The sequence below is a fragment of the Solidesulfovibrio sp. C21 genome, assembly GCF_047785625.1.
In the GTDB taxonomy this organism is placed as follows: Bacteria; Desulfobacterota; Desulfovibrionia; order Desulfovibrionales; family Desulfovibrionaceae; genus Solidesulfovibrio.
The window spans coordinates 56,236-113,194 of the sequence record NZ_JBLODY010000003.1; the positions used below are offsets into that span (position 1 = coordinate 56,236).

53 protein-coding genes and 1 tRNA gene (2 of these 54 running past the window's edge) are annotated in these 56,959 nt (G+C 64.7%); 38 read left to right on the forward strand and 16 right to left on the reverse strand.

Annotated features, from left to right (window positions below; all coding sequences use genetic code 11):
* The 3 genes from ACMZ6R_RS01675 to pgi all read left to right on the forward strand — a co-directional run.
* Window positions 1-1,225, forward strand: partial view of an aldehyde ferredoxin oxidoreductase N-terminal domain-containing protein gene (locus ACMZ6R_RS01675; RefSeq protein WP_416109009.1) — the 3' portion only. Its footprint begins 545 nt before the window's first position; 1,225 of the gene's 1,770 nt are visible here — the last part of the coding sequence; the start codon falls outside the window, past its left edge; the stop codon is at window positions 1,223-1,225.
* A gap of 117 nt (window positions 1,226-1,342) precedes the next feature.
* Window positions 1,343-3,847, forward strand: a complete 2,505-nt coding sequence (locus ACMZ6R_RS01680; RefSeq protein ID WP_416109011.1) for a plasma-membrane proton-efflux P-type ATPase — start codon at window positions 1,343-1,345, stop codon at window positions 3,845-3,847.
* A gap of 30 nt (window positions 3,848-3,877) precedes the next feature.
* On the forward strand, window positions 3,878-5,521 hold the full coding sequence (pgi, locus tag ACMZ6R_RS01685; protein ID WP_416109013.1) for a glucose-6-phosphate isomerase: 1,644 nt from the start codon (window positions 3,878-3,880) through the stop codon (window positions 5,519-5,521).
* A 155-nt stretch (window positions 5,522-5,676) separates the two neighbouring features.
* Here pgi and ACMZ6R_RS01690 read toward each other — a convergent pair whose 3' ends face one another.
* The 12 genes from ACMZ6R_RS01690 to ACMZ6R_RS01745 form a co-directional block, all read right to left on the reverse strand.
* Window positions 5,677-5,916, reverse strand: a complete 240-nt coding sequence (locus ACMZ6R_RS01690) for a hypothetical protein (protein ID WP_416109014.1) — start codon at window positions 5,914-5,916, stop codon at window positions 5,677-5,679.
* Window positions 5,913-6,245: a type II toxin-antitoxin system HicA family toxin gene (locus ACMZ6R_RS01695; protein WP_416109015.1), complete on the reverse strand. Its 333-nt coding sequence runs from the start codon at window positions 6,243-6,245 to the stop codon at window positions 5,913-5,915. The genes ACMZ6R_RS01690 and ACMZ6R_RS01695 overlap by 4 nt, the downstream gene beginning before the upstream one ends.
* Before the next feature lie 31 nt (window positions 6,246-6,276).
* Complete coding sequence (locus tag ACMZ6R_RS01700) at window positions 6,277-7,131, reverse strand: alpha/beta fold hydrolase (protein ID WP_416109017.1); 855 nt, start codon at window positions 7,129-7,131, stop codon at window positions 6,277-6,279.
* Window positions 7,132-7,263: 132 nt separating this feature from the next.
* Complete coding sequence (locus ACMZ6R_RS01705) at window positions 7,264-7,977, reverse strand: N-formylglutamate amidohydrolase (protein WP_416109019.1); 714 nt, start codon at window positions 7,975-7,977, stop codon at window positions 7,264-7,266.
* Window positions 7,943-9,208, reverse strand: coding sequence for a carboxylate-amine ligase (locus ACMZ6R_RS01710; RefSeq protein ID WP_416109021.1), 1,266 nt, complete (start codon window positions 9,206-9,208; stop codon window positions 7,943-7,945). Before ACMZ6R_RS01710 ends, ACMZ6R_RS01705 begins: the two co-directional genes overlap by 35 nt.
* Window positions 9,205-10,674 (reverse strand): RimK family protein, encoded by a 1,470-nt coding sequence (locus tag ACMZ6R_RS01715; protein ID WP_416109023.1) that lies wholly within the window; start codon window positions 10,672-10,674, stop codon window positions 9,205-9,207. The genes ACMZ6R_RS01710 and ACMZ6R_RS01715 overlap by 4 nt, the downstream gene beginning before the upstream one ends.
* Window positions 10,675-10,695: 21 nt before the next feature.
* Complete coding sequence (locus tag ACMZ6R_RS01720) at window positions 10,696-11,421, reverse strand: cysteine peptidase family C39 domain-containing protein (protein ID WP_416109025.1); 726 nt, start codon at window positions 11,419-11,421, stop codon at window positions 10,696-10,698.
* Between the two features lie 202 nt (window positions 11,422-11,623).
* Window positions 11,624-12,604, reverse strand: a complete 981-nt coding sequence (gene fliM, locus ACMZ6R_RS01725) for a flagellar motor switch protein FliM (RefSeq protein ID WP_416109026.1) — start codon at window positions 12,602-12,604, stop codon at window positions 11,624-11,626.
* A 147-nt stretch (window positions 12,605-12,751) separates the two neighbouring features.
* Window positions 12,752-13,339, reverse strand: a complete 588-nt coding sequence (locus ACMZ6R_RS01730) for a hypothetical protein (protein ID WP_416109028.1) — start codon at window positions 13,337-13,339, stop codon at window positions 12,752-12,754.
* 480 nt (window positions 13,340-13,819) lie between these two features.
* Window positions 13,820-14,482 (reverse strand): hydrogenase nickel incorporation protein HypB, encoded by a 663-nt coding sequence (gene hypB / locus ACMZ6R_RS01735; protein ID WP_416109029.1) that lies wholly within the window; start codon window positions 14,480-14,482, stop codon window positions 13,820-13,822.
* 12 nt (window positions 14,483-14,494) lie between these two features.
* On the reverse strand, window positions 14,495-14,845 hold the full coding sequence (locus tag ACMZ6R_RS01740) for a hydrogenase maturation nickel metallochaperone HypA (RefSeq protein ID WP_416109031.1): 351 nt from the start codon (window positions 14,843-14,845) through the stop codon (window positions 14,495-14,497).
* A gap of 60 nt (window positions 14,846-14,905) precedes the next feature.
* Entirely contained in the window at window positions 14,906-15,589 is a 684-nt protein-coding gene (locus tag ACMZ6R_RS01745; RefSeq protein ID WP_416109032.1) for a DUF554 domain-containing protein, read from the reverse strand.
* Window positions 15,590-15,703: 114 nt separating this feature from the next.
* Between ACMZ6R_RS01745 and ACMZ6R_RS01750 the strand changes: the two genes are divergently transcribed.
* Window positions 15,704-15,790 (forward strand) — tRNA-Leu (locus ACMZ6R_RS01750).
* Between the two features lie 168 nt (window positions 15,791-15,958).
* On the opposite strand, the gene ACMZ6R_RS01755 is transcribed toward ACMZ6R_RS01750, so the two are convergent.
* Complete coding sequence (locus ACMZ6R_RS01755; protein ID WP_416109034.1) at window positions 15,959-16,180, reverse strand: ion channel; 222 nt, start codon at window positions 16,178-16,180, stop codon at window positions 15,959-15,961.
* A 315-nt stretch (window positions 16,181-16,495) separates the two neighbouring features.
* On the opposite strand from ACMZ6R_RS01755, the gene ACMZ6R_RS01760 reads away from it, so the two are divergent.
* The 24 genes from ACMZ6R_RS01760 to ACMZ6R_RS01875 all read left to right on the forward strand — a co-directional run bounded on the left by ACMZ6R_RS01760 (window position 16,496) and on the right by ACMZ6R_RS01875 (window position 45,036).
* A complete protein-coding gene (locus ACMZ6R_RS01760; protein ID WP_416109035.1) occupies window positions 16,496-19,210 on the forward strand; it encodes an HAD-IC family P-type ATPase in 2,715 nt (904 codons plus the stop codon).
* 406 nt (window positions 19,211-19,616) lie between these two features.
* Window positions 19,617-20,162 (forward strand): cytochrome c3 family protein, encoded by a 546-nt coding sequence (locus ACMZ6R_RS01765; RefSeq protein WP_416109036.1) that lies wholly within the window; start codon window positions 19,617-19,619, stop codon window positions 20,160-20,162.
* 41 nt (window positions 20,163-20,203) lie between these two features.
* Window positions 20,204-21,661, forward strand: coding sequence for a multiheme c-type cytochrome (locus ACMZ6R_RS01770; RefSeq protein ID WP_416109037.1), 1,458 nt, complete (start codon window positions 20,204-20,206; stop codon window positions 21,659-21,661).
* A 192-nt stretch (window positions 21,662-21,853) separates the two neighbouring features.
* Window positions 21,854-22,738, forward strand: a complete 885-nt coding sequence (locus ACMZ6R_RS01775) for a formate dehydrogenase accessory protein FdhE (RefSeq protein ID WP_416109038.1) — start codon at window positions 21,854-21,856, stop codon at window positions 22,736-22,738.
* A 1-nt stretch (window position 22,739) separates the two neighbouring features.
* Window positions 22,740-23,450 (forward strand): formate dehydrogenase accessory sulfurtransferase FdhD, encoded by a 711-nt coding sequence (locus tag ACMZ6R_RS01780; protein WP_416109039.1) that lies wholly within the window; start codon window positions 22,740-22,742, stop codon window positions 23,448-23,450.
* The gene (locus tag ACMZ6R_RS01785) at window positions 23,447-24,058 is read left to right on the forward strand and encodes a molybdenum cofactor guanylyltransferase (RefSeq protein WP_416109041.1); all 612 of its coding nucleotides are present in this window, start codon (window positions 23,447-23,449) and stop codon (window positions 24,056-24,058) included. Before ACMZ6R_RS01780 ends, ACMZ6R_RS01785 begins: the two co-directional genes overlap by 4 nt.
* Entirely contained in the window at window positions 24,055-25,059 is a 1,005-nt protein-coding gene (moaA, locus tag ACMZ6R_RS01790; protein WP_416109043.1) for a GTP 3',8-cyclase MoaA, read from the forward strand. Before ACMZ6R_RS01785 ends, moaA begins: the two co-directional genes overlap by 4 nt.
* Window positions 25,060-25,260: 201 nt before the next feature.
* Window positions 25,261-26,121 carry a transposase gene (locus ACMZ6R_RS01795; RefSeq protein WP_416109044.1) on the forward strand — a complete coding sequence of 287 codons (861 nt, stop codon included), beginning with the start codon at window positions 25,261-25,263 and terminating at the stop codon, window positions 26,119-26,121.
* A gap of 167 nt (window positions 26,122-26,288) precedes the next feature.
* Window positions 26,289-29,333 (forward strand): formate dehydrogenase-N subunit alpha, encoded by a 3,045-nt coding sequence (gene fdnG, locus ACMZ6R_RS01800; protein WP_416109045.1) that lies wholly within the window; start codon window positions 26,289-26,291, stop codon window positions 29,331-29,333.
* 12 nt (window positions 29,334-29,345) lie between these two features.
* The gene (locus ACMZ6R_RS01805; protein WP_416109047.1) at window positions 29,346-30,068 is read left to right on the forward strand and encodes a 4Fe-4S dicluster domain-containing protein; all 723 of its coding nucleotides are present in this window, start codon (window positions 29,346-29,348) and stop codon (window positions 30,066-30,068) included.
* Between the two features lie 385 nt (window positions 30,069-30,453).
* A complete protein-coding gene (locus ACMZ6R_RS01810) occupies window positions 30,454-31,746 on the forward strand; it encodes an ABC transporter substrate-binding protein (RefSeq protein ID WP_416109048.1) in 1,293 nt (430 codons plus the stop codon).
* A gap of 12 nt (window positions 31,747-31,758) precedes the next feature.
* On the forward strand, window positions 31,759-33,768 hold the full coding sequence (locus tag ACMZ6R_RS01815) for an ATP-binding protein (protein ID WP_416109050.1): 2,010 nt from the start codon (window positions 31,759-31,761) through the stop codon (window positions 33,766-33,768).
* 54 nt (window positions 33,769-33,822) lie between these two features.
* A complete protein-coding gene (locus ACMZ6R_RS01820) occupies window positions 33,823-34,548 on the forward strand; it encodes a response regulator (protein ID WP_416109051.1) in 726 nt (241 codons plus the stop codon).
* A 108-nt stretch (window positions 34,549-34,656) separates the two neighbouring features.
* Complete coding sequence (locus ACMZ6R_RS01825; protein WP_416109052.1) at window positions 34,657-34,971, forward strand: hypothetical protein; 315 nt, start codon at window positions 34,657-34,659, stop codon at window positions 34,969-34,971.
* Window positions 34,972-35,009: 38 nt separating this feature from the next.
* Window positions 35,010-35,327, forward strand: a complete 318-nt coding sequence (locus ACMZ6R_RS01830) for a hypothetical protein (protein WP_416109053.1) — start codon at window positions 35,010-35,012, stop codon at window positions 35,325-35,327.
* 42 nt (window positions 35,328-35,369) lie between these two features.
* Window positions 35,370-36,473, forward strand: coding sequence for a flavodoxin-dependent (E)-4-hydroxy-3-methylbut-2-enyl-diphosphate synthase (gene ispG / locus ACMZ6R_RS01835; protein ID WP_416109054.1), 1,104 nt, complete (start codon window positions 35,370-35,372; stop codon window positions 36,471-36,473).
* The gene (locus ACMZ6R_RS01840) at window positions 36,464-38,191 is read left to right on the forward strand and encodes a proline--tRNA ligase (RefSeq protein WP_416109056.1); all 1,728 of its coding nucleotides are present in this window, start codon (window positions 36,464-36,466) and stop codon (window positions 38,189-38,191) included. Before ispG ends, ACMZ6R_RS01840 begins: the two co-directional genes overlap by 10 nt.
* 86 nt (window positions 38,192-38,277) lie before the next feature.
* Window positions 38,278-39,714: an exodeoxyribonuclease VII large subunit gene (gene xseA / locus ACMZ6R_RS01845; RefSeq protein ID WP_416109058.1), complete on the forward strand. Its 1,437-nt coding sequence runs from the start codon at window positions 38,278-38,280 to the stop codon at window positions 39,712-39,714.
* Window positions 39,711-39,980 carry an exodeoxyribonuclease VII small subunit gene (gene xseB / locus ACMZ6R_RS01850; RefSeq protein ID WP_416109059.1) on the forward strand — a complete coding sequence of 90 codons (270 nt, stop codon included), beginning with the start codon at window positions 39,711-39,713 and terminating at the stop codon, window positions 39,978-39,980. The genes xseA and xseB overlap by 4 nt, the downstream gene beginning before the upstream one ends.
* Window positions 39,977-40,876, forward strand: coding sequence for a polyprenyl synthetase family protein (locus tag ACMZ6R_RS01855; protein ID WP_416109061.1), 900 nt, complete (start codon window positions 39,977-39,979; stop codon window positions 40,874-40,876). Before xseB ends, ACMZ6R_RS01855 begins: the two co-directional genes overlap by 4 nt.
* A 32-nt stretch (window positions 40,877-40,908) precedes the next feature.
* A complete protein-coding gene (locus ACMZ6R_RS01860; protein WP_416109063.1) occupies window positions 40,909-41,532 on the forward strand; it encodes a nitroreductase family protein in 624 nt (207 codons plus the stop codon).
* A gap of 74 nt (window positions 41,533-41,606) precedes the next feature.
* On the forward strand, window positions 41,607-43,508 hold the full coding sequence (gene dxs / locus ACMZ6R_RS01865) for a 1-deoxy-D-xylulose-5-phosphate synthase (RefSeq protein WP_416109139.1): 1,902 nt from the start codon (window positions 41,607-41,609) through the stop codon (window positions 43,506-43,508).
* Window positions 43,509-43,690: 182 nt separating this feature from the next.
* Window positions 43,691-44,662, forward strand: coding sequence for a deoxyhypusine synthase family protein (locus ACMZ6R_RS01870; RefSeq protein ID WP_416109065.1), 972 nt, complete (start codon window positions 43,691-43,693; stop codon window positions 44,660-44,662).
* Window positions 44,663-44,793: 131 nt separating this feature from the next.
* Complete coding sequence (locus tag ACMZ6R_RS01875; RefSeq protein WP_416109066.1) at window positions 44,794-45,036, forward strand: hypothetical protein; 243 nt, start codon at window positions 44,794-44,796, stop codon at window positions 45,034-45,036.
* 78 nt (window positions 45,037-45,114) lie between these two features.
* Here the strand turns inward: ACMZ6R_RS01875 and ACMZ6R_RS01880 are convergent, their stop codons facing one another.
* From ACMZ6R_RS01880 to ACMZ6R_RS01890, 3 genes are all read right to left on the reverse strand, one after another.
* On the reverse strand, window positions 45,115-45,573 hold the full coding sequence (locus tag ACMZ6R_RS01880) for a cereblon family protein (protein ID WP_416109068.1): 459 nt from the start codon (window positions 45,571-45,573) through the stop codon (window positions 45,115-45,117).
* 162 nt (window positions 45,574-45,735) lie between these two features.
* Complete coding sequence (locus ACMZ6R_RS01885) at window positions 45,736-46,149, reverse strand: cereblon family protein (protein ID WP_416109070.1); 414 nt, start codon at window positions 46,147-46,149, stop codon at window positions 45,736-45,738.
* Between the two features lie 157 nt (window positions 46,150-46,306).
* Window positions 46,307-46,777, reverse strand: coding sequence for a cereblon family protein (locus tag ACMZ6R_RS01890; protein ID WP_416109071.1), 471 nt, complete (start codon window positions 46,775-46,777; stop codon window positions 46,307-46,309).
* A 113-nt stretch (window positions 46,778-46,890) separates the two neighbouring features.
* Between ACMZ6R_RS01890 and ACMZ6R_RS01895 the strand changes: the two genes are divergently transcribed.
* The 10 genes from ACMZ6R_RS01895 to ACMZ6R_RS01940 form a co-directional block, all read left to right on the forward strand.
* On the forward strand, window positions 46,891-47,904 hold the full coding sequence (locus ACMZ6R_RS01895; protein WP_416109072.1) for a phosphotransferase: 1,014 nt from the start codon (window positions 46,891-46,893) through the stop codon (window positions 47,902-47,904).
* Window positions 47,901-48,647 carry an HAD family hydrolase gene (locus tag ACMZ6R_RS01900; protein WP_416109073.1) on the forward strand — a complete coding sequence of 249 codons (747 nt, stop codon included), beginning with the start codon at window positions 47,901-47,903 and terminating at the stop codon, window positions 48,645-48,647. Before ACMZ6R_RS01895 ends, ACMZ6R_RS01900 begins: the two co-directional genes overlap by 4 nt.
* A gap of 138 nt (window positions 48,648-48,785) precedes the next feature.
* Entirely contained in the window at window positions 48,786-49,412 is a 627-nt protein-coding gene (locus tag ACMZ6R_RS01905; protein ID WP_416109074.1) for a class I SAM-dependent methyltransferase, read from the forward strand.
* Window positions 49,413-49,483: 71 nt separating this feature from the next.
* Window positions 49,484-50,743 carry a glutamate-5-semialdehyde dehydrogenase gene (locus ACMZ6R_RS01910; protein ID WP_416109075.1) on the forward strand — a complete coding sequence of 420 codons (1,260 nt, stop codon included), beginning with the start codon at window positions 49,484-49,486 and terminating at the stop codon, window positions 50,741-50,743.
* A gap of 32 nt (window positions 50,744-50,775) precedes the next feature.
* On the forward strand, window positions 50,776-51,447 hold the full coding sequence (gene nadD / locus ACMZ6R_RS01915; RefSeq protein ID WP_416109077.1) for a nicotinate (nicotinamide) nucleotide adenylyltransferase: 672 nt from the start codon (window positions 50,776-50,778) through the stop codon (window positions 51,445-51,447).
* A gap of 26 nt (window positions 51,448-51,473) precedes the next feature.
* Window positions 51,474-52,679, forward strand: coding sequence for an alginate O-acetyltransferase AlgX-related protein (locus tag ACMZ6R_RS01920; RefSeq protein WP_416109079.1), 1,206 nt, complete (start codon window positions 51,474-51,476; stop codon window positions 52,677-52,679).
* A gap of 199 nt (window positions 52,680-52,878) precedes the next feature.
* On the forward strand, window positions 52,879-53,943 hold the full coding sequence (locus tag ACMZ6R_RS01925) for a hemolysin family protein (protein WP_416109081.1): 1,065 nt from the start codon (window positions 52,879-52,881) through the stop codon (window positions 53,941-53,943).
* Between the two features lie 27 nt (window positions 53,944-53,970).
* Window positions 53,971-54,384, forward strand: a complete 414-nt coding sequence (locus tag ACMZ6R_RS01930; RefSeq protein ID WP_416109082.1) for a cytochrome c maturation protein CcmE — start codon at window positions 53,971-53,973, stop codon at window positions 54,382-54,384.
* Between the two features lie 108 nt (window positions 54,385-54,492).
* Window positions 54,493-56,394, forward strand: coding sequence for a heme lyase CcmF/NrfE family subunit (locus ACMZ6R_RS01935; RefSeq protein WP_416109084.1), 1,902 nt, complete (start codon window positions 54,493-54,495; stop codon window positions 56,392-56,394).
* A gap of 4 nt (window positions 56,395-56,398) precedes the next feature.
* Window positions 56,399-56,959 carry the 5' portion of an ABC transporter ATP-binding protein gene (locus ACMZ6R_RS01940; protein WP_416109085.1) on the forward strand. The gene runs 111 nt beyond the window's last position, so 561 of the gene's 672 nt are visible here — the first part of the coding sequence; it begins with the start codon at window positions 56,399-56,401; the stop codon falls past the right edge of the window.

Sequence of the window (56,959 nt, forward strand, 5' to 3'; positions counted from 1 at the left end):
CGACACCTACCGCCATTTCGGCCGGTTGGGGGCCGGGGCGGTCATGGGTGCCAAAAACTGCAAGGCCGTGGTGGTCATGGGCGACGGCGACCTGCCGCTGCCCGAGGACAAAAGCTATCCCAAGCTTTTCAAGGAGATCCACGAGAAAGTCACGGCTTCGGGGATGATGGAAAAGTACCACAACCTCGGCACCCCGGCCAACGTGCTGCCCCTAAACGAACTCAAGTCCCTGCCCTGGCGCAACCTGGCCGCGACGAGCGACCCCGAGGCGGATAAGATCTCGGGCGAGGCCTTTGCGGAAAAGCTCCTCATGCACAACGCCGCCTGTTCCGGCTGCCCGGTGGGCTGCATCCACGTGGGCATGGTGCGGGAGATGTTTTCCGCCTCCCACCGCTTCGCCATCCATCAGGTGGCCTACGACCATGAGCCCAATTTCGCCGCCGGCCCCATGCTCGGCGTCACCGACCCGACCGAGGTGTTGGCCATAAACGACGTGGCCGACCGGCAGGGCCTGGACATCATCTCGGCCGGCGTGGCCCTGGCCTGGGCCGTCGAGGCCACGACCAAGGGACTTATTACCGAAAAGGAAACCGAGGTCAGACTTACGTTCGGCGACGCGGCCGCCTTCAAGCGGGCCATGTGGCTGCTCGGGCACAAGGCCAACGATTTCTACGCCGCCCTTGGCCAGGGGGCGCTGGTCGCGGCTTCCCAGTACGGCGGCGAGGACTTCGCCTGCGTGCTGGGCCAGGAGATGGCCGGCTACGCCACGGGCGAAACCTATTTCGCCTCCCAGACCGTGGCCTTCCGCCATTCCCACCTCGATACCGGGGCCTATTCCTACGACCAGAAGCACAAGGAAAAGGACGTGGACGCGGTGGTCAAATTCCTTGTGGACGACGAACGCGAACGCGTGCTGCTTACCTGTCTTGTGGCCTGCCTGTTCGCCCGGGAAGTCTACAAGCCCGAGGTCGTGGCCGAAGTGCTTTCCTGTCTGGGCCATGGGGAGCTGGCCGCCAACATCGATGCGGCCAGCGAACATGCCAGATGCGAACGTTGGCGACGCAAGATGGAAACCGGCTACGATCCGATCAACACGCACATCCCCAAGCGGTTTTCCGAAATCACCACCTGGAAAGGTCCCGTGGACGCCACCTATATGGAAGCCCTGCGCCAGGGCTACGCCAAGGCGGTGCTGCAATTGGCCGCTCCCGCGCCGGGCGCGTAACAATACCATTGCGATCCCGACAAAACGCGCACGGAGCAGTGCATTTCCCCGACCGATGTGCTAGCGGATCGGTACCGTCGCGTTATTCCCTCGTCGTTTCGCCCGAGGAGGTCCTCCATGGCCGATACCACTGCCGCGTCCCCGAAAAAAAGCGTCGACGACATCCTCAAGGAAGTGGAAACCACTCCGGCCGGCCTGAGTGCCGACGAGGCCTCCAAACGGCTGGCCAAGTTCGGCCCCAATGCCCTGCCGGAAAAAAAGGTCAACCCGCTTTTGCGCTTGTTCGGCTATTTCTGGGGCCCCATCCCCTGGATGATCGAGGCGGCCGCCGTGCTCTCGGCCGTGGTTAGGCACTGGGCCGATCTGGCCATCATTGTGGTGCTGCTCATCTTCAACGCGGCCATCGGCTTTTTCGAGGAGCACAAGGCGGCGGGCACCCTGGCTGCGCTGAAAAATCAGCTGGCGCTCATGGCCCGGGCCTACCGCGACGGCAAGCTTGTCCAGATCGCAGCCGACACGCTCGTGCCGGGTGACGTCATCCGCCTGCGCCTGGGCGACGTGGTGCCGGCCGACGCCTGCTGCCTGGACGGCGATTATTTAAGCGTCGATCAGGCGGCCCTGACCGGCGAATCCCTGCCCGTGGCCAAGAAGGTGGGGGATACGGTCTATTCCGGGTCCGTGGCCAAGCAGGGCGAGATGACGGCCGTGGTGACGGGTACCGGGGCCAACACCTTTTTCGGCAAGACGGCCAAGCTCGTCTCCAGCGCCGGTTCGGTGTCCCATTTTCAGAAAGCCGTCATGACCATCGGCGACTACCTCATTTACCTGACCCTGGCCCTGGTCGCGGTCCTTATTCTGGTCGGCCTCGACCGGGGCGAGAAGGTCCTGGATCTGGTCCAGTTCGCGCTCATTTTGACCGTGGCCGCCATCCCGGTGGCCATGCCGGCGGTGCTCTCCGTGACCATGGCCGTGGGCGCGCTGGCGCTTTCCCGGCTCAAGGCCATCGTCTCGCGCCTGGAGGCCATCGAGGAGATGGCCGGCATGGACATCCTGTGTTCGGACAAGACCGGGACGCTCACCCAGAACAAGCTGACGCTCGGCGAGCCGCTGGTTTTCGCCGCCAAGGACCCGGCCGACCTGATCCTGACCGGCGCGCTGGCCTCCAAGGCCGAGGACAACGACGTCATCGATCTGGCCATTATCCATTCCCTGGTCGATCCAAAATCTCTCGACGCTTATAAGCAGACGGCGTTTACCCCCTTCGATCCGGTGGGCAAGCGCACCGAGGCCACGGTTGCCGACGCCTCGGGCTCGACGTTTAAAGTAACGAAGGGCGCGCCCCAGGTGGTCATGGGCCTTTGCGCTCTGTCCAAGGACGACGCGGCCAAGGCCGACGCCGCCATCGAGGCCCTTGCCGCCAAGGGGTCGCGGACCCTGGGCGTCGCCCGCAAGGACGGGGAGGGGGGCTGGGTCTTTTCCGGCATCCTGCCGCTGTCCGATCCGCCGCGCGAGGATTCGGCGACCACCATCGCCAAGGCCAAGGAGCACGGCATCGCCGTCAAGATGGTCACCGGCGACAACACGGCCATCGGCCGGGAAATTTCCCGTCAGCTCGGCCTTGGCGTCCACATGGTTTCGGCCGGGGAATTCTTCGCCGCCGATGCCGACGTCTCGCGCCTGCCGGGTGATGTCGAACGGCGCATCGAAGAGGCCGACGGCTTTGCCCAGGTCTTTCCCGAGCACAAGTACGGCATCGTGCGTGCCTTGCAGGACCGGGGACACCTTGTCGGCATGACCGGCGACGGCGTCAACGACGCCCCGGCCCTCAAGCAGGCCGACGTCGGCATCGCCGTGTCCGGGGCCACCGACGCCGCCCGGGCCGCCGCCGATCTGGTGCTGACCGCGCCCGGACTCTCCGTCATCGTCTCGGCCGTGGAATACGCCCGGCGCATCTTCGAACGCATGAATTCCTACGCCATCTACCGCATCACCGAGACCATCCGCATCATGTTCTTCGTGGTGCTGGCCATCCTGGTCTACAACTTCTATCCCATCACCGCGGTCATGATCATCCTGCTGGCGCTTTTAAACGACGTGCCGATCATGACCATCGCCTACGACAACACCTATCTCGACCCCAATCCGGTGCGCTGGGACATGCGCCGGGTGCTGACGCTTTCCACGGTGCTCGGCACCATCGGCGTCATCGAAACCTTCGGGCTGCTCATTCTCGCCAAGACCTACCTCAAACTCGATCTGGCCCAGATACAGTCCTTCGTCTTTTTAAAGCTCGCCGTGGCCGGGCACCTGACCCTTTTCGTCGCCCGCACGCGAAAGCCTTTCTGGGCCGCGCCCTATCCCGCGCCGGCCATGATCTGGTCGGCCGTTGCCACCAAGGCGTTGGCCACGGCCTGCGTGGGCCTCGGTTGGTTCGTGGCCGCCGTGCCCTGGGAGTACGTGGGCCTCATCTGGGGATACTGCCTTGTCTGGCTTTTCATCGAGGATTGGGCCAAACTCGTGGTATACGGTCACTTGGCCCTGGATCGCCCGCATCACAGACGTTTTCTGGGCCGGGCCAACCGGCTGCTGCATCCGCATGCGGCCAGGATGGCGTCCCGTTAACCGACGTATTCGTCCCAAGGAGCTTTCGCCATGCCGCTTATGACCGAATTGCCCGCCCATGCGGCCCTGGTCAGACACCACGCCACGGTCAAGGACCTGCACATGCGGGACCTCTTTGCCGCCGATCCCGACCGATTCGCCAAGTTTTCGCTGCGTCTGGGGGATATCCTGTTCGACTACTCCAAAAACAGGATCACGGCGGAAACCATGGCGCTGCTTTTCGACCTGGCCCGGCAGGCCGGGGTCGAAGCGCGGCGCGACGCCATGTTTTCCGGCGAGAAGATCAACCGCACCGAGGACCGGGCCGTGCTGCACGTGGCCCTGCGCAACCGGTCCAATCGGCCGATTTACGTCGACGGCGCGGACGTCATGCCCGAGGTGAACCGGGTCCTCGGGCAGATGCGCGATTTCTGCGCCAAGGTGCACTCCGGAGCCTGGACGGGCTACACCGGGAAAAAGATCACCGACGTGGTCAATATCGGCATCGGCGGCTCGGACCTGGGCCCGCAGATGGCGACGCTGGCCCTGGCCCATTACGCCGTGCCCGGCATCACCGCCCATTTCGTGTCCAATGTGGACGGCACGCATCTGGCCGAGACCTTCAAGCGCATTTCGCCCGAGACAACGCTGTTCATCATCGCCTCCAAGACCTTCACCACCCTCGAGACCATGGCCAACGCCCACACGGCCCGGGACTGGTTCCTGGCGACAGCGGGGGACGAGGCGGCCGTGGCCAGGCATTTCGTGGCCCTTTCCACCAACGCCGGGGCCGTGGCCAAATTCGGCATCGACACGGCCAACATGTTCGCTTTCTGGGACTGGGTCGGCGGGCGCTATTCGCTGTGGTCGGCCATCGGCCTGTCCATCGCCCTGGCTGTGGGGTTCGACAACTACGAGGCCATGCTGGAAGGGGCGTTCGTCGCGGACGAGCATTTCCGCAACACGCCGCTCAATGAAAATATCCCGGTCGTCATGGGGCTTGTCGGGATCTGGTACAACAACTTCTTTGGCGCCCAGACCCAGGCCATCCTGCCCTATGACCAGTACCTGACGCGGTTTGCCGCCTATTTTCAGCAGGGCGACATGGAAAGCGACGGCAAGTCCGTGGCCACCGACGGCCGCTTCGTGCCGTACTCCACCGGCCCGATCATCTGGGGCGAGCCCGGCACCAACGGCCAGCATGCCTTTTACCAGCTCATCCACCAGGGCACGAAGCTCATCCCCTGCGACTTCCTGGCTGCCGCCACAAGCCACAATCCGCTCGGCCGGCACCAGGACATGCTGCTGTCGAATTTCTTCGCCCAGACCGAGGCGCTCATGCGCGGCAAGACCGAGGAGGAGGCCAAAGCGGAGCTGGCCAACAAGGGTTACGACGCCGATCGCCTCGAACTGCTTTCCCGGGCCAAGTCCTTTTCCGGCAACCGGCCGACCAACTCGTTTCTCTACAAGACCCTCGATCCCAAGACCCTCGGCACGCTCATCGCGCTCTACGAGCACAAGATCTTCACCCAGGGCACTATCTGGGACATCAACTCCTACGACCAGATGGGCGTGGAACTGGGCAAGGTGTTGGCCGGAACCCTTCTCAAGGAACTCGAGAACAACGCCCCGGTCGCCTCCCACGACTGCTCCACCAACGCGCTTGTTAATTACTACAAGCAGTTAAGAAGTTAAGAAAAGGAAACGTGCGAGAGGGGAAACCCTTTGAAAAGGATTCTCCCCTCTCGCGCTCTCCCCTTCCTAAACTTTATAGCTATACGAAGGGGTGACGCATAACATCCCGTCACCACTAAAGTCTTTTGAAAGGGGGCCTGGGGGAAAACTTTTCTTCAGAAAAGTTTTCCCCCAGTGCCTTTTGCATCATCGGGCGCGAGGCAGGCTTCGCCGCAGACGTCCAGGTAGTCGTCCACAGCTTCCCGGAAAGCGTCCATGAGCGCTTCCGGGGTCTCGCCATGAAAGGTCACCACGTCGCGGATGCCGGCGATGTGGCCGTGCAGCTCGCCGTCTTCTTCGGCGCATTCCAGACAATAGCCCTTGTAGGTCGTATAGCAGGTATCGTCGCCCATCATGCTGTCTCCTGATCTTGCCCGGCCATGCCGGCCCGGATGAGAAATTCCCGGACATCGACGGCGCAGCCCTTGCCGAGCACGTTTTCGGGATGGGGGCGGTGGAAAAAGCCCTTGACCCCGCCGAGCAGGAAACGGACGCGCGAGCCGGCGGTTTTCTGGCGTCGGGGGAGTTCCCGGCCGCCGAGGGCCCGTATCAGCGCGATGACCTCGTTCCAGGCGATGTCGCTTCGCGGCGGAGCGGTGAAAAGCGCCTGCCAGGTGCGCAGCCGCACGCTGTTGAGCTTGATGACGGGGAGCGGCGTCGGCGATGGCGGTGGACTGGGGGGCATGGCGCAAAAATGACCGGGGGGCCGACCGGCGTCAAGGGGTGGCCGGGCGTCCTTTGAGGAACCAGCCGATCAGCCGGGCCAGTTCCGCCGGGTCCTGGTATTGGAGCCAGTGCCCGGCGTTTTCCATGCGCACGAGGCGGCTGCTGGGAAGTTGCCGGGCCAGGGCGGCGCTTTCCCCGGGCGGCGTGACCCAGTCCTCGTCGCCGACCACCAGCAATACCGGTGCCTTGAGGGCGGAAATCCGGCCGGTGAAACCGGGCCAGGACGCCAGGGCCTCGCGCTCCCCGACCAGGGTCGTGGCCGGAATGGGAGTCGTTTGGCGGGGTAGGCGGGAAAGCGCTTCGGGATGGGCCTCCCGCCAGGGTTTGGGGAAAAGGCTGTTCCGAAAGGCCTCGGGCGTCATGGCGCTCATGCGCGCAACCGATTTTACCACCGTCTCCGGGGAAAAGGCCGCGCCGAGGCAGGCCACCCTGCCCACGCGTTCCGGATGGGCCAGGGCCAGCTCCAGGGCGGCGACCGCGCCCATGGACCAGCCGAGGACATCCGCCTTGGGGATGGCCAGGGCGCTGAGGAGTCCGGCGGCAACGTCGGCCAGACGGCGCATGGTGAAAGGCGCGGCCAGGGCGGTGGAACGCCCGACGCCCGGGTAATCGCACAGGATGAGCCGTCGCCCGGCGGCCAGGTCGCGCACGAGGGTCCCGTCCCAGCTGTCCATGGAGCAGGCGTAGCCGGTCAAAAGCAGCAGCGGCGGCCCGCTGCCTATGGTCTTGTAGGCGACGACGCCGTCCCCGACCCGGGCCAGCCGGGTCGGCAGGCCGGCCACGGCGAAATCCGGCCGGGAGGTTGCGGACAGGGGGGCGGCATGCGCCGACGCGGCAAAAAACAAGAGCGCCCCCACGAGCATAACGAGCGGGGTCGCCTGGCGACAAAACCGGGATCGGGGATAGGGCATGGGAGAGGGATAGCAGGCCGGCGCGCCCGCAACAAGTCGGCGCGATCGGGCGTCGGGGACCCTGGCCTATGCGGGTTCCATAGCCAGCGCGTGTTCGAGGGAGGCGACGAGGCGATCATCGAGCCCGGTCAGAGCGGCCTCGCCGGCCTGGACGAAGCGCTGGTTCACTTCCAACTCGATGCCCAGGTAGCCTTCGCCGAAACGGCGGCGAAGCGCCGTGGTCAGGCCGTCCGCCGTGCCTCGATACGGGTAGTTTCGGCGCAACAACAGACCGGGGTCAAGGCTGGCCAGCGCACGCCTCCAGTCGAGGCAAAAGGCTTTTTCGGCCGTCCGCCCGGGGGCGTAGAGAAAGGCGACATCACAACGCCGGGTCACGCCGGCCAGGCGCGGGGTGAAGCTGTGGCTGGCGATGTGGAGCACGGTCTTGCCTTGCTCGCGCAGCCCGGCCACGGCTGCCGTCACCGCCTGCCGGTGGGGCTGGTAGTGCTCCGCCAGGATGTTTTTTTTGACTGCGGCGGGGAGGGGCTTGGTGATCTCGGAAAAAAGCCCGGGGTGGCCGATCGAGCGGTTGAGGTCCACCACCAGCCGGCTGGTGGTGGCCGCGAAAAGCGGCGCGTCGCAAGCAGCGGCCAGGGCGCCCGCCGTGACCAGCGCCCCGGCGTCGAAGCCCCGGTGGGAGACGAGCAGGTCCCGCCAGTGCGCGAAAAACGGCGCATACTCCGGCGGCACGGCGTTGCCGCCGTGCTCACAGGAAATAAGGAGCGCCCAGGATGCCGGCATTGAAGGGCTCGTTTGCGGCCAGACAGTCGCACAGCTCCCCGTACGTCCGCTTCACGGCCGCGTGCCGGTAATCGCCGTCCACGGCGGCCAGGATCCGCCGGGCCAGACTCGACTGGTCGACGAGCACGGCCAGCGGCTTTTCCCAATCCGGGTCGAAATCCATGGCCGGAAGCGAACTGAAAGCCAGCCGCCGCCAGATGACGCGGGCCGGAATGCTCGACGGGGCGTAGACCCCGAACAGCCGGGCGTACTCCTCGGGGACCACGGTGCGGCCGGCATTGGCGATGGTCTGGTTGAAAATGGCCGCCAACTCCCGGGTGGAAAGGGCCTTTTGCTCCTCGTAGCTGGACCAGCGCTCCTCCACCAGCCCCTTGAGTGCCGCCGTCACCACGCCGGCCAGGGCCAGATCGGCGGCCGGACATTCCTGGGTGTCGAGGACCCGAATTTCGATGGTCGAGCGGTCGAAGCGGGCGATGGCTCCCCGGGCGTTTAAAAACTCGTCGCGCAGCACGCCCTTGGGGTCGAGCGGCGCGATGTCGCGGTACATGGGGGCCAGGATCCTGTCGCGGTATTCCTGTTCGGAAAAGACCGGCTCGGGGATGACCACGCCCATGACCGAGGGCACGCGGGCGGCGTTTTTGGAGTACTGCTCCATGCGGGCGTCGAGGAAGCCGGTGAACTGCCCGTTTAAAATGGGCGTGGAAGCGGCCAGGGCCGGCATGATGGGCAGGAGCGCGCGGATGGCGGCGTGGAGCCGGCCGAATTCCTCGTCGCCGCGAAAGGGCAGGTTGATGTGCATGCTTTGCAGGTTCGACCAGCCGTGCCCCTTGCAATTGAAGGCGGCGTCGAAGGCCTGGTAGACCTCGCTGTAGGCATGGGGCCAAAGCTGCGTTTCCGCAAGCGGGTCCATGAAGGGGTGCGCACCCGTAGGCATGAGACGTCCGCCCATGGGGGCAAGCAGGGCGTCGGCCACGGCGATGTTTTCGGCAAAGGCGGCGGCCAGCCCGGAAAGGCTCTTGGCCGGCTTTGACACCTTCATCTCGAGCACGTGGTTGACCAGTTCGTTGGACCAGGTGATTTCGCCCATGTCCACGTCGGAGGCCTTTTCCTCCTTGGCGGCGGCGGCAAGCAGCTTGTCGGCCACGGGCAGCACGGCAAGCGTCTCCCGGTCCACGATCATGTATTCGATTTCAATCCCGTAGGCGGAAAAAAGGGGTTTGGCCCGGCTCATATGTTGAGGCTCCCGGTTTTGCGCAGTTCGATACGCTTGAGAAAGACTTCCACCACACGCAGATACAGTTCGTCCTGGAGCACCTCGTCCTCGTATCCCGCGTCGATATTGGGGTTGTCGTTGACTTCGATGACGTACACCTTGTCCCCGACCTGCTTGAGGTCCACGCCGTAGAGCCCGTCGCCGATGGCGTCGGCGGCCTTGAGCGCGGCGGAGATGACCTTTCTGGGGACCTTGCCCACGGGCAGGGTTTCCACCCGGCCGTAAATGTCCCTGCCGCTTTTATCCTTGCTTAAAATTTGCCAATGCCCGGAGGCCATGTAGTACTTGCAGGCGAAAAGGGGGCGCCTGTCAAGGATGCCGATGCGCCAGTCGAAATCCGAGGGCAGGTATTCCTGGGCGATGACCAGGTCGGATTTGGCCAGAAAACGCCTGGCCTCGGCCATCATGACGTCGGATTCCCGGGCCAGGACCACGCCCTGGGAAAAGGCGCTGTCCGGCTGCTTGAGCACACAGGGCAGGGACAGTTCCTCCAGGATGTGATCCAGGTTCTTGCAATGGGCGATGACCGTGCGCGGGGCCGGGATTTTATGCCGGGCCAGCACCTCGGCCAGGTAGACCTTGTTGGAGCAGCGCAGGATGGATTCCGGGTCGTCGATGACCACGAGCCCCTCGGCCACGGCCTTTCTCGCCATGCGGTAGGTGTGGTGGTCGACGTTGGTGGTTTCGCGGATGAAAAGCGCGTCGAATTCCGACAGGCGGTTGGAGTCGTCCTTGGTGATGAGTTCCACCCCGACGCCGAGCGTCTCGGCCGCCTTGACGAACCGCTTGATGGCGCGGGCGTTCGAGGGCGGGCGGGTCTCCTCGGGATCCTGCAGGATGGCCAAGTCGTAGCGGGAGACCGGACGCTTGGGAATGATGAGCTTTTTGCCGGCGAAGTACTCCGTGGATACGGATTCGGCGAAATCGCGCTCCTCGGGGGGGATGTCCTTGACCGACAGCGGCGAGACGTTCTGGAGTTGCCAGCCGTTTTGGAAGTTCACGTCGGCCCGCAGCAGGGGCGAGGGAAAGAGTTTGAAGAGCCTGGAAGCGAGTTGCTCCAGCCCCTTTGTCGGCGTCTTGCCGAAGTAGGCGGAGAAGCTGACCTTGCCGGGCCCGCGATCGGCCAGCGCCTTGGTCAGCACGTCTTCCAGCTCGCCCGAGGCCACCCGGATGATGCCCACGGACTTCATGTCCTGGATGGCGGTGATGGAAGGAATGGGCTTGTGGCCGCGCGCCTCGGCCAGAAGCGACACGTAATAGCCCATGGACTGGTAACGGTAGGAACGGCAGATATTGATGATCTTGACACCGCGCAGGCCGGTGAAGGTTTCGTCGGTCAGGTAGGCCCTGGCCGCCACCGGCTCCACGCCGGAAAAGACCAGGGAACAGTCTTCGGGGTTCTCGATGACCACCAGAACGGACACGGGGGGTAAGCTCCTTTGCCGTCACTTGGGACGGCCGCGTTTTTTGGGGGAAAGCACGAGCAGGTTGGCGTCGCAGGTGATGATGCCGAGCATGACGGCGCAGACGAGGTGGTTGAGTGTCACTTCGTAATACTGGCTCTGGCTTATGGGATTGGGCAGCAGCGGATCGGCGATGTGGGTCGAGCGCTGCTTGACGTCGTAGCCGTTTATCACCACGAAATGGCCGGCCGGTTCGCCGCGCACATCGTCGTAGATCAGGGTCCCGCTTTCGTCGCGCTCGCGCGCGGTGCGGTAGAGGTAGGTGGCGGAAAGCCCGGCCAGAATCGGCCGGTCGCGTTTGAGGATGGCGCGGATAAGCCCCGCCGTCAGGTCCTCGAAACGGATGACGCCGCCCAGTTCCAGAAATTCGAGGCAGGCGTCGGTGGTGGCGGTCAGCCGCCGGCCTTTTTTGAACTTGCGCTGCCGTTTGAGCTTGCCCGGCAGGTCCACGTGCGCGCCGTCAAACCAGGTGCTGTCGAAGACGGTCAGATCGAAGGTGTAAATCTTTGCCGCATAGCCACGGGCCAGGGCATGGCAACCGAGGTAGGCAGCCAGGGTGCCGCCGCCGGGCAGGGTTTTCACCTCGCGGATGACGGTATCGAGCGGCATGGCGTCGCCGTAGTAGCGGTAGATGGCCTCCAGGCAGGTGGGCCCGCAGGTGGTGTCGTCGGGTTGGGCGGCGATGGGAATAGCGAGTGTGGATTCCACGGCTTAGCCCCCTATCACGGCCCAAAACGCTTGGCCATGGGCCTGAGGACGGAAATTCTCGTTTAAAGAAGGTATTCCGGTGTGTTATGGGAAAAAACGGGCTGGGGCGTCGGGACAAATGCGGCGGGGCAACAAGAGCGGCCGGGGAGCAAGGGGGGAACTCCCGCTGCGGCGCGCGCCGGGGCCTGTCCGGGACCGAGGGCTATTCGACGTGGATTTCCTCTTCCTTGACGATCTGGAAGGCCTTGTTGGACTTGACCAGCCCCGGGATGCCCCGGAACTTGCGCACGCCCTGGACCTCGGCCTCGAGCAGGGCGTCCACGTCGTTGTCGAGCATGATGATGTCGCCGGGTTTGAGCGAAAGGAGCTGGCGGCCGGTGATCTGGGACCGGCCGAAGCGCACCAGCATCTCCACCGGCGTTTCCATGAGCCGCTCCTTGAACCGGGCGATCCAGGCATGGTCCACTTCCAGGCGCTCGGTCTGGAAGGAGGCGTACAGCTTGGTGCGGATGGGCTCGATGGTGGCGTAGGGCAGGCAGACGATCAGCGACCCGATGGCGTTTTCGAGCTCCACCTCGAAGGTGACCACGATGACCACGTCGCTTGGCGGCACGATGGCGGCGAACTGGGGATTGACCTCGCTGCGCACGAGTTCGATGTGGACCTCATGCACCGGCTGCCAGGATTCCTCCATGTTTTCCAAGGCGATGCGCACCACACGGTTGATGATGGCCTGCTCGATGGGGGTGAAGTCGCGGCCCTCGATCTTGGGCTGGGAGCCGGCCCCGCCGAAAAAGCTCTCCACCATGGCAAAGACTAGCCGCGAGTCGACAACGAGGATGGCGTTGCCGCGCAGGGGGTCGAGCTTGAAGATGTTGATGGAGGTGGGCACGGGCAGCGACCGCATGAAGTCCCCGAATTTCGACATGTCGATGGAAATGGGGTTGACGTCGGCGCGCTTGCGCATGGCGTTGGCCATGGCGTTGGAGGCGAGCCGGGCGAAGCGGTCGTTGATGATTTCCAGAACCGGCATGCGGCCCCGGATGATGCGGTCCTGGTTGGACAGGTCGAAGACCACGACCCCGGAGTCGTCTTCCAGGATGTCGTTTTCCGCCTCGATTTCGCCGCCGGAGAGTCCCCGCAGCAGCGCATCGACTTCGTCCTGATCCAGAATCTTGCTCATGTACCTACCTTTCGGCGTGCCGTGTGGAAACTATAGAGATGTCGACGGGAAATGAAAAGGGGGGATGGAAAAAAGCCGGCCGTCCTGTGGACGGCCGGCTGGTGGACGAGAGGGGCATTGGCAAGAGGGCCTTGGAGGGGAGGCCTGTTAAAAACTCACGTTAAGGCCGAAGGTGCCGCCGAAGGCGTTGACGCCCTGCTTGTTGAACTGGCCGATGTGCCAGTATTTGACGGCGCCCTTGAGGCTCAGCTGCTGGGTGAGGGAATAGGTTGCGCCCAGCTCGCCGTTTTCGGTCAGGTTGTTTTCGAAGCCGTTGTAGGGCACCTGGGTATCGCACCACAGGCCGCCGAAACCCGCGCCGGCGAACAGGGTCGCCTGGGAAGTGGCCACGAAGTGCCAGCGGGCGTTGAAGTTGCCGGCGATGCCGCTGGCCGGCGAGGCCTTGGAGCCGATGCCGGTGGCGGTTTCAAAGCGTTTGTTCTGGTCCACGTAGACGCCCATGCCTTCGACTTCCACGGCCACGTTGTCAAAGACGTAGTAGTTGAGCGCTCCACCGTAGGTGTAGATGGAATTGACCCGTTGGTTGGTGGTGCCGAAGATGCCGAAGCGGGGTTCGAAATTGAACGATCCGGCCGCGAAGCCTTGGGTCTGGGCCATGACCCAGGTGGCCGAGACGGCCAGCACCAGGCAGGCGACGGCAAGTCCATAAACGAGTTTGCGATACAGCGCGTCCATAGCCTTCTCCCTGAATATGTTGCAAAAATGGAATCAGGCAGGGCATTACAAAAGCCATGCCACAAGCAGAGATCAGGCCTGTCATTGCTAACTATCTAAATAGACTGGATATTTTTTAATATTGGCGCTTTCGAGGAAAACGGTCAACGCCTGGGGATGTTTGACTGTTTCAGAAAGTGAAACAGCCCTTGGTTGCTCCGCTCCGTCCAAAGCGGTCGGAGAAGGAACACACAGGGGTGGGACGGTGGGAACAACGTGCTATGAGAAGATATTCACTGCGACCTCTTTTCAGAGGCGTCTTTTCCGTTGCCGTGGAGAAACGCTGCTCCAATACCCTAAAAACTAAGGCAATTCCTCATCAAACCGCACTTGCGACGAGTTGATACGGAATTGCCCAAATAAAAACTTTCGGAAGGGGAGAGCGCGAGAGGGGAGAACCCTTTCTTGAAAGGGGTTCCCCTCTCGCACATTCGTATATGGCTAGGCCGTGGCGCGTTTTTCCCGGAGTCGGGCGCGCAGCCAGTCGTACCAGTCGGCAAGTCCCTCGCCGCTGCGGGCCGAAACCGGAAAGATGTCGATGTGTTCGTTGAGCACGCGGGCATGGCGGCTGGCCCGTTCCATGTCGAAGTCCACGTACGGGAGCAGGTCGACCTTGTTGAGCACCAGGGCGGCGGAGATGTTGAACATCAGCGGATACTTTTCCGGCTTGTCGTCGCCCTCGGTGACGCTTAAAAGCGTGATCTTGAAATCCTCGCCCACGTCGAATTCGGCCGGGCAGACCAGATTGCCGACGTTCTCGATGAAAAGGATGTCGAGGCCTGTGAGGTCGAGGCTTTTGATCGCTTCCTGGACCTGCGAACTGGTCAGGTGACAGCCGCCCTCGGTGTTGATCTGCACGGCCTGGGCGCCGGTCGCGGCCACGCGGCGGGCGTCGTTGTCGGTTTGCAGGTCGCCTTCGACCACGGCCATGCGCATCTCGCCGCCAAGCTCGGTGAGGGTGCGTTCGAGGAGCGTGGTCTTGCCCGCGCCGGGCGAACTCATGATGTTGACCGCGAGGATGCCCTTGTGGCCGAAAAAGTCCTTGAGTTCGGCGGCGATGCGATCATTGGCCTCCAGGATGTTGCGCACCACGGGAATCTGCATGGCAAGCCTCCGCTATTCGAGTTCGAGGTATTCGATGTAGAGTTCGCGGCCGGAAAGCACGGTGTGTCCGAGTTCCTCGCCGCAGCCGGGGCAGGGGGCGAAGGCCGAGTCGCCCTCGGGCGAAAATTCGCGGCCGCAGGCGCGGCAGCGCAGGACCACGGGCGTCTCCTCCATCTCCAGTTTCGCGCCGGCCAGCCGCGAGTCGATGGTCAGGACTTCGAAGGCCGTTTCCAGGGCTTCGGGCACAATGGCCGAGAGGCGGCCGTGCCGGACCTTGACGGTAAGGAGTGTTTCCTTGCCGTGCTTGGTCATTTCGTCCTCAATGATGGCGAGCAGGCTTTGGGCGATGGAGAGTTCGTGCATGGCCGGTCCGTGGTACGGCAAAATGGTGCGCGCGTAAAGAAAACCGGTTGCCAAAAGGTGTTATTGGAAAAACGGGGCCAGGATCACGGCAAAAACCATGGACGGCAGAAGGTTGGCCGTCTTGATTTTAAGCAGCCCGAGCATGTTGCAGCCGATGGCCACGATGAGCAGCCCGCCGACGGCGGAGAGCTGGGTGAGCCTGTCCGGGGTGAAATAGTCGTGCCCGGCCGCGCCGAGGTAGACCAGCGCGCCTTCGTAGAGGGTTACCGGAATAAAGGAAAGGAGCACGCCGAAGCCATGGGTGGTGGCCAGGATCAGGGCCACGGAGCCGTCCAGGGCGGCCTTGGCGAAAAGCAGGGTGTGGTCGGCGCGAAGCGCCTCGTCGAAGGAACCGAGGATGGCCATGGTGCCGGTGCAGAAGATGACCGAGGCCGTGACCAGGCCGTCGGTGAAAAGGGCGTTGTCCGAGCGCAACCGGGCCTTGAGCCCGTCGCCCACCCGGGCCATGGCGCGCTCGATGTCCATGAGCTCCCCGGCCACCGCGCCGGCGAGCATGCTGACGACCACGACCAGGGGCGCGGTGACGACAAGCGCCATCTTGAAGCCGATGAGGAGGATGGAAAGGCCGAGGGCCTGGAACATGATGATGCGCACGCGGTCCGGAAAGCGGCCGTGGAGCGTGAGTCCGAGCAGGCCGCCCACGATGATGGCGGCGCCGTTGACCAGGGGGCCGAGGGGAATCATTGGGGGACTCCTTGCCCGAGTGGGGCAGGGGAGGGCTAGCAGTTTCGGCGGGTTGTCTCAAGCTGGAAAATAATTGACAATGACGAGAGGCTCAGGATATTATTTTACGTTCAGGCCGGGATGGCGGAATTGGTAGACGCAGCGGACTCAAAATCCGCCGGAGGCAACTCCTTGGGGGTTCGAGTCCCCCTCCCGGTACCAAAACAATATCAGCGGGTTACGATAATAAATCGTGGCCCCTTTTCTTTTTTCTTGTGAAGTTGCTCCAATTTTGATCCAGTGACCGTAGTCAGGCGGCGCGCGATTCGGCACTGATTTGCGCGCTGTTTGGCATGTCCCTTTGGCCTCCCTCCGGCAGTCTGTTCCCCCTCAGATAAAACAAAAAACAGCTAGAAGCTTTGCCCTGTTAGCCCGTTTGTTGGCCAAAATTGAAATCAGGTCGCCGAGCATGATGTAACCGATCATGACTTCGGCCATGGTCCATATGCGTGCAGTTGATTTTACGGGGTATGTGTCACCAAATCCGGGCTTCGAGAAGGTTGCGAAGCTAACGGAAAGTGACGCAAGCCAATTCCTACCTGTTTTGTCCATGGCGGGTGACCCGCAACGGTTGGGTTCGCTTTGTGCGGACGAATCTCCCGACGCGGGTGTAAATAATCCCGATGACGCGTGACCTGTTTTTTACATGCGGCGACGCGGCCGCGCGGGCTTTCGATCCGGTGCGGTCCCGGACCAATGCAGTCGATTTGCCCCAACCCCTACGGTTGTTGGTAGTACCCCGCATTACGGGGTACGAAACGGACGGCCCGGCGAAAACGCATGGGGAGAGCGAAGCGCGGTCGGCCGCCCCGGGGCCCCGGCTTGCCCAGGATCTCCGAGGGCCGAACCCGAGCCAAGGAACCAAGCATGGACACGTCTTCTTCGCCCGACTGGCATACCCTTGGGGCCGCCGAGGTCTGCGAAATTCTCAAAACATCCGCCGATGTTGGCCTCGACGCGGCCGAGGCCGAACGCCGGATGGAAGCGTACGGCCCGAACGTCCTGACCCGGCGCAAGGGAAAAAGCGCTTTTGCGCGCTTCCTGCTTCAGTTGCGCCAGCCGCTCGTGCTGTTGCTCGTGGCGGCCGGCGTCGTGACCGTCGCGATCGGGGAGACCGTGGACGCGGCGGTCATTCTCGGGATCGTCATGATCAACGCCGCGGTCGGCTATCTCCAGGAATCCAAGGCCCTCGGGGCCCTGGAGGCCCTGGCGAGGTCCATGACCGCCGAGGCCCTCGTTCTCCGCTCGGGCCGGACCTTTCGCCTGCCGGCCGAACGGCTTGTCCCCGGCGACGTGGCGTTGCTTCGCTCCGGGGACAAGGTCCCGGCCGATCTGCGGCTCCTTTCGATCAGGGGCCTGCGCGTGGATGAATCGGCCCTGACCGGTGAATCGGCACCCGTGGAGAAACGCCTGGACGCGGTTGCTGCCGAGGTCGTGTTGGCCGACCGGACCGATATGGCCTACGCCTCGACCCTGGTCGTCTTTGGCCAGGGCGCGGGCGTGGTCGTCGCCAGTGGCGACGTGACCGAGATCGGGCGCATTGCGACCATGACCGCCGAGGCCGACGAGCTGGCCACGCCGCTGACCCGCGAAATCGCCCGTTTCAGCCGCGTCCTCATGCTCGCCATATTGTCCCTTTCGGTCCTGACCTTCGCCGTCGGGACCTTGCGCGGGGAAACGGCCTCCGACATGTTCATGGCCGCCGTGGCCCTGGCCGTGGGAGCCATCCCCGAGGGACTCCCGGCGGCCGTGACCGTCATCCTGGCCATCGGTGTGTCGCGCATGGCCGCGCGGGGAGCCATCATCCGCAAGCTGCCGGCCGTGGAGACCCTGGGCGGGGTCTCGGTCATCTGCTCGGACAAGACCGGCACCCTGACCCAGAACCGGATGACCGTCCGGCACATCTATGCGGCCGGGACCTCCCGGGACGTTACTGGGGCTGGATACGAGGCCGCTGGCGGGATCGAGGGCGGCCCCGGGTCTGACGCCGCCCTGCACATGACGCTTCTGACCGGACTTTTATGCAACGACTCCCGGATCGAGGGGCTCGGGAGTGAGGCCGGGGTTGTCGGCGATCCCACCGAAGCGGCGCTCATCACAGCCGCCCAAGCGGCCGGACTCAATCCGGCCGAGGCGGCCCGCCAGACGCCCCTCCTGGACACCCAGCCTTTCGACTCCGAACTCCAGTTCATGGCCACCCTGCATGCCGGGGGGTATGGCGGGCCGCGCCTGATCCTGGTCAAGGGCTCGGCCGAGGTCGTGCTGGCCCGCTCCGAAGCGGCCATGGCCGCCGACGGGCGACGGGTCCCCCTGGACAGGGATGCCGTGGAGGCGGAAATCGGGCGCATGGGCGGCCAGGGGCTGCGGATCCTGGCCATGGCCGTGAAGGAAGTCCCGGCGGACGTCTCCGGCCTGACCCCGGGCCTGCTCGCCGGCGGTCTCGTCTTCACGGGGCTCGAGGGCATGCTCGACCCGCCGCGCCCCGAGGCCGTGGCCGCTGTGGCGGCTTTTCATCGCGCCGGGGTCGAGGTCAAGATGATCACCGGCGACCACGCCGCCACCGCCACGGCCATCGCCCGCCAACTGGGCCTTGACCGCCCGGACGGGGCCCTGATCGGCGCGGCCATCGCCCGACTTTCCGACGAGGACCTCGCCCGGGCGGTCGGGGATGTCGCGGTCTTCGCCCGGGTGGCCCCGGATCAGAAGCTCCGCCTCGTCAAGGCCCTGCAGTCGCGGGGCAAGGTCGTGGCCATGACCGGCGACGGGGGCAACGACGCCCCGGCCCTGAAGCAGGCCGACATCGGCGTGGCCATGGGTCTGGGCGGCACCGAGGCGGCCAAGGAGGCTGCGGACATGATTCTGACCGACGACAACTTCGCCACCATCGAGGCGGCCGCGGAGGAAGGCCGGGGGGTGTACGACAACCTGATCAAGTTCATCGTTTGGACCCTGCCGACGAACCTCGGCGAGGGGCTGGTCATCCTGGCGGCGGTGCTGTTCGGCCTGCCCCTGCCCATCCTGCCGGTGCAGATCCTCTGGATCAACATGACCACGGCCGGCTGCCTGGGCCTCATGCTGGCCTTCGAACCCAAGGAGTCCGGGCTCATGGACCGTCCGCCCCGGGACCCGGACCATCCCATCCTGGACATGGCCATGGTCGGCCGGCTGGTCATGGTCGGGGCGCTGCTCCTGGCGGCCAGCTTCGGGCTGTACGAATGGGAGCTCGCCCTGGGCGCCGACAGGGCCGTGGCCCGGACCGTGGCGGTCAACACCTTCGTTTGCATCGAGGCGGTCTATCTCTTCAATTGCCGCTCCCTGAGCCAGTCCATTTTCCGCCAGGGGCTTTTCAGCAACGGCTGGATCGTTTTCGGAGCGCTCTTGATGCTGGCCTTGCAGCTTGGCTTCACCTATGCGCCGCTCATGCATCGTCTTTTTGGCGCCGCCCCGATCGGGATGGCGTCCTGGCTCCGGATCGGCGCGGCCGCCCTGGCCGCCTTCATCGTGGTCGAGTTGGAAAAAGCGGTCCGGCGCCGGCGCGACCGGATCGCCGGGAACGGCGACAAAGCCGGGGGCCGGATCTGAGGGAGGCCCCCGGCCTTTGGAGAAAATCGAACGGCACTGCGTCGGTCCTGAAAATGCGTCTTCGGCATCAGGTGACGGCTTGACCTGAGGCGTCATCTCTTGCCCCGTCCAACGAACCGGACAAGATGAGGGGCAAAAATCGGTGTGGGACATATCGTGTATATATTAAGATGCATGGAGCGAATGGTGCGATACGGTGCTCAATTCCATCCCGAAAAAACGATCATTTATACGTCTGGTGGCTTGACATTCTCACGCCACTTTGATGGATACTGAAAACATCTCTTTTGGTCGCGTCAGGATGGCTGTTTCATCTTGCGAAAGCATGGTCGTCGCGCCAGTGCCGGGTCTGGTGGCTTGCGCCACATGAGCCGGAATCCGGTCAGCGATAGGGGAGGACCTGCCTGTGAAACGGTACGGCAAGCCGCTGCTGTTCGTCCTGGTCGGCATCATCGTGGCCTTTCCTCTTTTTAGCCTGACCTATTACACCATGGTGCGCACCTCGACGCCGCTTTTTTGCGCCTCGTGCCATGAGATCCAGCCCGCCTACAATGCCTGGCGCACCTCGTCGCATACCAACAACTCCCGGGGGGTGGTGGCCGACTGCATGGATTGCCACCTGCCCGCGCCCCACGACACCTTCGACTTTTTCTTTGCCAAGACGCTACACGGGGCCAAGGACGTCCTGGCCCACTTCGTGGAAGACCAGTCCCAATACGACCATGCGCTGAACCGGGCCAGGGCCGCCCGGGACATCAAGAACGACCAGTGTCTCAAGTGCCACCGCAACCTGCTGTATCTTCCCAAGAAGCAGGGCGGCATGTTGGCCCACAGGCAGGTGCTGTACCCCAGGCCCGGCTATGAAAAGCGCTGCACGGACTGCCACCAAAATCTGGTGCACGTGCCGCGTCCCTACTACCGCTACCTGCCCTGCGACGGCACGGGCGGCTGATCCGGCATTGCGGCAGGAAACGTCCACAAGGAGGAGGGGGCATGCGAACGAGATGCGGATGGCCGGCTATGCTGGCGGCGGCGACGCTGATTTTGGGCACGGCGCTTTTTTCCCTGGCCCAGGATAAAAAGGCCGACGCGCCGGTCAAAGGGGCGATCCAGGCCAGGGACAAGGTTCAGGCCAATTTCCCGGCGGTCAAGGAGTTTCGGTTGGAGCGGGGCATGAGCAAGCAGGCACAGGCCTGCATCGAATGCCACAAGGTGGCGACACCGGGGATTTTCACCGACTGGGCCGCCAGCCGGCACGCCTCGGCCAACATCACCTGCATCGACTGCCATCAGGCCCAGGACTTCGACCCCGACGTCAGCAAGAAGCACTACAAGCAGTACGAGCTTTCCGACAACAAGTGGGGTACGTCCGAGTACCGCGTGCCCGTGGCCGCCGTGGTCACGCCGAAGGATTGCTCGCGCTGCCACCCGGACGAGGTCAAGCAGTATTCCAAGAGCAAGCACGCCAACACCATCGAGATCATCTGGAAGATCGACCCCTGGCTCAACCAGGGGCTCAACGACGCCACCGAGCGCACGACCGGCTGCTACGCCTGCCACGGCACGGTGCTCAAGACCAACGACAAGGGTGAGCTCGAAACCTCCACCTGGCCCAACACGGGCGTGGGCCGCGTGAACCTGGACGGGAGTCTCGGGAGCTGCACGAGTTGCCACACGCGGCACCGCTTTTCGGTCATGGACGCCAGAAAGCCCGAAGCCTGCGGCCAGTGCCATCTGGGTCCCGACCATCCGCAGGCCGAGATCTACCACGAGTCCAAGCACGGCGACATCTATGCCGCCTTTGGCAACACCTATAACTGGAACGTGGCCCCGGGCATGTGGACGCCGGGCGTGGACTACCGCGGCCCGACCTGCGCCTCCTGCCACATGTCGGGTTCCGGCCCGGTCATCGGCACCCACGACGTGACCGAGCGCCTGTCCTGGGAATTGCAGGCGCCGCTGACCATACGGCCCCAGGACTTCGCCCCCTTCCCGGCCAAGAACAACTGGGAGGTGGAGCGCAAGAAGATGCAGGCCGTCTGCAACCAGTGCCACAGCGCCACCTGGACCGAGGACCATTACGCGCGCATCGACGCGGCGGTCAAAAACTACAACGAGCTGTATTTCAAACCGGCCAAGGCCCTGCTCGACGAACTCTACGCCAAGAAGCTCGTGGACGAGAAACCCTTCTTCCACACCAAGTTCCAGTGGGACTTCTACGAACTGTGGCACCACGAGGGCCGGCGCGCCCGCATGGGCGTGGCCATGATGGCTCCGGACTATGCCTGGTGGCACGGGTTCTACGAATGCAAGAAGCGGCTGTGCGAACTTGGGGAACAGGCCCACCACATGATCACCACCAACACCCCGGCCTACAAGTACGACAACTTCCCGGGCACCGGCGGCGACACCACGCGTCCGCCCGAGATCTTCGGGCCGAAAGAGCAGTAAGGGGAAGACGATAGGGAGAGCGGGGGTCGACGGCGTGTCCGTCGGCCTCCGTACTTTTTTTCGGGACATCTTCTCCGCCCTTCCGGTCGCGCCGTCGGCGGCGCTTCCCCCCTTGCTATTTTTAGCCGCGTCACCATACTGTCACCAAGGCCCGGCGTCGCCTGCGCCAATTTCTCTCGACAAGGAGCCTCCATGCCCTTTGATGCCGCCGCATACGGTCGCCGGCTGGAAAAAAAGCTGGCCGACATTGCTCAAAAACCGGTGCTGCCCGCGCCCATGATTACACTCGTGGCAGCCACCTGCCGCGCCCAGCTGACCGAGCGGGCCGGATTCACCGTGGCGCTCGATCCCGCCCGGCTGGAGGATATCGAGCGGGTGCTTCGCGGCGCGCCCATGCTTCCTCGCGACGCCTTTCCCATCGATGCGGCCAGGGCCGCGACGTTTTTCGCCGAGCTTTCCCGTCTGGTCCGCGAGGACGAGCCCCATCTGGCCGCCGGCCTGGCCGCCATCGACGCCGCTTTGGCCAGCGGAGAATTGGATATTCGCGCCGCCTTCGCCCGCCATGTGGCCGGGGACGACGCCTTTTTCACCGCTTTTGGCGAAAAGACCCCGGATGCGCCGCGCCTGCTGGCTTTTCTGGTCCAGGCCGCGCTGGCCCCGCAGCTTTCCGCCATTGGCGAGGCCGCCTACGCCCATTTCCCGGCCGAACGCACCTGGAACTTCGGCCAGTGTCCGGTCTGCGGCGCGCCGCCCTTGATGGCCCGGCTTGTCGGCAAGGCCGGCGCCCGGCATCTGACCTGTTCCTTTTGCCAGCTCGAATACCGGGCCAAGCGCCTCATGTGCCCATACTGCGGCGAGGAGGACCACAAGATGCTCGAGGTCTTCACCGCTCCGGACGAGCCCGGCTACGCCGTCCATGTCTGCCTGCGCTGCAGGAATTACATCAAGACGGTCGATTTTCGCGACCTCGATCGGCCAAGCGTCCCCAGCCTCGACGACCTGGAGTCCCTGACCCTGGACATCGCCGCCCGCAACCAGGGCTACGCCCGGCCGGTGTTGTCCGCCTGGGGATTTTGACGTGGACGCGGCGCTGACTCGCGAGGTCCCCTGCCGCCGGTTCAAGGACGGGCGCTGGCGCGAGATCACCGACGACGTGGCCGAAGAGGTCCGGGTCACGGTGCGTCTGGACGGCGTCGGCACCTGCCGTCTTTTTGCCTCGCCTATCGACCCCGAGGGGTTGGCCCTTGGCCATGCCGCCCTGGACATGCTCGGCCCCGGCCGCATTCCCGTGCTGGCCCGGGCCGAGGGGCTGTGCTTCGATCTGGAGACGGCCCCGGATACGCGCCCCGAACCCGACCCCTCCCTGCCGGGGACGCTCGCCGCATCGGATATGCTCGCCCTGGTCACGCGCTTTATCGCCGCGCCCGGGCTGTGGGACGGCACGGGCTGTTTCCACCGGGCCGGGCTCTATGACCCGCGCGCGGGCGATTTCGTGGCCCGGGCCGAGGACATCGGCCGCCACAACTGCCTGGACCGACTGGCCGGCTTCGGCCTGCGCCAGGGAATCGCCTTGCCCGAACATATCCTTTTTCTTTCCTGCCGGGTGACGGCCTCCATGATGGAAAAGGCGCTTCGGGCCGGCCTGCGCCTGATCGTCAGCCGCTCGGCCGTGACCGGCGCGGCGGTTTCCCTGGCGCGTGAGCATGGCGTCACCCTGGTCGGCTTCGCCCGGGACGCCGAATCGCGCTTTACCGTCTTTGCCGACGCGGCCGGGAGGATCGCCGCGTGAACGGGGCGATACAGCCGCTGCTCGGCGTGATTCTGGCCGGCGGCAAATCCAGCCGCATGGGCCGCGACAAGGCCTGGCTGTCCTTTTTCGGCCAGCCGCTTCTGGCCCGGGTGGCGGGCGTGGTGCGAAACGTCACCGGCGATCTGCTCGTTTCCGGCCGCGATCCGTCCGTTTTCGGCATCGACGCCCCCTGGCTCCCCGACGCGCAGCCCGGACACGGCCCGGCCGGCGGCGTATTGACCGTCCTTGCCGCGACCGGCCGGCCCTGCCTCGTCGTTTCCTGCGACCTGCCCTTTCTGGACGAGCCGACCCTGGACCGACTGGCCGCCGCCTGGCGACAGCGTCCGGCCAGCGCGCTGATGACCACCTACCGGATCGTCGAGACCGGCTACGTGGAATCCCTGGTCGCCATCTACGACCCGGCCGGGGAGGGGCGTCTGCGCCGCAACCTGGAACAGGGGCAGCTCCGCCTTTCCGCCATTTTCCCTGAAGAGGTCCGCTGGCACATCGATTACAGCCAGGCCGACGCGGACGCGGCCCGACCCTTTTTCAACGTCAATGCGCCGCCGGACCTGACCCGGGCCCGGAGCATGGAGACCCGGATATGACCGACGTCACACCCCATCTGCGCGACGGCCGGGGACGCGAGGTCAGCTACCTGCGCCTTTCCGTCACCGACCGCTGCAATCTCTCCTGCCTCTACTGCCGGCCCCGGCACAGCTTCACCTTCATTCCGCACGAGAAGATTCTGCGCTATGAGGAGATGCTCGGTCTGGTGGGGCTGGCCCGGGAACTCGGCATCGGCAAGCTGCGCCTCACGGGCGGGGAGCCCTTTGCCCGCCGGGGGCTCATGGATTTCATCGCCGCGCTTATGGACCGCTTTCCGGGCCTGGACCTGCGCCTGACCACCAATGCCACGCTCCTGGCCGGCAAGCCGGCCGCCCTGGCCGCCCTCGGCGTCTCGGCCGTCAACATTTCCCTCGATACCCTGGACCGCAAAAAATACGCGGACATCACCGGCCTCGACCGGTTCGACGCCGTGCGTCAGGCCATCGACGAAAGCCTGGCCGCCGGGCTTCGGGTCAAACTCAACGCCGTGGCCCTGCGTGGGGTCAATACCGACGAGATCCCCGCGTTCGTGGCCCTGGCCAAAGCCTTTCCCCTGGACGTGCGCTTCATCGAATTCATGCCTATTGGCGGCGGCACGCTGTGGAAAAAGGAAAACTACATCGCCGCCAAGGAGGTGCTGGAGCTGGCCGCGGTGGCGGCGCAACTGACGCCCATCCCCCACGAACATACCACTGGCGGGCCGGCCAGAATGTACCGCATCGACGACGGCGTCGGCCGATTCGGCGTCATCTCGCCCCTAAGCGACCATTTCTGCGCCACCTGCAACCGGCTGCGCATCACCTCCGATGGCAAGCTGCGGACCTGCCTGTTCTCCGAGCGCGAATACAAGTTGCGCCAGCTGCTGCGAAACCCGAAGCTCGGACTGCCCATGGTGCGCCGGGTCATCGCCCTGGCCCTGCGCAACAAGCCGCTCGGCTACGAGGTCTTAAACCCCGGCGGCGCCAAAAAGGCCCGTAAAATGTCGGCCATCGGCGGTTAGGATGATTTTTGGGAAAAGAAAGTGCGAGAGGGGAAACCCTTTGAAAAGGGTTCTCCCCTCTCGCGCTCTCCCTTTCCTAAATCTCCTTTCTTTTATTGGTGACCACAGGATGTTCCGTCCCCTTGGTGAAAGTCTTTGGAAAGGGGGCCTGGGGGAAGAACCTTTCTTCAGAAAGGTTTTCCCCCGGTTTTTTATTCCCTAATGGCTTTTGACATTGACCGACATGCACGCAGCGAGGCGGGCGCGCGGCGCTTGCTGGAGAAGTACTGCTGGCCGGACGGGCTGCCGGTATGTCCGCGTTGCGGCAACAAAAAAGCGTATGCCTTGGCCGAGGGGCGGCTGCGCTGCGCCGGCTGCCGCTACACCTATCGTCTGCTGACCGGGCGTTTCGCCGGTCTGGCCGGGTTGACGGCCCGCCAATGGCTGCGGCTCGCGGCGCTTTTCGCCGCCGAGGAAACGGCCCACGCCATGGCCGCCGCCTTGGATTTGGCCTACAACACCGCCTACAAGGCGGCCACGCTCATTCGTCTGGCCCTTTTGGCCGAGAGCCTTGACGGGGTGGCCGTGCTGCGCGGCCGTCTGGGCAGCGAACTCGGTTTTTCCGGCAAGACATTGCGCCCGGTCCCGGCCGATGCGCCGCTCACTGCCGTGCCGGTATTCGGCATCCTGGAGCGCGGGGGCATGGTCTTTATCGACTACCTGCCCGACATGACCCCCGAGGACCTGCTGCACTACAACCTGCACTTTTCCCTGCCGCTCTCCCGGCTCGGGGCCATCGTCTATTCCGACCGCTACCAGCGCTACGCCACGCTCGTGACCTGCGGCGCGGAGGTGTTGTCCCGGCGTTTCGTGGAGGTGGCGGGGCGCGCCCCCTCGGTCGAGCCCAGCAGGGAAGGGTTCTGGCCCTATGCCCGGGAGCGGCTGGCCCGGTTCCACGGAGTCACGGCCCGCAAATTTCCGCTCTATCTCAAGGAGCTGGAATTCCGCTACAACCATCGTGATGAAGATATCCTGCCTATTTTGCTCACTAATATCTGTGCCTTTGTGCCGGATCTTGCGTAATTCTTTTTTCTTTGACCGCCTGTCACCCTTTTTTTAGATAAATAGTGACTTTATTAGCGAAATATATGTTTTTTTTAGCTTATGTTAAAAATAGCATAAGAAGGACGACACAGGCAGGCTCCGGCAAAGGGGCAGGCCGCCGTGCTGGCGGCAAAGGAGATACGCTTATGGAATGGAATCGGCGCGACTTTCTCAAAATCGCTGGCACGACCACGGCCGTGGCCGCCTTTGGCGGTCTCGGTTTCGACCTCGGCCAGGCCAAGGCCGCGGCGCTGGCCCAGGCCGACAAGCTCAAATTCACCAAGCAGACCACCTCGGTATGCTGTTACTGCTCGGTCGGCTGCGGGCTGATCGCCAGCACCGACAAGAACGGCGAGGGCCGGGTGGTCAACATCGAGGGCGACCCGGACCATCCCATCAGCGAGGGTTCGCTTTGCCCCAAGGGCGCGTCCCATTACCAGCTCGGCAAAAACGACCGGCGCATCACCAAGGTGCTTTACCGCGCTCCCTATAGCGAGAACTGGGAGGAAAAAAGCTGGGACTTCGCCCTGGACCGCATCGCCCGCAAGGTGAAAGAGGGGCGCGACGCCTCGTTTACCGCCAAGGACGCCAAGGGCCGCGTGGTCAACCGCGTGGAGACCCTGGCCTCGGTCGGTTCGGCGGCCATGGACAACGAGGAATGCTGGATCTACCAGGCGATGTTGCGGGCCATGGGGTTTACCTACATCGAGCATCAGGCCCGTATCTGACACAGCGCTACTGTAGCGGCTCTGGCAGAGTCGTTCGGACGCGGGGCGATGACGAACCACTGGATCGACATCGCCAATTCGGATTGCATTCTCATTATCGGCAGCAACGCCGCCGAGAACCATCCCATTTCGTTCAAGTGGGCGCTTCGGGCCCAGGATAAAGGCGCCAAGATCATTCACGTGGACCCGCGCTACACGCGCACCTCGGCCCACGCGGATGTGTTCACCCGGCTGCGCTCGGGTTCCGACATCGCCTTCTTCGGCGGATTTATCCGCTATATCCTGGCCAACAATCTGTATTTCAAGGATTACGTCGTCAATTACACCAACGCCTCGTTCATTCTCGGCGACAAATTCGACTTCAAGGATGGGCTTTTTTCGGGCTACGACCCGGTCAAGCGCGCCTATGACAAGTCGGCCTGGGCCTTTGCCAAGGATGCGGACGGGCGGATCAAAAAAGACCTGACCTTGCGCGATCCCCGTTGCGTATTCCAGATCCTGCGCAAGCACTACGATCGCTATTCCATAAAGGCGGTTTCCGAGATCAGCGGCACGCCCGAGGCCGACCTCCAGCTCGTCTACCAGACCTTCGCCGCCACGGGCGTCCCGGAAAAATCCGGCACCATGCTCTACGCCATGGGCCAGACCCAGCATACGGTCGGCGTGCAGAACATCCGGGCCATGGCCATCGTCCAGCTCCTTTTGGGCAACATGGGTGTGGCCGGCGGCGGCATCAACGCCCTGCGCGGCGAGGCCAACGTCCAGGGCTCCACCGACCACGCGCTACTCTATCACATTCTGCCGGGCTATCTGCCGACGCCGAATGCGAACCTGGCCAGCCTGGCGGAGTACGAGGCGAAAACCACGCCCGTGACCAAGGACCCGCAAAGCGCCAACTGGTGGGGGAACAGGCCCAAGTACATGGCGAGCTTTGTGAAGTCGCTCTATCCGGACCAGGACCTGGAAACCGGCTACGGTTATCTGCCCAAGCTCAAGCCGGGCAAGGACTATTCCTGGCTGTCCATGTTCGACGCCATGCACAAGGGCGCGTTCAAGGGCTTTTTCGCCTGGGGCCAGAACCCGGCCGCCAGTACCGCCAACGCCAACAAGACCCGCGAGGCCATGGCCAAGCTCGACTGGATGGTCACGGTCAACATCTTCGAGACCGAGACCGGCTCCTTCTGGAAGGGCCCGGGCATGGACCCGAAAAAGATCAAGACCGAGGTCTTTTTCCTGCCCTGCGCCGTGGCCTTTGAAAAGGAAGGCTCCATCTCCAACTCCGGCCGCTGGATGCAGTGGCGCTACGCCGCCCAGAAGCCCCTTGGCGACACCAAGCCGGACGGCGACATCATCTACGAGCTCTTCGAGAAGATCCGGGGGCTGTACGCCAAGGAAGGCGGGGCGTTCCCCGATCCGATAAAAAACCTCAAGTGGGATTTCGCCACGAACAACGCCTTTGACAGCCACAAGGTGGCCAAGCTCATAAACGGCGTGTTTCTCAAGGAAAAGACCCTCAAGGTCGGCGGCAAGGACAAGACCTTCAAGCCCGGCGACCCCGTGCCGAGCTTCGCCTTGCTGCAAACCGACGGCTCCACCTGTTCCGGCAACTGGATTTATTCCGGTTCCTACACGGACAAAAACATGGCCGCCCGCCGCGACAAGACCCAGACGCCCATGCAGGCCAAAATCGGGCTGTATCCGGGCTGGACCTGGGCTTGGCCGGTCAATCGGCGCATCCTCTACAACCGCGCTTCGGTGGACCCGCAGGGCAGGCCCTGGCAGCCGCAAAAGCCGGTCATCGAGTGGAAGGACGGCAAGTGGGTGGGCGACGTGCCCGACGGCGGCTGGCCGCCCATGGCCGATTCAAAGAAGGGCAAGTACCCCTTCATCATGGAGAGCGAAGGCATGGGGCAGATCTTCGGCCCCGGGAGAAACGACGGCCCCCTGCCCGAATACTACGAGCCGCTCGAGTGCCCGGTGGGCGAGCATCCCTTCTCCAGGCAGCTCAACAACCCTGCGGCCCTCAAGTTCGCCGGCCCGACCGAGGTCCATGCCACCTGCGATCCGCGCTATCCCTTCGTGTGCTCGACCTACCGGGTCACCGAGCACTGGCAGACCGGCGTCATGACCCGCAACTCGCCCTGGCTGCTCGAGGCCGAACCGCAGATGTTTTGCGAAATGAGCCCGCAACTGGCCAAGATGCGCGGCATCGGCAACGGCGACAAGGTGATCCTCGAAAGCACTCGCGGCTCGCTTTGGGCCAAGGCCATCGTCACCGAGCGCCTCCAGCCTTTTACCGTCATGGGGCATACCGTCCACCAGGTGGGCGTGCCCTGGCACTACGGCTGGACCTGGCCCAAGGATGGCGGCGATTCGGCCAACATCCTGTGCCCGTCCGTCGGCGATCCCAACACGGGCATCCCCGAAACCAAGGCCTTCATGGTCAACGTGAAAAAGGCGTAAGGGAGAACGGCCATGAACGGAAAAAGCTTCTTTATCGACCTGTCGCGTTGCACCGGCTGCCGGGGCTGCCAGGTGGCCTGCAAGCAGTGGAAGAACAAGCCCGTGGAACCCACGAAAAATATCGGCTCCCACCAGAACCCGCCCGACCTTTCCTGGCAGACGCTCAAGGTCGTGCGTTTCACCGAGACCACCATTGACGGCAAGTTCCATTGGCTGTTCTTCCCGGACCAATGCCGGCATTGCCTGGACGCGCCCTGCAAGATGGTGGGGGATTCCGAGATTCCCGACGCCATCGTCCAGGACCCGGAGACCGGGGCCGTGGTCTTCACCGAAAAGACCAAGGGGCTCACGGCCGATGCCGTGCGCGAGGCCTGTCCCTACGACATCCCCCGCGTCGATCCGGCGACCAGGCTCATGTACAAATGCGACATGTGCAACGACCGGGTCCATGCCGGCCTGCTCCCCTCGTGCGTGAAGACCTGTCCGACCGGGACCATGAACTTCGGCGACCGCGAGGACATGCTGACCCTGGCCCAAAATCGCCTGGCCACGCTCAAGCCCAGGTACCCCCAGGCGGAACTGGTGGATGCTTCCACGGTGCGGGCCATCTTCCTGTGCCCGCAGCCGCCGAGCTCCTACTATAAATATGTCCAGTACGGCGACGCCGCGCCGAGCGTGCTGAGCCGCAAGGCCTTCCTGGCCAAGGTGCTGCGCCCGTTGCGCGCATTTGGTTAGGGAGGGGAAGAGGGTGCGAGAGGGGAAACCCTTTAAAAAGGGTTGTCCCCTCTCGCGCTCTCCCCTTCCTCAATTTTCCAATGATGCTGGGAGCGACAAGGGTTCGAGCTGTCGCCTCCGGTGTCGTGGGAGGGTTGTTTCCAGGTATGGGGGCGTGCGGTCAGGGGGGGCGGTGGGGTGTGCCGGACGCGAAGGCGTATTCTTCGAATATGCGCCGCGCGCGGCAGGCACACCCCGCCGCCTCCCGAGCAAACGCATTATCCGCAAAAAACTGGTAATCGGGAACGCTCCGCAACGTCCCGCCGTGTCCGCTTTGGGGAGCCGCTGCCACGGCTCCCCGGAGGCGGCCGGTTGACCGACGACGGCAATCTGCTATTCCCGGGGTATGCTGGATATGCCCGCCAAAACGACGCACACCCTGCTGGCCATCGTGCTGGCTTGTTGCCTGCTGACCCTGGCCGCCTGTTCCGGAAAGCCCGCTCCGGAGAACGCGGACGCACGCGTGCCCGGCGTGACTTCCGATTCCGTGCTCGTCGGCTCGTCCCTGCCGCTCACGGGCCATGCCAGCTATCTGGGCAAGCAGACACTTTTCGGAGCCCTGGCCCGCATCAACGCCGTCAACGATGCCGGCGGCGTGGCCGGGCGCAGGATCAAGGTCCTGGCCCTGGACGACGGCTACGATCCGCCGCGTTGTGTGGCCAACACCCAACGGCTCATTGTCGACGACCAGGTGTTCTGTCTTTTCAGCTACGTGGGCACGCCGACCACGGTCAAAATCATTCCCATGCTGGAAGAGGCCAAGGTGCCGCTGGTGGGAAGCTTCACCGGAGCCGATGCCCTGCGCACCCCCTCGCGGCGCTACATCATAAACGTCCGGCCGTCCTATTACCAGGAAACCGCTGCCGCCGTGACGCATCTGGTCAAGGACCTGGGCATCGAACGGGTGGCGGTCTTTTACCAGTACGACGCCTACGGCTTCGACGGGCTCAAGGGCACGGAAATGGCGCTTAAGGCCCATGGGCTGGCTCCGGTGGCGCGCGGCTCCTACATCCGGGGCACCATGGACGTGGAGGAGGGGATTTCGCGCATCCTGGATGCGGGTCCCCAGGCCATCGTCATGATTGGGGCCTACAGCCCCTGCGCCAAGGCCATAACCCTCGCCAGCAGTCGGGGCTACAAAGGGCTTTTTTACGCCGTGTCCTTTGTCGGAGCCGACGAGATCGCCCGCATCCTTGGCCGGCAAAGCAATGTGCCGCTCGTGATGTCCCAGGTGGTGCCGCCGCCGGGTCTGCCCGAGTCGGTCTCGCTGCTCTCCGGGGTGGAGGAGTACGCCCGGGATCTGGCCCGCTATTTCCCCAAGGAAAGCCCCAACCTTGTGGGCCTCGAGGGTTACGTCAACGCCCAGGTGCTGATCGAAGGCCTGCGCCGGGCCGGGCGGGACCTGACGCGCGAGCGCTTCATCGACGCCGTGGATTCCATCGAGAATTTCTCCGTGGGCATCGCCAGCTCCGTCAGTTTCGGCCCGAACCGGCATCAAGGCATGGAGCGCGTCTATTTCACCCGCTTCGATCACGGCGTGTTCCGTCTGGTCACGGATTGGAAGCGGCTCAAGGCTTCGCTTGCCGCGCCGGCGACGGGCGAGGGCGACGCAACGGGCGCGCCCGCGACCGCGCGGTAGGTGACAGGCGGCATGTTTTCCAAGCGGCGCATAAGCCTCAAGCTCAAGATGTTCGGCGGGGCCATGGCCGTGGTGCTCCTGGTCAGCGCCGTCATCGCGCTTCTCGCCCGCTGGATACTGGTCACGAGCCTCAACCGCGAACTGGAGCAGCGCGGCGTGGCCATCGGCCAGAGCATTGCCGAACGGGCCAGCGGCTACATTCTGGACAAGGACCGGGCCAATCTCGTCAGCCTGGTGTTCGACGCGGCCCAGCTTGGCGAGCGGCGCATCCTCGTTTCCTACATTTTCATCGAGAACACCGACGGCCATATTCTGGCCAACACCTTCATGCGGACCTTTCCCAAGGCGCTTTTGCGGGTCAATCCGCTGCCCGAGGGCGTCGAGTCCCGCATCAGGCTGGTCCATTTCGAGGGCAACCAGGCCATCGACATCGCCGTGCCCGTGCGCGAGGGCATCTACACCCTGGGCGCGGTCCACGTGGGGCTTTCCAAAAGCCACATCGATTCCCTGGTCGGCACGTTGCGCACCACCTTCCTGGGCTTTATCGCCGCCGTGACCGTGGTCATGTTCATCATCGTGCTGCGTCTTTCCAATGCCGTGGCCCGGCCCATCTCCCGGTTGACCAAGGCCGCCGACGCCGTCAGTCGCGGCAGTCTGGACGAGCCGGCGATGCTCCTTGGCCTGCGCGAGACCGCGCCCCGGGATTGCCCGGCCTATGCCGACACGGACCTTCCCTGCTGGCATTTCGACCAGAGCGCGGGGGAGGGCAGCCCCGACAATCCGGCCAATGTCCCCACCTGTCGGGAGTGTCGTTTCTACCGCAAGGGCGGCGGCGGCGACGAGGTGGCCCAGCTCGCCGAGTCCTTCGGCAACATGATCTGGAGCATGCGGCTCTACCGCCGCCGGTTGCGGGAATCCGAGGAAAAGTACCGCTCCCTTTTCGACAGCAACCCCGATCCGGTCTTTGTCGTCGACACCGCGACCGGCCGCATCCTGGACGCCAATTCCCAGGCCGAGCACGTCTACGGCTATCCCCGGGACGCGCTGGTCGGCCGGCCGGTGGGGGTGCTGGAGTCCGACGGCCCCCCGGGCGGGATCTCGGCCTATTTGCAGGACCGCGACGCCCCGGACCGGGTGCTTTTCGCCAAGCTGCGCCATGTGCGAAAAGACGGCACGCCGCTTTTCGTCAACCTGCACGCCTGCCGCATCGCCTACCGGGGCCGCGACGCCGTGATTTTTTCCACCACCGACATCACCGAGCAGGTGGAAAAGGACGCCCACCTCATCCAGGCGAGCAAGATGAAGACCTTGGGCGAAATGTCGGCCGGCATAGCCCACGAGCTCAACCAGCCGCTCAATGCCGTCAAGATGGGCAGCGACTACCTGCGTCTGGTGGCCGAATCCGGGAAGCCGCCGCCCCTGGAAAACCTGCTGGCCGTCACCGCCCAGATCAGCGAGCAGGTGGACCGCGCCGCCGCCATCATCGGCCATCTGCGCGACTTCGGCCGCAAGTCCGAGCCGGTCCTGGAGGATGTGGACATCGCCGTGCCCATCCGGGGCGTCTTTGCCATCATCGGCCACGAACTGTCCCTGGCCGGCATCGGGATCGACCTGGATTTGCGTCCCGTCCCGCCCATACGGGCCCATGCCAACAGGCTGGAGCAGGTTTTTTTCAACCTCGTGGTCAACGCCCGGGACGCCATGGTGGGAAACGGCTGTCCGGGCAGGGACCCAGGGGGCAGGCGGCTGCGCATCCGCTGTTTTCGGGAAGGGCTGCGGGTGACGGTGACCGTGGCCGATACCGGCTGCGGTATTCCCGAGGCCAAGCGGCACAAGATCTTCGAACCGTTTTTCACCACCAAGCAGACCGGCCAGGGCATGGGCCTGGGGCTCGCCATCACCTACGGCATCGTCAAGGATTACGGCGGAGACATCACGGTCGACGAGGCCCCGGGTGGGGGAAGTCTTTTCCGCCTGAGCTTCCCGATTGCGGAAGGCGCCCTGGGCGGCGCGCCGTCTTGACGGCGGACCCGGCTGCCTGCAAACATGAGGCCCCGTCATCCCCGGGAGTACGGCATGCGAACCATATTGGTCATCGACGACGAGCGTCCGACGCTCCAGATGTTCGAGCTCTACCTCGGGGCCTACGGGTATCCGGTGCTGACGGCCGCCAGCGGCGAGGAGGGGCTGGTCGTTTTCACCGAAAAAGAGCCGCCCATCGTCCTCACCGACATCAAGATGCCCGGCATGGACGGCTTGGCCGTGCTGCGTGCGATCAAGGAAATGCGTCCCCGCACCGAGGTGATCGTCATCACCGGGCATGGCGATGTCGATCTGGCCCTGACCGCGCTCGGGCTTCGGGCCACCGACTTCATCGACAAGCCCATCCGGCGCGAGGCCCTGGAAGCGGCCCTGGCCCGGGCCAATGGCCGGCTGGACCAGGCCGGCGCGGCCGGGGACGGCGAGCCTGTCGGCGTGGAACGGGCCGGGGACGTGGGGGTCGTGGTCATCCGGGGCAACCTGACCGGCGAGGCCGAGCCCTACCTGACGCGGGCCATGCGCGAACTGGCCGATGCCGGGAAACTGCTTTTCGCCTTCAGCCCCGATGCCTCGATCAACGGCGCCGGCCTCGACCTGCTGTTGCAGGCCACGGAGGAGGGGAGCGGCCGCCCGGCGGCGATTTGCGGCCTTTCGGACAATTTCGCCAAGGTGCTTGACCGGCTCGGCGTCACCGGCCGCGCCCCCCGGTTTGCGGACCGCCAGGCGGCCATGGAGCACCTTGCCGCGCAACCCGTCGGTTGACCGCGCGGCCTCTCTCGGGGAGAAAGACGCGCCACGGGCGTTTACAGGCCGGCCCGCCCCACCTATAGTGCCGCTACCGCAAAACGGCGACCGGATACGGGCGGTTTCATGACAACCCGAAGTGACGTCCTCGGCCGGGGCTGCCTATGGGTCAGTCTCGCGGCTTTATACACCTTGTGCGGCATGAAGCTTTTCGTGGCGTGGCGCGATGGGCTGTGGTTCGACTGGCCGCTGGGCGATTTTCTGCCGGACATCGTGGTGCGCTGGGTGTTTCGCCTCCCGGACGGCGCGCCGCGCACGGCCCTGGTCTGGGTCATGGGCCAGGACGTGGTGTATCAGGCGGCGGCCGTAACCTGCTGTATCTGGCTGCTGACACTTTTCGGGAAATCGTCCGCCCGTGGCGGCGACGGGGTTTCCTCGTAAGCGCGGCCCGCCGGGATTGGGTTTTGGAGGTTCGACTGATGCGAAGTATGCTGTGGGCCTTGGTCCTGACCGGCTTGTTGTGCGGCGTTCCGGCCCGGGCGGCGCAACCCATAACCCTTGACGGCCGGGTGTCCGGCGTCATGCAGTTCCCGAAGACGCAGACCATCTGCCTGTCGTTTACGGGCAACGACAAGAAAAATTACATGATCTGCGACGACGTTACCGCCAAGGACGTTATCGAGCAGCTCTTTGCCCTGGGCAAGAAGGACACGCCGTGCCGCATCGAGGGCACCGTGGCCAAAAAGTCCGGGGAGGACGTCTACCTTACCGTAACCCGCGTGACCCAGGGCAAGTAATTCCTTCCGTCCGCGTTTTTCCCAACCCGAACCCCCCATTCCATGCGCGACAACCCGCAAGCTCCCCAAAGGCACCCCACCCGTGCCCTGACCATCGGCAATGTCGGCGTCGGCGGCGACAATCCCGTGCGCGTCCAGAGTATGACCAACACCGACACCCGCGACGTGCCGGCCACCCTGGCCCAGATTCGGGCCCTGGCCGACGCCGGTTGTGAGATCGTGCGCTTGGCCGTGCTCGACGAGGCCGCGGCCGCGGCGCTGAAACCCATCCACGAGGCCTCGCCCGTGCCGTTGGTGGCCGACATCCATTTCGACCACCGCCTCGCCGTGGCGGCGCTTGCCGCCGGCATCGAGGCCCTGCGCATCAATCCCGGCAACATTGGCTCCGAGGCGGCCGTGGACACGGTGGTCGCGGCGGCCAAGGACCACGGCGCGCCTATCCGCATCGGCGTCAATTCCGGCTCGGTGCAAAAGGACCTGCTCGACAAATACGGCGGCCCCACCCCCGAGGCCATGGTCGAAAGCGCCCTGACCCACATCGCCTATCTGGAAAAGCGGGGCTTTTATGACATCAAGGTGTCGCTCAAATCCTCCTCCGTGCCCCGCACCGTGGCCGCCTATCGCCTGCTGGCGAAAAAGGTCGACTATCCGCTGCATATCGGCGTCACCGAAGCCGGGACCCCCATGCGCGGCGCGGTCAAATCCGCCGTGGGCCTGGGGATTCTGCTCTCCGAGGGCCTGGGGGACACGCTGCGGGTATCGCTGACCGGCGATCCGGTCACGGAAATCGGCGTGGCCTACGAAATTCTGCGTTCCCTCGACATCCGCGCCCGGGGCCCGGAAATCATCTCCTGCCCCACCTGCGGCCGCACCGAAATCGACCTCGTCGGGTTGGCCGAGGCCGTGGAGGAGCGCCTTCGCGGCGTGACCGACGTCTTCACCGTGGCCGTCATGGGCTGCGTGGTCAACGGCCCTGGCGAGGCCCGCGAGGCCGACATCGGCATCGCCGGCGGCCGGGACTGCGGCATCATTTTCCGCAAGGGCCGGGTGCTCGGCAAGGTGCGCGGCGCGGACAATCTCATTCCTGCCTTCATGGACGAACTGGACCGTTATCTCACCGAAAAAAAGGAAACCCCATGCGACTGAGCCGCTACTATGCCCCGACCCTCAAAGAAACCCCGGCCGAGGCCGAGGTTATTAGCCATAAGCTTTTGCTGCGCGCCGGCTTGATCCGCAAGCTCACCGCCGGCATCTATACCTATCTGCCGCTGGGGCTTAAGGCGCTCAACAATGTCGCCCGCATCGTGCGCGAGGAAATGGACCGGGCCGGAGCCCTGGAAGTCCTCATGCCCGCCGTGCAGCCGGCGGATCTGTGGAAGGAATCCGGTCGCTGGGAATTCTACGGCCGCGAACTGCTGCGCTTCGTCGACCGCCACGACCGCGAATCCTGCCTGGGCCCCACCCACGAGGAAGTCGTCACTGACCTCGTGCGCCACGAGATCCGCTCCTACCGCCAGCTCCCCATCAACCTCTACCAGATCCAGACGAAGTTCCGCGACGAGATCCGCCCCCGCTTCGGGCTCATGCGCGGCCGGGAATTCGTCATGAAGGACGCCTACTCCTTCGACAAGGACGATGCCGGAGCCGACGCCAGCTACTGGGCCATGTACAAGGCCTATATCCGTATCTTCGAGCGCTTGGGACTCAAATTTCGGGCCGTCTCGGCCGATTCCGGCTCCATCGGTGGCTCGTTCTCCCACGAATTCATGGTCCTGGCCGACACCGGCGAGGACACCATCGCCTACTGCGACGCCTGCGACTTCGGGGCCAACGTGGAAAAGGCCGAGGCCGTCTGCCCGCCCCCCGGCGACATCGCCCCCTGTCCGCCGGCCGAAACCGTGGCCACCCCGGGCCAGCACACCGTCGAAGAGGTGGCCGCCTTCCTCGAAGTCACGCCGGACAGGATCGTCAAGACGCTCGTCTACGTCGCCGACGGCAAGACCGTGGCCGCCCTTGTGCGCGGCGACCGCGAACTCAACGAGGTCAAATTCAAGAACCTCCTCGACGCCAAGGACCTCCGCCTGGCCAGCCCCGAGGAAGTCACCGCCGCGACCAAGGCCCCGGTCGGGTTCGCCGGCCCGGTGGGACTTGCCGGCATCCCTATTTACGCCGACCGGGAACTCGCCCTGGCCGCCGACTGGACCGTCGGGGCCAACGCCGCCGACGCCCACCTGCGCCATGTGGATCTTGGCCGCGATGCCACAATCCTTTCCTTCACCGACCTGCGCCAGGTCGCGCCCGGCGACCCCTGCCCCAAATGCGGCACGCCCCTCTCCTTTGCCAAGGGCATCGAAGTCGGCCATGTCTTCAAGCTGGGACTCAAGTATTCCAAGGCGCTAAGCGCCACCTTCCTCGACGAGGCCGGCAAGGAGCAGTTCATGATCATGGGCTGCTACGGCATCGGCGTCTCGCGCATCGTGGCCGCCTGCATCGAACAAAATAACGACGCATCCGGCATCATCTTCCCGCCGGCCATAGCCCCCTTCGAGGTCGCGCTTTTAAACCTCAACGCCAAGGATGCGGACGCTTCCGCCAAGGCCGACGAGCTCTACGACGCCCTGACCGCCGCCGGCATCGAAACTCTCCTCGACGACCGCGAGGAACGCCCGGGCATCAAATTCAAGGACGCCGACTTGCTGGGGTTCCCCATCCAGCTCACCCTCGGCGGCAAAGGCCTGGCCCGGGGCATCGTCGAAACCAAGGACCGCCGCACCGGCGAGAAGGGCGAACTGCCGCTCGACGGTTTCATGGACGCCTTTGTTGCCTGGCGCGAAGGCGTGCGCCAGGGCTGGGGGCTGGATTAGCGGCGGCGGGGGAGGGAACCCCTTTTTTCAAAAAGGGGTTCCCTCTCCCGGATGCCTTCCCATCTCCTCCTCCCCCTATCACCACAATGCCCCATGTTTTTGAAGTCAGCGAACTGACGCGGTCGGTGAAGGACGTCGTCGAGTCCGAGTTCCCCTTTGTCTGGGTACGCGGGCAGGTGGTGAATTTGTCGCGGCCGGGCTCGGGGCATTTGTATTTTTCGTTGCGCGATGCCGAGGCGTCGCTGGCGGTGGTGTGGTTTCGGGGCGCGCAGGGCGGCAAGGCGCTGGCGGGTGGGGGGCGGTATGACCCGCTGACGGGCGAGGTTTTCGAGCAGTCGCTGGCGAAGAGTCTGGCTGACGGCATGGAGATCATGGTTGCCGGGCGGCTGACGGTCTATGCCCCGCGCGGTGTGTATCAGCTGGTGGCCGAGCTTGTGCAGGAGGTGGGCGAGGGCCGGCTGTGGCAGGAATTCGAAGCGCTCAAAAAGGAGCTGGCGGCCAAAGGGTATTTTGCCCAGGAGCGGAAAAGGGCCTTGCCGCGTCATCCGCTGCGGGTGGCGGTGGTGACCGCGCCGGCGGGTGCGGCGGTGCGCGATTTCATCCGCATCGGCCGGGAGCGGGGCCACGGCGCGGCGGTGCGGATTTACCCGACGCTGGTCCAGGGCGACGCCGCGCCGGTGGGGATTGTCCGGGCCATGCTGCGGGCCGTGTCCGAGGACTGGGCCGAGGTGTTGGTGCTCATTCGCGGCGGCGGGTCACTGGAGGATTTGTGGGCCTTCAATACGCCCGAGGTGGCGGGGGCGATTTTCGCCTCGCCGCTGCCGGTTGTGACCGGCGTGGGCCATGAGGTCGACGTGACCATTGCCGACATGGTGGCCGATGTGCGGGCGGCCACGCCGAGTCATGCCGCCCAGCTCTTGTGGCCCGAGCGGGCCCAGCTGACCCAGCGCCTGGACGATCTGGAAATGGCGGCGCGGCGCGGTATGGCGCGGCTTGTGGCCATGCGGGAGCGGGAGCTTGTCGCCCTGGCCCGGGGGCTTGCCTGGCTTTCGCCCCGGCAGCGATTGGCGCGGCTGGATGAATCTTTCGCTGGCGCGGCGGCGCGGCTCAGGCGGGCCGGGAACGGCTGGCTGGGAAATATTGCCGCCCGCTTGGACGCGGTTGCCGCCAAAATGGCGGGGCAGTATGGGCCGCACAGTCTGGAAGCCAGGGACGAGGCGCTTTCCCGCCGGGCGGAGCGGCTCGGCAATGCGCTGCGTTTTTTTCTGGCCGGGCGGGAAAAACGGCTGGAACTGGCTGCGGCCGAGCTGGCCGGGCTTGATCCCATGGGGCCGCTTGCGCGCGGCTACAGCCTGACGACGCTTTCCCGCACCGGGAAATTCCTGCGCCGGGCAGGGGATGCGCGGCCGGGCGACAATCTGGACATCATGGTGTATGCAGGCCGCGTGAAGGCGCGGATAACGGACGTTGCGCCCGCACCGACGGATACGGACGATGATGGACGCGACGGGGAGAAGGCATGACCGCGGGCAAGCAAGAGTCTTTTGAAAAGGCGCTGGAGCGCCTGGAACGTATCGCCGCGCGGCTGGAAGCCGGAGATGTTCCCTTGGAAAAGGGCGTGGCCCTGTACAAGGAAGGCATGGGGCTTGTCGCCGACTGCCGCAAACGGCTCGAGGCGGCCAAGCTGGAGTTGTCGCTGGCCGGCGAGGACGGCGCGCTTAGGCCTTTCGAGGTCGAGGATGCGCGGCTTGCCCGGGCGGACGGCGAAGGCGGGGAGGAACTCGCGTGACGGTGAAGCAACGGTTGGCCGCCCAGGCGGCCGAAGTGGAAGTGTACATCCGGGAGCGCTTCGGCGCGCGCATGCGGGAGCGCGGCGTGCCCGAGGGGCTGCTTTCGGCCATGGAATATTCGCTGATGGCCGGGGGCAAGCGGTTGCGGCCCTGCCTGTGCCTGTCCTTTGCCGAGCTTTTCGGCGCGCCCCGGGCCAGCGTCATGCCGTTTGCCGCCGGCTTCGAGCTCATCCACACCTATTCGCTCATTCACGACGACCTGCCGGCCATGGACGACGACGACCTGCGCCGGGGCCGGCCGTCGAACCACAAGGTTTTTGGCGAGGCCGGGGCCATATTGGCCGGCGATGCGCTTTTGACCGAGGCGTTTGGCTGCATGAGCCGCTCCTGGCCGGCCGTTGCGGCCGAGCGGGTGCTGCCGGCCCTGGCCGAGGCGGGACGGGCGGCGGGCGCGGCCGGCATGGTCGGCGGCCAGATGCTGGATATGGAATTTACCGCCCGCCAGGGCGTGCCCCTGGCCGAGCTGGCCCACATGCAGGCGCTCAAGACCGGAGCGCTCATTACCGCTTCGTGCGTGTGCGGCGCGATCCTGGCCGGCGCGGCCGAGGACGGCATCAGCCGGGCCCGGGAGTACGGCGAGGCCGTGGGCGCGGCGTTCCAGATCGTCGACGACATCCTCGACGAGGTTGGCGACGCGGCCACCATGGGCAAGCCCGTGGGCAGCGACCGGGAGCAGGGTAAGAGCACCTATCCGAGTCTGGTCGGGCTTGACGAGAGCCGGCGGCTGGCCGGGCAGCGTGTGGATGCGGCCCTGGCCGCCATTGCCGCTTACGATGGCCCGGCGGCGGATTTTCTGCGGGATTTGGCCCGCTATATCGTGGTTCGGGTCCAATAGGCGCGAAGCTGTTAGCCGCGCCGGGAGGCGACATGATCGGCAAGGCACGACGCATGGGGAGGAGAAGGGTGCTTGGACTCTTGACCGGGGCGGTCTCGACGCTCCTTGCGGCCAGGCCGGCCTGGGCCGGGGACAAACCGGCCGCCATGGACGCCATAACCGCCATCAAGACCCGGCGTAGCGTGCGCGCCTACACCGCCGAGCCGGTGATGGACGCCCAGGTCGAGGAGATCCTCCGTTGCGGCATGCAGGCCCCTTCGGCCTGCAACGAGCAGCCCTGGCAGTTCGTGGTGGTGCGTGACAAGGCGATCCTGGCCAAGGTCGGCGGCATCAACCCCTACGCCGCCTATGCCAAAAACGCCCCGGTGGCCATATTGGTCGCCGGCGATCTGTCCCTGGACAAATGCGGCGGCTATTGGATCGAGGACACGTCGGCCTGCGCCCAGAACATGCTGCTTGCCGCCCATGCCATGGGCCTTGGCGCGGTGTGGACCGGCATTTATCCGCTGCCCGAACGGGTGGCGGCGTTTCGGGCGCTTTTGAAAATGCCGGAAACGACAACCCCCATGGCGCTGCTCGTCATCGGCCATCCGGCCGAGCAGCCCGCGCCCAAGGACCGCTACCGGCCCGACCGGGTCCATCACGACGTCTGGTGATGGCCGGCAACGAAGCCGCGCTGCCGCTGCCCGCTTTTGGCGTCGCGCGGCGGTCACAAGAAAAGGACCAGCAGATGACCGTACTTTCGGAGACGGCGCTTCACATCCTTCCCCGGATTCAAAATCCCCATGACGTGGCCGGGTTGACGCCGGAGGAAAAGACCGCCCTGGCCGAGGAGATTCGGCAGGTCATCATTGGCACGGTCTCCATGAACGGCGGCCATCTGGCCCCGTCGCTCGGCGTGGTGGAACTGACCCTGGCCCTGCTCTCCGTGTTCGACCCCGGTCGGGACAAGCTGGTGTGGGACGTGGGCCATCAGGCCTATGCCTATAAACTGCTGACCGGCCGCCAGGAGAATTTTCACACCCTGCGCACCCTGCACGGCATAAGCGGTTTTCCCCGGCCGGCCGAAAGCCCCTACGACCATTTCGGCGTGGGCCATTCGAGCACCTCCATCTCCGCCGCCCTCGGCATGGCCATGGCCCGGGACCTCAAGGGCGAGGACCACGACGTGGTGGCCATCATCGGCGACGGCTCCATGACCGCCGGACTGGCCTACGAGGGCCTCAACCAGGCCGGCGGCTGGGGCGGGCGGCTGATTGTCGTTTTAAACGACAACGAGATGTCGATATCCAAGAACGTCGGCGCGCTCTCGCTTTTTTTAAGCCGCAAGCTCAACCAGCGCTGGGTCAAGCGGTTTAAAAAGGACATGGAGAACTGGATCAGTTCCTTCCCCTTCGGCGGCGACGTCATGGGCTATGTCAAGCGCGGCGAGGAATCGTTCAAAAGCTTTTTCACGCCCGGCATGCTGTTCGAGGCCTTCCGTTTCAACTACCTCGGTCCCATCGACGGCCACGACACGGCGCGCCTGACCGAGGTGTTCAAGGAAGTCCGCGAGATCGAGGGCCCGGTGCTGGTCCACGTGCTGACCAAAAAGGGGCGCGGCTACGCTCCGGCCGAGAAGAATCCCACCTATTTCCATGGCGTGGGCTGCTTCGAGCCCGAGACCGGGCTGGTGGAAAAGCCCGGCGTGTGCCCACCGAGCTACACCCAGGTCTTCGGCCGCGCCCTGACCGCGTTGGCCAAGGATAACGAGCGCATCATGGCCATCACCGCCGCCATGCCCGAGGGCACGGGGCTGTCCGATTTCGCCGCCGCCATGCCCGAACGCTTCGTGGACGTCGGCATCTGCGAGCAGCACGCCGTGACCTTTGCCGCCGGTCTGGCCAAGGAGGGGTTCAAGCCCGTGGTCGCCGTCTACTCCACCTTTTTGCAGCGCTCCTACGACCAGATCGTCCACGACGTGTGCCTGCAAAATCTGCCCGTGACCTTCTGCCTCGACCGGGCCGGTCTGGTGGGCGAGGACGGGGCCACCCACCACGGGGCCTTCGACCTGTCCTACCTGCGCCACATCCCCCACCTGACGGTCATGGCTCCGGGCAGCGAGGCGGATTTGCCGGGCATGCTGGCCGCGGCGCTCGTCCACTCCGGCCCGGTGGCCATCCGCTATCCCCGGGGCGCCGGCGAGGGCCTGCCCCTGCCGGAAAAGCCCGAACCACTGCCTATCGGCCGGGGGGAGATGGTCCGTCCGGGCGCGGACGCCCTGATCGTGGCCATCGGCAGCCGGGTCATGCCGGCCGTGGTCGCGGCCAACGAACTGGCCGCCGAGACCGGGCGCGAAGTGGCGGTTTTCAACACCCGGTTTGTCAAGCCGCTGCCGCGCGAGCAGTTGCTGGCCCTGGCCAAGGACTTTCCCCTGTGGCTTACGGCCGAGGAAAACGTGCTGCAAGGCGGTTTCGGTTCGGCCGTACTGGAAATGCTGTCCGATGCCGGGGCGCTCTCCGGGCTCACCGTGCGCCGGCTGGGGCTGCCCGACGACTTTGTGGAGCACGGCGCGCAAAAGGCCTTGCGGGCGCTTTGCGGCATCGACAAGGACGGCATCAAGGCCGCGTTGCGCTCCCTGCTCGGCCTGTAGCGGCCCTGGCGCGGGAAGACCGGGCCGCGCCCGCTTTACGGTGGGTCAAAGAGCGGCTATGCTTCCCGTTCTCGCGTCCTGGGCCTTACGTTGTCGAGGCACATTCGCCCACTGCCCAGGCATCACGTGGTGCGGGAGTTCCTCGCCAAACAGCCCGCCCCGATACAACCGAAGGAGTTATGATGGCCGCCATATCCCGTTTCATGGAAACCCATTTCCGTCACTTCAACGCCCGCGAGACCCTGGACGCCGCCAAGGCCTGGAACGATCTGCTCGGCAAGGGCGGCAAGATGTTTTTGTCCATGGCCGGAGCCATGAGCACCTGCGAACTCGGCATTTCCCTGGCCGAGATGATCCGCAAGGACAAGGTCCATGCCATCAGCTGCACCGCCGCCAATCTTGAGGAGGACCTTTTCAACCTCTTCAACCATAATGAATACAAGATGGTCCCCGAATACCGGGACCTCTCGCCCGAAGCGGAAAAAGAGCTCTACGAGGCCGGGTTCAACCGTGTGACCGACACCTGCATCCCCGAGGGGATCATGCGGCAGGTGCAGCACCGCATCTCCAAGCTCTGGGCCGAGGCGACCGAGGCCGGCACACCGAAATTTCCTTTCGAATTCATGTACGCGCTGCTCGATCAGCCCGACATTGCCGAGTTCTTCCAGGTTCCCCGCGAGCATTCCTGGGTCCTGGCCGCCAAGGAAAAGGGCTTGCCCATTTTCACCCCCGGCTTCGAGGACAGCACGCTCGGCAACATTTTCTGCTCCGAGGTCATCCGGGGGCACCTGAAAGACCATTCGGCCGTGCGCCACGGCACCGAGCAGATGGAGCTTCTGGCCAAGTGGTACCAGGAGCAGGCCAAGGGCAAATGCCCGGTCGGTTTTTTCCAGATCGGCGGCGGCATCGCGGCGGATTTCGCCATCTGCGTCGTGCCCATGCTGATCCAGGACCTGCAGCTCGAGGATACGCCGTTTTGGGCCTACTTCGCCCAGATCGGCGACTCGACCACGTCCTACGGCTCCTATTCCGGGGCCGTGCCCAACGAGAAGATCACCTGGGGCAAGCTCGACGTGGACACTCCGCGTTTCATGATCAACTCCGACGCCGCCATCGTGGCCCCGCTGATTTTCGGCTACGTGCTCGGCTGGTAACTCGTGATAAAAAGCGCAATCTCTTGGCAGTCGCCGGGAATGGGCGTAGCCTGAAATCGTAAAGCACGTATTTCGGCCCGCCCGCGCGGGTAAACGCATAACGCCTGAAACCGCAAACCCTGGAGGCTGCCATGAGCGAGTTCACCGAAGCCGATCTGCCTGTCAGCATCGACCACGAACAGATGGTGACGCTTGGCGATGGGACGACCATCCGGTTCGAGACCAATGGCGAGGCCAAGGACCTCTATGTCGGTGATGCGTTCACGCCGACGACCCAGCTTTTCCCCGGCTGCGACTACTGCGTCGAATCCGAGGGCAAGACCTTCAAGGTCCTGGCCGAGTTCGAGGATGTGATCACGGTTTCCAAGGTCTGACCCGCGGGATGACCGTCTGACGACAAAGGCCGGAGGCTTGCGCCTCCGGCCTTTTTTTGCGTTCGAAAAACGAGCGGGCTACGTGTCCTCTTGTTCCGTCGCGCCGTCCCCGACGTCCAGATGGTCGAGGATCAGGCCGAAGAAGCCGGTGCCGTCGTCGGCATGGTGATGCCAGCCGAGGTGGGCGCCGCAGGTGGCGCACACGCCCATGCGCCACTGGCCTTGCGAGGGCCTGGCGAAATCCATGGCGAAATGCCCGATGACGGCGCAGCCCGGGGCCAGGGAGAAACAGCCGATTTCCTGGTCCGGTCCGAAGCCGGACGGCACGATGTGGCGATGTGCACCGTCGACGGCGATACGCAGGGCCGAACTGGTGATGGCGGCCCCGCACTGGGCGCAGACGAATCGGTCGCCATGGGCCAGGGCCGGATTGGTGATGAGGGGGCGGGGGGCGGTGCCCGCTTCGGCCGCTTCGTCCATATCGTAGGTGAGATGAAAAGGCGGGTTGGTGGTGAAAAGCGTGATATGTCTGTCCATGGGGGCTCCCCACGGGCCGCTGCTTGTGCTGCGGTGACGCTCCCGTTTGTTGCTTGATTTCCTCCTCTCGGAGTTGGATTTAAAATAGCCACGCCACGGGCACAGGCAACCATTGGCGGGAAAGTTTCCGGCCAACGGTTGCCGCGCGCCCCGGCGGGGAGGTTATTCCGGCTGGCCCGCCAGGTCTTCCGGCAGGGCGAGCAGACGGTCCTGGATCAGGCCGAAAAACCCCAGCCCCTTGGAAGACAGGTAATACCAGCCGAGGTGGGCGCCGCAGGCGGCGCAAAAGGCCGTCTGCCACAGTCCGTCGTCCTCGCCGGAAAAATCCAGTTTGAAGTGCCCGATGACGCGGCAGCCGGGAGCCAGGGAGAAGCAGCCGAATTCCTGATCCACGCCTTTGGCGGTGGGGAAGGTGTGGCGATGGTGTCCACCGACGGCGATGCGCAGGCTCGCCCGGGTGACTTCCATCTCGCACACGGCGCAGGCGATGCGGTCGGCATGGGCCAAGTCGGGGTTGTCGAACACGAACCTGGGCTTGTGTTTTATGATCAGGTCATCTGCCGAATTTGTCTCCAAAAAAACGCCTGTGGCTTTCACGAAACGCTCCTCGGGTCGAAGCCATGCCGGGCGGCGGCCCTTTTCCGTTTGCATTTCTATCAAAAAAGGCTATTCTAATTGGTTAAGTCAAGTTAAATATAACAGCCCGTCCCGCGAAGCAGCCCCTTCGGACCGATCAACGCGCCTGCCCGCCCGGACCGGACACCAGCCTATTGAGGATCAACCCGAAGAAAAATCCCCCGGAAACGGGGACATAACGCCAGCCCAGATGGAGCCGGCACACCGCGCACAACACCGTCTGCCAGCGTGTTCCGGCAAACCAGGAAAAATCCGACGTCACCGGCCCCGTCCCCAGGCAGCCGGGCGCGGCGCCAAAACAACCGATCTCGAAAATATGGCCGTACGGATTGGCGAATACATGGCGGTGATCGCCGGCGACGGTGATGCGCCGGCTTTCGGACGTGACCGGGGCCCGGCAGGCGATGCAGCGAAGGAGCGGGTCGTCGGAAAGATCGGTCCCGGCCCGGGGCTCGACCATCCGGCCGGGCTGTCCCGCCTTGCCCGGCCCGTTGCCGGGAGTGCGGCTCCACAGCGGGACGGGATACGGCGGGGGCAGGCAGGCTCGGGGAACCGGGAAAGGGGGCATGGGGACTCCGGCTGGCGATTTACATTATGCGCCGCCCGGCCCTATAGTGCTTGGACATGGAGCCGGCCCGGCGGCAGACCGGCTCGCGAAACCGGCCGCCACGTGGTTTTTTGATGCGCGTCTCCCTCGGACACCTCTCGCCAAGCGATCCCCTGCAGGGCTATCTGCGGGACCGCATCCTGCCCCAGCTCGTGGCAACCCAGCGTGAACCGCGCTGGCGGGTCTACCGTGTTTCGGCCGAAAGCGACGTCTACCTCTACGAGGACAAATGGAGCGGGGCCCGGGTGGTGGGCAAGTTCTACGCCCGCGCCCGGGGCTTAAACGGCAGCAACGCTCCCCAGTCCGCGCAAAACGAATATCGCAATCTCGAATACGTGAGAAGCCTGGGCTTTACCGGACCGCCGGATACCGTTGTGCGTCCCCTGGGGGCCAATCGCGAACTCGGGGACCTGCTCGTGGTGGAACACGTCGCCGGCGAGCAGCTCGACGCCGTCATCGAGGAGGCCGCCCGGGCGGGGCGTTCGGACAGGCTTTTCACCAAGCTGTCCGGTTTGGCCCGGTTTTTCGCCAGGCTCCACAACGGTACGGCCGGGGGCGAGCGGGTGGATTTCGCCCGAACCCGGGTCTACTTCGAGCGGGTGCTGGCCTACCTCGCCGGCCAGGGCATCGCCTCGCCCCGACGGATCGACCGGCTGCGCGAACTCGGCCAGGCCTACGCCGCACGGCCCGAGTTGTGGCAGGACGTCCAAGTCTGCGTCCACGGCGACGCCACGCCCTCCAATTTTCTTTTTGGCCACGGCCGCGACGTGTGCGCCATCGACCTCGAGCGCATGCACCGCGACGACCGGGTCTACGACGTGGGACGGCTTTGCGGGGAGCTCAAGCACTGCTTTATGTTGGCGACAGGCAACCCCGCTCGCTCGGAACCCTTTATCGGCCATTTCCTGTGGGAATACGCCGGGTATTTTCCCGACCGCCAGCGGGCCTTCGACGCCATAACGGCACGGCTGCCGTTCTACCTCGGCCTGACGCTTTTGCGCATCGCCCGCAACCACTGGCTCGACGACGCCTACAGGAAACGGCTCATCCAGGAGGGCAAGACCATTTTGAAGGGAGGCTTGGCATGAAGGTGCGGGGCATCATTTTCGACATCAACGGCACCCTTGTCCATATCGAGACCGACGAGGGCAACGAGCAGATCTACCGCTCCATCAGCCACCTGCTCAAATATTACGGCATCCGCACCAACCGGGGCGACGTGCGCGACGGCTATTACCAGATACTAAAGGACCAGCGCCGGCGCGGCGGGGAGCCGTATCCGGAGTTCGACGCCGTGGCCGTATGGCGGGAATTCATTTTGGACCGGGCCGGCCGGTCCGGGGTGACGATCCCCAAAAACAAGCTGGCCGTGCTGCCGCATTTTCTGGCCGAGCTTTACCGGGGCATCGCGCTCAATTGCCTGGAACTCTATCCCGGCGTGCGCGAGGTCCTCGACGAGCTGCGCCCGCGCTACCGGCTCGCCGCCCTGACCGACGCTCAGACGGCCTGGGCCCTGCCCGAAATGCGCATGGTCGGCATCGACTCGTACTTTTACCCCCTCATCGTCTCCGGCGACCTCGGCTATCGCAAGCCCGATCCGCGCATCTTCGCCCTGGCCATAAAGCGCATGCATCTGCACGCCGATGAATTGCTCTTCGTCGGCAACGACATGTACCGCGACATCTCCGGCGCGCGCCAGGCCGGGCTGCGCACCGTCTTTTTCGCCTCGGGCCAGGGCCAGCAATCCATGGACGGCGTCGAGGCCCATTATAATATCTACACCTTCGGTGAACTGCGAAACGCGGTGCGGTTTTTCGAGGAGCAGGGCTAGGAGCGGAAGGGGGGGGAATGCCTCCGGCGGCCAGGGGGAAACTTTTTGAAAAAAGTTTCCCCCTGGACCCCCATCAAAAACTCTCGAAATGGTTGTGGGGGAAGGGCGGCGAGTGCTTATACGGAAAGGGAGAAGAAGATGTACTGGGATGAAACTTCAGGCGTTCCTTCAAGTTTGATTCTCGATCCGCGGGTGGCGGCCTATCTGAAACCCCAGGACCGGGTGCTGGATCTGGGCTGCGGCGCGGGCCGGATGCTCGGGGAGATGGCCGGGACCGGCCGTTTCGCCGTGGGCGCGGACCGCAATTTCCCGAGTCTGGCCGCCGCCGCTGACCGGGGCTATCGCGTGGCGCGGGCCGAGCTTGCCGCTTTGCCCTTTGCCGACGCCGCCTTCGACGCCGGTATCATGCATGCCGTGCTGACCACGCTCAATCCCCGGCAGACCCGTCTGGATGTCCTGGCCGAGGCCCGTCGGGTCGGCTGCAAGGTGCTGTGCGTGGCCGATTTCCTGCAAAACTGGGATTTGCCGTACTACGCGGCCCGCTACGAGGCGGGGCTGCCCGAAACGGGCGAGGCCGGCAGCTTTGTCGTCCGGGACGAGGGCAGGGTGCTCTACACGGCCCATCATTTCACCCTGGACGAGCTCGAGGGCTTGTTCGCGGCGGCCGGCTACCGGGTGGCCTTTGCCGATACGCCCAAGGTGCGCACCCGGTCGGGCAAGACCGTCACGGGGGTGGTTCTGGCCGCTGTTGCCGACGGTCATTGACGGAACCGCCCCATGACGGCTAAAAAGCAACCTTTTGCGATGCCAGCCGTCACATGACACGGGGAGGTCCCATGAGCGTGGCAACCGACATGGAACAGATGGCCGTCCGGGCCAAGGACGCCTCCCGGCTTCTGGCCGGGGCTTCCGGCGCGGCCAAGGATGCTTTTCTGGCCGCCCTGGCCGGTCTGCTCGCCGCCCGGCGCGAGGAGGTCATGGCCGCCAATGCCCGGGACGTGGAGGCGGCCAGGGCCGCCGGCATGGACGCCCCGCGCCTCAACCGCCTGACGCTGACCCCGGCCGTCATGGACGCCATGGCCGCCGCCTGCCGCGAGATCATCGCCCTGCCCGATCCGGTGGGGGGCATCGAGGCCATGCGTCCGCGGCCCAACGGCCTGCTCGTCGGGCGTATGCGCGTGCCGTTGGGCGTTATCTGCATGATCTACGAATCACGGCCCAACGTCACCATCGATGCCGCCATCCTGTGCCTCAAGGCCGGCAACGCCGTGATTTTGAAAGGCGGTTCCGAGGCCTTGGAGTCCAACAAGGCCCTGGCCGCACTGCTGTGCGAGGCCCTGGCCGCCGCCGGCCTCCCCGCCGACGCCGCCCAGCTCGTGCCCACAAGCGACCGGGCCGCCGTGGCCGCGCTGTGCAAGCTCGACCAGTATATCGACGTCATCATTCCGCGCGGCGGGGAAGGGCTCATCCGGGCCGTGGTCGACGCCGCCACCATGCCGGTGCTCAAGCATTTCAAGGGCGTGTGCCACGCCTATGTCGACGCCGGGGCCGATCTGGCCATGGCCGAAAAGGTGGTCGTCAACGCCAAGGCCCAGCGCCCCGGGGTGTGCAACGCCCTGGAGTGCCTGCTCGTCAACGCCGCCGTCGCGCCGGAATTTCTGCCCCGGGTGGGGGCGGCCCTGCGCCGTGCCGGCGTGGCGCTTCGGGCCTGCCCGCGCTCCCTGCCGCTTCTTGGCGAGGGGGCCGTGCCGGCCGGGCCCGAGGATTTCGGCCACGAGTTTCACGACCTGATCCTGGCCGTCAAGGTGGTGGATTCCATGGACGAGGCGCTGGCCCACATCCACCGCTACGGCTCCAACCACACCGAAGTCATCGTCACCGAGCACCATGGCCGGGCCATGGAGTTTCTGCGCCGGGCCGACGCCTCCATGGTCGGGGTCAACTGCTCCACGCGGTTTAACGACGGCGGCGAGTTGGGCCTTGGGGCCGAGATCGGCATCTCCACCTCCAAGCTCCATGCCTACGGTCCCATGGGCCTTGTGGAGCTGACCAGCGCCAAGTTCGTGACGCTCGGCAACGGCCAGGTGCGGGGCTGATTTTTCCCGGCGGGCCCCCTGGTGCAACCCCAATGACGCGACCCGTGATCGGCATTTTCGGCGGCACGTTCAACCCCGTGCACATCGGCCACCTGCGCGCCGCCATCGAGGTGGCCGAAGCCCTGTCCCTGGCCGGGGTGGAATTCGTGCCCGCCGCCAGACCACCGCACAAGTCCGGCGAGCCCATGCTCGATTTCGGGCTGCGCCTGACGCTGTGCCGCCTGGCGGTTGCGGCCGTCGACGGATTTCGCGTCAACGCCATGGAAGCCGACCGGCCCGGGCCGTCCTACACCTGCGACACCCTGGCCGAACTGCGCGATGTCCGGCCGGGAGAGGAATTCTGCTTCATCCTCGGCATGGGCGATCTGCTCGGCCTTTCCACCTGGAAAAACGGCCTGGGGCTCGGCCGCATGGCCAGCCTGGCCGTGCATGCCCGGGAAGGGCTGGGGCTTGAGGTTTTCACCGTTTTTTTGAAAGGTAACGCCGCCGCCATGGGGGCCGAGCCCACCGACGATCCGGCGGTCTGGGCCCTGCCCGAGGACCGCCACATTAGTTTTGTGCCCGTGGCCAGACTTGACGTATCCGCCTCGGATATACGAGAGCGGTGGCGGCAAAAAAAACGCATCGACGGTCTGGTCAGCGAGGCCGTGCTGCGCGAACTCAAACAGCGCGAGGATGCCCTCGAAGCAGCCTGGGCCCGATAGTCCCGCGCCATCCCTGGAATGTTCCCTTGCAAAGCACCACGACTTCCGCCCATCGTACCGTGGCCTTTCTTTCCTGCCTCCTGTTCGTGGCCCTGCTCGCGCTTCCCTCGATCGACAGGGTCCTTAAATTCGCGCCCATGACCATCATCGGCGAGCCCGGCGGCAGGAAGCTGCCCACGCTCAAGCTGGACCCGGGCACCTGGGTGCCGTGGTTCAACACGGTGCGCCACGGCTACCTGGAGCGCCACTACAGCCTGCGCGGCCTGCTCATCACCTGGGAGAGCTACCTCGACACCTTCGTCCTGGCGTCGTCCTCGTCCTCGTCCCAGGTCGTGGCCGGCAAGGATCATTGGCTGTTTCTGGCCCAGGACGGGGCGCGCAACATCCTGGAGGACGCCCGCTCCCCCTACGGCCTGCCCAAGGAGGCCGTGGCGCTTATCGCCCAGGAGATGGAACGCCGGCGGGAATGGCTGGCCGCCCGGGGCATCAGGTACCTGGTCATCGTGGCCCCCAACAAAAATACTGTCTATCCCGAAAAGCTGCCCGAGGCCCTGCGTCCGGCTTTCGCGGACACGCACCTGGGTCGCTTCACCGCCTACGTCAAGGAGCACACCAAGGTCGACATCGTCAACGTGACCCAGGCCCTCATGGAGGCGAAGAAAAACGACCAGGTGTTCTATTCCACGGACAGCCACTGGAACGCCAACGGGGCCTTTGCGGCCTACCAGGCGATCGTGCCCCATCTGGTCAGGGATTTCCCGGCCATAACGCCGCTGCGGCGGTCCCGGTTTTCCGTCGAGCGCTTCAACTGGCTGCCCGGCGATCTGGCCAACATGCTGGGACTTGGCGGGCACCTCAAGGAAGACCGCATCATGTTCGTCAACAAGGACTGGTACAAGGCCCGGGGCATGACCTATGACGGACCGATGCCGGCGCCGTATTTCGAGACGCCGCAGTATTCCTATACGGGCGACCCCAGGCTGCCGAACGTCATCGTGTTCCACGATTCCTTCTGGTGGGAACTGCTGCCGTTTATGGCCGAATCCTTCGACAAGGGGCTTTACGTCTGGCTCAAACCCCAGACCGAGACGGCCTTTCGCTATTTCGACACGGCGCTTATCGAGAAGGAAAAGCCGGACCTGGTTATCGACGAATACACCGAGCGCTATATTCTGCCGACCATAAACGGTCATTTCCGCATCAACAGCGACGCCGTGGCCAAGGCCCCCTAACGCTGGCGGCCGTTGGCGCTTTACAAATCGACTGAAATCCGTAATTGGGAAAAAGAAACAAAGTCATGTCGCGCAGTGCCGCGAGGAGCCTTACCCCTTCCATGGAACACGACCGCGCCCCGAAAGCCAAGGCCGCCGATACCCTCGATCCCCCCCAACCTCCGTCTTCGCGCGCCGTCCCGGGAAATGGGGGCGGCGTATGCTGACCCTCATTGTCGCCGTCGCGGCGGCGGTCCTCATCTCGGCCTTTTGCTCCATGAGCGAGGCCGCGCTCTATTCCGTGCCCTGGAGTTGGATCGAGCGGTTGCGCAAGGACGGCCGGCCGGCCGGAGAACTGCTTTTCACCCTGCGCTCCAATGTGGAAAAGCCCATCACGGCCATCCTGACGCTCAACACCATTGCCAACACGGCCGGAGCGGCCGTTGCCGGCGCGGCGGCGGCGACGGTCTTCGGCCCGGATGAGTTGTGGCTTTTCACCGCCGTTTTCACCGTGGTCATCCTCACCCTCGGCGAGATCCTGCCCAAGACCGTGGGCGTGGCCTACAGCCGTTCGGTTGCGACGGGCATTGCCGCGCCGCTCAAATACATGATCCTCGGTTTGCTCCCCATCATCTGGGCCGGGGGGCTGCTCGCCGGGCTGGTCGCGAACCGGCGCAAGGACCCCATGTCCTCGGAAGAGGACCTGCGGGCCGTGGTCAGCCTGACCCGCCGGGAAGGCATCATCAAGCCCCTTGAGGAACTCTCCATCAAAAACATCCTGTCCCTCGACCGGAAAACCGCCAGCGACATCATGACCCCGCGTACGGTGGTGTTTTCCCTGTCGGCCCAGATGACCGTGGCCGAGGCCCGGGGCGACCGCCGGGCGGTGTGGCCCCACAGCCGCATTCCGGTTTTCGACGCCGACGACCCGGAAAACATCGTGGGCATCGTCTACCGCCGGGAGGTCCTCGAGGCCCTGGCCAACGACCAGGACGACGTGCGGCTGTCCGACCTCATGAAGCCGGTGCGATTTGTCCTGGATTCCATGCCCCTTGATCGGGTGCTGGTAAAATTTCTGGAATCGCGTATGCATCTCTTCGTGGTTCTAGACGAATACGGTGGGGTATCCGGGGTGGTCACCCTGGAGGATGTGCTGGAGGAAATCCTCGGCAAGGAAATCGTTGACGAAACCGATCAGGTGGCGGACATGCGGGAGCTGGCCCGCACGAGGCGTGAGGAGCTCCTGCGCACCATGCGCGACCCCAAGGACACGCCCGCCGCATAACGCACGCAGCCAAACGCGGAATTTGCCATGGCGAAAAAAAACAACGCCCCCGTCTACCTTGTGGCCCTGGTCCTTTTTCTGGGCGGCCTCGGCTATCTGCTGTACTCGGGCCTGGGAGAAAATACGTCCTATTTTCTCAACGTCTCCGAGGCGCTGGCCATGAAACCGACCGACCTGACCAAGGCCAGGCTTTTCGGCACCGTGGCCGCAAGCGACATAAAAAGGCCCCAGGACGCCATGGGCGTGACCTTCACGCTGGTGGACAAGGATCAGGCCGCCAAGACCATCCGGGTGGATTTCAAAGGGGCCGTGCCCGACACGTTCAAGCCCGGCGCGGAAGTCATTGTGGAGGGCGGGGTCAACCCGGCCTCGGGCGATTTCGCCGCCAACACGCTGATGACCAAGTGCCCGTCGAAGTACCAGAAGGAAAATCGCGGCTGACAGGCGGCGGCCCATCGGCCTGTCATTTTGCGGCGGCATGGCAATGGTCGCCCCGGGGGCTGGATGTGCTCCGGTGGCGGCGTTTTTGTTCCTACGTAAGGAGTCTTGATGCACGCTACAGGGTATTTTGCGTTGCTCGTGGCCATGCTGCTGTGCCTGGCCGCGGCGGCGACGGCGATTTTCGGGCTTTGGCGGCGCGACTATTGCCGTCTTGCGCTGCTTGAACGGGCCCATCTGGTCGTTTTCGTCGCCACGCTGCTTGCTTCGGCCATTTTGACCATCGCCTTGTGGCGGCGCGATTTTTCCTTTGTCTACGTGGCAGAATACACCGACACCCTGTTGCCGCTTTTTTACGCCATCACGGCTTTTTGGGCCGGGCAGGCCGGCTCCATGCTTTTCTGGATGCTGGTGCTGGCCGTTTTCGGGGCGGGATTCGCCCTGGCTCCGTCCTACAAAAAGCTTTCCCCGGCCACCAAGTACGCCTACTGGATGTTTTTTTTCGCCATCGAGGCCTTTTTCCTGCTGCTTTTGACCGGCCCGAGCAATCCGTTTCTCGAAGCCGTGCCGCCGCCGGCCCAGGGCAGGGGGCTTAATCCGCTGTTGCAAAATCCGGGCATGATCTTCCACCCGCCGCTGCTTTTCCTCGGCTATGCCGGCTTTGCCGTGCCGGCCTGCCTGGGGCTGGCCGCCTGGCTGGTGGGGGAGACGCGCTCCTTTGTCGCGACCGCCCGCAACACCGCCATCCTGTCCTGGCTCTTTCTCACCGCCGGCATCGTCCTTGGCGGCTGGTGGTCCTACATGGAGCTCGGCTGGGGCGGCTACTGGGCCTGGGACCCGGTGGAAAACGCCTCGCTGATCCCGTGGCTGGTCGGCACCGCCTTTCTCCACACCGCCATTGTCGAACGCCGCACCAAGGCGCTTGCCAAGACCAACGTGGCCCTGGCCGTGGTCACCTTCATATCCTGCATCCTCGGCACCTACCTTGTGCGCAGCGGCGTGGTGGATTCGCTCCACGCCTTTGGCGAAGGGGGGGTAGGGGACCCGATCCTGCTTTTTATGATCTTTGCCCTGGTGCTTCTGGCCTCGGTGCTGGTCGCCGGCGCGCCCTATTTCGCCGGCCGGGGCAAGCAACTTGCCGGGCTGCTGAGCGTCCCGGGGTTCCTCGTGGTCCTGGCCTGGCTTATGCTCGCGCTTTCCGCCGTGGTCTTTCTCGGCACCATGTGGCCGGTTATAAGCAAGCTGTGGAGCGCCAACCCGGTCGGCCTCGATGCGGGCTTTTACAATCGCGTGTGCCTGCCCCTTTTCGCCATGGCCACCTTTCTGGTGGCTCTCTGTCCGCTTCTTTCCTGGACCGAGGGGGTGCGCGACAAGCTGGGGCTGGCCATCGTTGCCGGCGGCTTCGTCGGCGGCGGGGCCGTGCTTTATGCCTCGGGCGTGCATCTGCCCCTGGCCCTTTTCGGCGGCGCCTGCGCCATAGCCGCCATGGTTTGCGTGGCCTACGTCTTTCTCCGCCAGCATCACGCCAGAAGCCGGTCCGGCGCGCTCGGGGCCTACTGCGTCCATCTGGGGCTGGCCCTGCTCACCCTGGGCGTGGCCTTTTCCGGGCCCTACCAGATCAGCCGCGAGGTTGTGCTGACGCCCGGACGCGCCATGCAGATTGGCGGCTTTACCATGACCTACACCGATCTGGAACGGGAGACCAACCCGGCCATGAGCATCGCCCGGGCCGTCATCGACGTGACCAAAAACGGCAGGACGGTGGGACGGCTCACGCCGGAGCGGCGCATCTACAAGGGCTTCGAGCAGCCCTTTGCCGAGGTGTCCACGATCCCCTCCCTGGGGGACGAGCTCTACGCCACGCTTTTATCCGCCACCGACAAGAAGGCCGCCAGCATCAAGATCAGCGTCAATCCGCTGGTCAACTGGGTCTGGATCGGCGGCGCACTCATGAGCCTGGCGCCTTTTTTGAGCCTGCGTCGGCCCAAGGAGACAGCAGGGGAGCGGAGCTAAGGCCATGGCCGCGCCGTTGGTGCGTCTGCGCCGGGTGAGCCGCTTTTTCGGCGAACGGCCGGTGCTGAGGGCCATCGACCTGGATATCGCGCCAAGCGGCGTCACGCTCCTTGTGGGGCCGAACGGCGCGGGGAAATCCACACTCCTTCGCATCGTGGCCGGACTCATGCCGCCAAGCGAGGGCGAGGCGCTTTCCGATCTGGCCCCCGGCGAGATCGGTTACGTCGGCCACAAGACCCTCGGTTACCCCAACCTTACCGCCCGGGCCAACCTGGCCTTCTGGCAGTCGCTTTCCGGGCGTCCCCGGGACCCGGCCGCCGTGGACGCCGCCCTTGCGCGGGTGGGGCTTTCCCGGTTCGCCGACGAGGAAGCCGGTGTTTTTTCACGCGGCATGTCCCAGCGCCTGAGCCTCGCCCGGGTGTTTCTCACGAGTCCCCGTCTGCTCCTTCTCGACGAGCCGGCCTCGGGCCTCGATCCGTCCTCGGCGGCCATGCTGCACGGGGCCATCCGCGAGTCCGCCGCCGCCGGCGCGGCCGTGGTCTGGGTCAGCCATTTCGTGGCCGCC

Bases quoted from the DNA above. Each gene is read 5' to 3' on its own strand.
- ACMZ6R_RS01680 (WP_416109011.1), top strand. From the start codon at position 1,343: ATGGCCGATACCACTGCCGCGTCCCCGAAAAAAAGCGTCGACGACATC.
- pgi (WP_416109013.1), top strand. From the start codon at position 3,878: ATGCCGCTTATGACCGAATTGCCCGCCCATGCGGCCCTGGTCAGACAC.
- ACMZ6R_RS01690 (WP_416109014.1), bottom strand. From the start codon at position 5,916: ATGATGGGCGACGATACCTGCTATACGACCTACAAGGGCTATTGTCTG.
- ACMZ6R_RS01695 (WP_416109015.1), bottom strand. From the start codon at position 6,245: ATGCCCCCCAGTCCACCGCCATCGCCGACGCCGCTCCCCGTCATCAAG.
- ACMZ6R_RS01705 (WP_416109019.1), bottom strand. From the start codon at position 7,977: ATGCCGGCATCCTGGGCGCTCCTTATTTCCTGTGAGCACGGCGGCAAC.
- ACMZ6R_RS01710 (WP_416109021.1), bottom strand. From the start codon at position 9,208: ATGAGCCGGGCCAAACCCCTTTTTTCCGCCTACGGGATTGAAATCGAA.
- fliM (WP_416109026.1), bottom strand. From the start codon at position 12,604: ATGAGCAAGATTCTGGATCAGGACGAAGTCGATGCGCTGCTGCGGGGA.
- ACMZ6R_RS01730 (WP_416109028.1), bottom strand. From the start codon at position 13,339: ATGGACGCGCTGTATCGCAAACTCGTTTATGGACTTGCCGTCGCCTGC.
- hypB (WP_416109029.1), bottom strand. From the start codon at position 14,482: ATGCAGATTCCCGTGGTGCGCAACATCCTGGAGGCCAATGATCGCATC.
- ACMZ6R_RS01740 (WP_416109031.1), bottom strand. From the start codon at position 14,845: ATGCACGAACTCTCCATCGCCCAAAGCCTGCTCGCCATCATTGAGGAC.
- ACMZ6R_RS01745 (WP_416109032.1), bottom strand. From the start codon at position 15,589: ATGATTCCCCTCGGCCCCCTGGTCAACGGCGCCGCCATCATCGTGGGC.
- ACMZ6R_RS01755 (WP_416109034.1), bottom strand. From the start codon at position 16,180: ATGGACAAAACAGGTAGGAATTGGCTTGCGTCACTTTCCGTTAGCTTC.
- ACMZ6R_RS01760 (WP_416109035.1), top strand. From the start codon at position 16,496: ATGGACACGTCTTCTTCGCCCGACTGGCATACCCTTGGGGCCGCCGAG.
- ACMZ6R_RS01770 (WP_416109037.1), top strand. From the start codon at position 20,204: ATGCGAACGAGATGCGGATGGCCGGCTATGCTGGCGGCGGCGACGCTG.
- ACMZ6R_RS01775 (WP_416109038.1), top strand. From the start codon at position 21,854: ATGCCCTTTGATGCCGCCGCATACGGTCGCCGGCTGGAAAAAAAGCTG.
- moaA (WP_416109043.1), top strand. From the start codon at position 24,055: ATGACCGACGTCACACCCCATCTGCGCGACGGCCGGGGACGCGAGGTC.
- ACMZ6R_RS01795 (WP_416109044.1), top strand. From the start codon at position 25,261: ATGGCTTTTGACATTGACCGACATGCACGCAGCGAGGCGGGCGCGCGG.
- ACMZ6R_RS01805 (WP_416109047.1), top strand. From the start codon at position 29,346: ATGAACGGAAAAAGCTTCTTTATCGACCTGTCGCGTTGCACCGGCTGC.
- ACMZ6R_RS01810 (WP_416109048.1), top strand. From the start codon at position 30,454: ATGCTGGATATGCCCGCCAAAACGACGCACACCCTGCTGGCCATCGTG.
- ACMZ6R_RS01815 (WP_416109050.1), top strand. From the start codon at position 31,759: ATGTTTTCCAAGCGGCGCATAAGCCTCAAGCTCAAGATGTTCGGCGGG.
- ACMZ6R_RS01820 (WP_416109051.1), top strand. From the start codon at position 33,823: ATGCGAACCATATTGGTCATCGACGACGAGCGTCCGACGCTCCAGATG.
- ACMZ6R_RS01825 (WP_416109052.1), top strand. From the start codon at position 34,657: ATGACAACCCGAAGTGACGTCCTCGGCCGGGGCTGCCTATGGGTCAGT.
- ACMZ6R_RS01830 (WP_416109053.1), top strand. From the start codon at position 35,010: ATGCGAAGTATGCTGTGGGCCTTGGTCCTGACCGGCTTGTTGTGCGGC.
- ispG (WP_416109054.1), top strand. From the start codon at position 35,370: ATGCGCGACAACCCGCAAGCTCCCCAAAGGCACCCCACCCGTGCCCTG.
- ACMZ6R_RS01840 (WP_416109056.1), top strand. From the start codon at position 36,464: ATGCGACTGAGCCGCTACTATGCCCCGACCCTCAAAGAAACCCCGGCC.
- xseA (WP_416109058.1), top strand. From the start codon at position 38,278: ATGCCCCATGTTTTTGAAGTCAGCGAACTGACGCGGTCGGTGAAGGAC.
- xseB (WP_416109059.1), top strand. From the start codon at position 39,711: ATGACCGCGGGCAAGCAAGAGTCTTTTGAAAAGGCGCTGGAGCGCCTG.
- ACMZ6R_RS01860 (WP_416109063.1), top strand. From the start codon at position 40,909: ATGATCGGCAAGGCACGACGCATGGGGAGGAGAAGGGTGCTTGGACTC.
- dxs (WP_416109139.1), top strand. From the start codon at position 41,607: ATGACCGTACTTTCGGAGACGGCGCTTCACATCCTTCCCCGGATTCAA.
- ACMZ6R_RS01870 (WP_416109065.1), top strand. From the start codon at position 43,691: ATGGCCGCCATATCCCGTTTCATGGAAACCCATTTCCGTCACTTCAAC.
- ACMZ6R_RS01875 (WP_416109066.1), top strand. From the start codon at position 44,794: ATGAGCGAGTTCACCGAAGCCGATCTGCCTGTCAGCATCGACCACGAA.
- ACMZ6R_RS01880 (WP_416109068.1), bottom strand. From the start codon at position 45,573: ATGGACAGACATATCACGCTTTTCACCACCAACCCGCCTTTTCATCTC.
- ACMZ6R_RS01890 (WP_416109071.1), bottom strand. From the start codon at position 46,777: ATGCCCCCTTTCCCGGTTCCCCGAGCCTGCCTGCCCCCGCCGTATCCC.
- ACMZ6R_RS01895 (WP_416109072.1), top strand. From the start codon at position 46,891: ATGCGCGTCTCCCTCGGACACCTCTCGCCAAGCGATCCCCTGCAGGGC.
- ACMZ6R_RS01900 (WP_416109073.1), top strand. From the start codon at position 47,901: ATGAAGGTGCGGGGCATCATTTTCGACATCAACGGCACCCTTGTCCAT.
- ACMZ6R_RS01905 (WP_416109074.1), top strand. From the start codon at position 48,786: ATGTACTGGGATGAAACTTCAGGCGTTCCTTCAAGTTTGATTCTCGAT.
- ACMZ6R_RS01910 (WP_416109075.1), top strand. From the start codon at position 49,484: ATGAGCGTGGCAACCGACATGGAACAGATGGCCGTCCGGGCCAAGGAC.
- nadD (WP_416109077.1), top strand. From the start codon at position 50,776: ATGACGCGACCCGTGATCGGCATTTTCGGCGGCACGTTCAACCCCGTG.
- ACMZ6R_RS01925 (WP_416109081.1), top strand. From the start codon at position 52,879: ATGCTGACCCTCATTGTCGCCGTCGCGGCGGCGGTCCTCATCTCGGCC.
- ACMZ6R_RS01930 (WP_416109082.1), top strand. From the start codon at position 53,971: ATGGCGAAAAAAAACAACGCCCCCGTCTACCTTGTGGCCCTGGTCCTT.
- ACMZ6R_RS01935 (WP_416109084.1), top strand. From the start codon at position 54,493: ATGCACGCTACAGGGTATTTTGCGTTGCTCGTGGCCATGCTGCTGTGC.